This window comes from Mesorhizobium sp. WSM4848, assembly GCF_055811375.1.
In genome coordinates, this window is sequence record NZ_JBVVPX010000043.1 from 1 (window position 1) to 57,155 (window position 57,155).

Annotated in this window: 47 protein-coding genes and 1 tRNA gene; 12 read left to right on the forward strand and 36 right to left on the reverse strand. The window is 62.1% G+C overall.

From position 1 onward, the window contains the following. Positions 1 to 122: 122 nt before the first annotated feature. The 7 genes from AC0L16_RS28930 to ureC form a co-directional block, all read right to left on the reverse strand. Positions 123 to 890, reverse strand: a complete 768-nt coding sequence (locus tag AC0L16_RS28930; RefSeq protein WP_473624797.1) for a class II aldolase and adducin N-terminal domain-containing protein — start codon at positions 888 to 890, stop codon at positions 123 to 125. 85 nt (positions 891 to 975) lie between these two features. Further along, a complete protein-coding gene (gene ureG / locus AC0L16_RS28935) occupies positions 976 to 1,614 on the reverse strand; it encodes an urease accessory protein UreG (RefSeq protein ID WP_473624798.1) in 639 nt (212 codons plus the stop codon). Beyond that, complete coding sequence (locus tag AC0L16_RS28940; protein ID WP_473624799.1) at positions 1,611 to 2,051, reverse strand: DUF3995 domain-containing protein; 441 nt, start codon at positions 2,049 to 2,051, stop codon at positions 1,611 to 1,613. The genes ureG and AC0L16_RS28940 overlap by 4 nt, the downstream gene beginning before the upstream one ends. Further along, the gene (locus tag AC0L16_RS28945) at positions 2,048 to 2,737 is read right to left on the reverse strand and encodes an urease accessory protein UreF (RefSeq protein ID WP_473624855.1); all 690 of its coding nucleotides are present in this window, start codon (positions 2,735 to 2,737) and stop codon (positions 2,048 to 2,050) included. The genes AC0L16_RS28940 and AC0L16_RS28945 overlap by 4 nt, the downstream gene beginning before the upstream one ends. Further along, entirely contained in the window at positions 2,712 to 3,299 is a 588-nt protein-coding gene (gene ureE / locus AC0L16_RS28950) for an urease accessory protein UreE (protein ID WP_473624801.1), read from the reverse strand. The genes AC0L16_RS28945 and ureE overlap by 26 nt, the downstream gene beginning before the upstream one ends. A 90-nt stretch (positions 3,300 to 3,389) precedes the next feature. Beyond that, positions 3,390 to 3,878, reverse strand: a complete 489-nt coding sequence (locus AC0L16_RS28955; protein WP_473624802.1) for a DUF29 domain-containing protein — start codon at positions 3,876 to 3,878, stop codon at positions 3,390 to 3,392. A gap of 79 nt (positions 3,879 to 3,957) precedes the next feature. After that, positions 3,958 to 5,670: an urease subunit alpha gene (gene ureC / locus AC0L16_RS28960; RefSeq protein WP_473624803.1), complete on the reverse strand. Its 1,713-nt coding sequence runs from the start codon at positions 5,668 to 5,670 to the stop codon at positions 3,958 to 3,960. A gap of 179 nt (positions 5,671 to 5,849) precedes the next feature. Between ureC and AC0L16_RS28965 the strand changes: the two genes are divergently transcribed. Both AC0L16_RS28965 and AC0L16_RS28970 read left to right on the forward strand, forming a co-directional pair. Further along, positions 5,850 to 6,233 (forward strand): hypothetical protein, encoded by a 384-nt coding sequence (locus AC0L16_RS28965; protein WP_473624805.1) that lies wholly within the window; start codon positions 5,850 to 5,852, stop codon positions 6,231 to 6,233. A 126-nt stretch (positions 6,234 to 6,359) separates the two neighbouring features. Then, positions 6,360 to 6,854 (forward strand): hypothetical protein, encoded by a 495-nt coding sequence (locus AC0L16_RS28970; protein ID WP_473624806.1) that lies wholly within the window; start codon positions 6,360 to 6,362, stop codon positions 6,852 to 6,854. Between the two features lie 47 nt (positions 6,855 to 6,901). Here AC0L16_RS28970 and AC0L16_RS28975 read toward each other — a convergent pair whose 3' ends face one another. The 4 genes from AC0L16_RS28975 to AC0L16_RS28990 all read right to left on the reverse strand — a co-directional run bounded on the left by AC0L16_RS28975 (position 6,902) and on the right by AC0L16_RS28990 (position 8,787). After that, positions 6,902 to 7,207, reverse strand: coding sequence for an urease subunit beta (locus tag AC0L16_RS28975; RefSeq protein ID WP_077374464.1), 306 nt, complete (start codon positions 7,205 to 7,207; stop codon positions 6,902 to 6,904). Between the two features lie 114 nt (positions 7,208 to 7,321). Beyond that, positions 7,322 to 7,579, reverse strand: coding sequence for a DUF1272 domain-containing protein (locus AC0L16_RS28980; RefSeq protein ID WP_473624807.1), 258 nt, complete (start codon positions 7,577 to 7,579; stop codon positions 7,322 to 7,324). Positions 7,580 to 7,604: 25 nt separating this feature from the next. Then, positions 7,605 to 7,907 (reverse strand): urease subunit gamma, encoded by a 303-nt coding sequence (locus AC0L16_RS28985; protein WP_023801505.1) that lies wholly within the window; start codon positions 7,905 to 7,907, stop codon positions 7,605 to 7,607. A gap of 43 nt (positions 7,908 to 7,950) precedes the next feature. After that, a complete protein-coding gene (locus tag AC0L16_RS28990; RefSeq protein WP_473624809.1) occupies positions 7,951 to 8,787 on the reverse strand; it encodes an urease accessory protein UreD in 837 nt (278 codons plus the stop codon). 216 nt (positions 8,788 to 9,003) lie between these two features. On the opposite strand from AC0L16_RS28990, the gene AC0L16_RS28995 reads away from it, so the two are divergent. From AC0L16_RS28995 to AC0L16_RS29010, 4 genes are all read left to right on the forward strand, one after another. Beyond that, positions 9,004 to 9,261 carry an acyl carrier protein gene (locus tag AC0L16_RS28995; protein ID WP_023801503.1) on the forward strand — a complete coding sequence of 86 codons (258 nt, stop codon included), beginning with the start codon at positions 9,004 to 9,006 and terminating at the stop codon, positions 9,259 to 9,261. Then, positions 9,262 to 10,470 (forward strand): beta-ketoacyl-[acyl-carrier-protein] synthase family protein, encoded by a 1,209-nt coding sequence (locus tag AC0L16_RS29000; RefSeq protein WP_473624811.1) that lies wholly within the window; start codon positions 9,262 to 9,264, stop codon positions 10,468 to 10,470. It begins immediately after the preceding gene. An 81-nt stretch (positions 10,471 to 10,551) separates the two neighbouring features. Continuing rightward, complete coding sequence (locus tag AC0L16_RS29005) at positions 10,552 to 11,256, forward strand: glutathione S-transferase family protein (RefSeq protein ID WP_473624812.1); 705 nt, start codon at positions 10,552 to 10,554, stop codon at positions 11,254 to 11,256. 132 nt (positions 11,257 to 11,388) lie between these two features. Beyond that, entirely contained in the window at positions 11,389 to 11,712 is a 324-nt protein-coding gene (locus tag AC0L16_RS29010) for a hypothetical protein (protein ID WP_473624813.1), read from the forward strand. Positions 11,713 to 11,762: 50 nt separating this feature from the next. On the opposite strand, the gene AC0L16_RS29015 is transcribed toward AC0L16_RS29010, so the two are convergent. Both AC0L16_RS29015 and AC0L16_RS29020 read right to left on the reverse strand, forming a co-directional pair. Next, the gene (locus AC0L16_RS29015; protein WP_473624814.1) at positions 11,763 to 12,383 is read right to left on the reverse strand and encodes a nucleoside triphosphate hydrolase; all 621 of its coding nucleotides are present in this window, start codon (positions 12,381 to 12,383) and stop codon (positions 11,763 to 11,765) included. A 413-nt stretch (positions 12,384 to 12,796) separates the two neighbouring features. After that, entirely contained in the window at positions 12,797 to 13,906 is a 1,110-nt protein-coding gene (locus AC0L16_RS29020) for a hypothetical protein (RefSeq protein WP_473624816.1), read from the reverse strand. A 417-nt stretch (positions 13,907 to 14,323) separates the two neighbouring features. Here AC0L16_RS29020 and AC0L16_RS29025 point away from each other — a divergent pair, with 417 nt between their 5' ends. Then, entirely contained in the window at positions 14,324 to 15,208 is an 885-nt protein-coding gene (locus AC0L16_RS29025; RefSeq protein WP_473624817.1) for a D-alanyl-D-alanine carboxypeptidase family protein, read from the forward strand. Between the two features lie 206 nt (positions 15,209 to 15,414). Continuing rightward, a tRNA-Arg gene (locus AC0L16_RS29030) sits at positions 15,415 to 15,491 on the forward strand. Between the two features lie 38 nt (positions 15,492 to 15,529). Here AC0L16_RS29030 and AC0L16_RS29035 read toward each other — a convergent pair. From AC0L16_RS29035 to AC0L16_RS29085, 11 genes are all read right to left on the reverse strand, one after another. Further along, complete coding sequence (locus AC0L16_RS29035; RefSeq protein ID WP_473624818.1) at positions 15,530 to 16,717, reverse strand: IS481 family transposase; 1,188 nt, start codon at positions 16,715 to 16,717, stop codon at positions 15,530 to 15,532. Between the two features lie 306 nt (positions 16,718 to 17,023). Further along, positions 17,024 to 17,773, reverse strand: a complete 750-nt coding sequence (locus AC0L16_RS29040) for a nuclease-related domain-containing protein (RefSeq protein WP_473624820.1) — start codon at positions 17,771 to 17,773, stop codon at positions 17,024 to 17,026. Between the two features lie 571 nt (positions 17,774 to 18,344). Beyond that, a complete protein-coding gene (locus AC0L16_RS29045) occupies positions 18,345 to 22,139 on the reverse strand; it encodes an AAA family ATPase (protein ID WP_473624821.1) in 3,795 nt (1,264 codons plus the stop codon). A 117-nt stretch (positions 22,140 to 22,256) separates the two neighbouring features. Continuing rightward, positions 22,257 to 24,035, reverse strand: coding sequence for a hypothetical protein (locus AC0L16_RS29050; protein WP_473624823.1), 1,779 nt, complete (start codon positions 24,033 to 24,035; stop codon positions 22,257 to 22,259). Continuing rightward, positions 24,032 to 27,190, reverse strand: a complete 3,159-nt coding sequence (locus tag AC0L16_RS29055; protein WP_473624824.1) for an SNF2-related protein — start codon at positions 27,188 to 27,190, stop codon at positions 24,032 to 24,034. The genes AC0L16_RS29050 and AC0L16_RS29055 overlap by 4 nt, the downstream gene beginning before the upstream one ends. 4 nt (positions 27,191 to 27,194) lie before the next feature. Continuing rightward, positions 27,195 to 30,416: a DUF499 domain-containing protein gene (locus AC0L16_RS29060; protein WP_473624825.1), complete on the reverse strand. Its 3,222-nt coding sequence runs from the start codon at positions 30,414 to 30,416 to the stop codon at positions 27,195 to 27,197. Positions 30,417 to 30,562: 146 nt separating this feature from the next. Beyond that, positions 30,563 to 33,472 carry a DUF1156 domain-containing protein gene (locus AC0L16_RS29065; protein WP_473624827.1) on the reverse strand — a complete coding sequence of 970 codons (2,910 nt, stop codon included), beginning with the start codon at positions 33,470 to 33,472 and terminating at the stop codon, positions 30,563 to 30,565. After that, positions 33,472 to 35,151, reverse strand: a complete 1,680-nt coding sequence (locus tag AC0L16_RS29070; protein WP_473624828.1) for a GmrSD restriction endonuclease domain-containing protein — start codon at positions 35,149 to 35,151, stop codon at positions 33,472 to 33,474. Before AC0L16_RS29070 ends, AC0L16_RS29065 begins: the two co-directional genes overlap by 1 nt. A 63-nt stretch (positions 35,152 to 35,214) precedes the next feature. Next, positions 35,215 to 36,066: a hypothetical protein gene (locus tag AC0L16_RS29075; RefSeq protein WP_473624830.1), complete on the reverse strand. Its 852-nt coding sequence runs from the start codon at positions 36,064 to 36,066 to the stop codon at positions 35,215 to 35,217. Between the two features lie 2 nt (positions 36,067 to 36,068). Next, entirely contained in the window at positions 36,069 to 39,566 is a 3,498-nt protein-coding gene (locus AC0L16_RS29080; RefSeq protein ID WP_473624831.1) for a helicase-related protein, read from the reverse strand. 25 nt (positions 39,567 to 39,591) lie between these two features. Continuing rightward, positions 39,592 to 40,455: a BrxR family helix-turn-helix transcriptional regulator gene (locus AC0L16_RS29085; RefSeq protein WP_473624832.1), complete on the reverse strand. Its 864-nt coding sequence runs from the start codon at positions 40,453 to 40,455 to the stop codon at positions 39,592 to 39,594. 340 nt (positions 40,456 to 40,795) lie between these two features. Here AC0L16_RS29085 and AC0L16_RS29090 point away from each other — a divergent pair, with 340 nt between their 5' ends. Next, complete coding sequence (locus tag AC0L16_RS29090; protein ID WP_287176162.1) at positions 40,796 to 41,029, forward strand: hypothetical protein; 234 nt, start codon at positions 40,796 to 40,798, stop codon at positions 41,027 to 41,029. Positions 41,030 to 41,106: 77 nt separating this feature from the next. Here the strand turns inward: AC0L16_RS29090 and AC0L16_RS29095 are convergent, their stop codons facing one another. Continuing rightward, positions 41,107 to 41,394, reverse strand: coding sequence for a hypothetical protein (locus AC0L16_RS29095; RefSeq protein ID WP_473624834.1), 288 nt, complete (start codon positions 41,392 to 41,394; stop codon positions 41,107 to 41,109). 179 nt (positions 41,395 to 41,573) lie between these two features. Further along, positions 41,574 to 42,077 (reverse strand): MarR family winged helix-turn-helix transcriptional regulator, encoded by a 504-nt coding sequence (locus AC0L16_RS29100; RefSeq protein ID WP_473624835.1) that lies wholly within the window; start codon positions 42,075 to 42,077, stop codon positions 41,574 to 41,576. 130 nt (positions 42,078 to 42,207) lie between these two features. Between AC0L16_RS29100 and AC0L16_RS29105 the strand changes: the two genes are divergently transcribed. Then, entirely contained in the window at positions 42,208 to 42,690 is a 483-nt protein-coding gene (locus AC0L16_RS29105; protein ID WP_473624837.1) for a methyltransferase family protein, read from the forward strand. Between the two features lie 30 nt (positions 42,691 to 42,720). Here AC0L16_RS29105 and AC0L16_RS29110 read toward each other — a convergent pair whose 3' ends face one another. The 10 genes from AC0L16_RS29110 to AC0L16_RS29155 form a co-directional block, all read right to left on the reverse strand. Continuing rightward, positions 42,721 to 44,553 (reverse strand): ABC transporter ATP-binding protein, encoded by a 1,833-nt coding sequence (locus AC0L16_RS29110; protein WP_473624838.1) that lies wholly within the window; start codon positions 44,551 to 44,553, stop codon positions 42,721 to 42,723. Then, the gene (locus AC0L16_RS29115) at positions 44,550 to 45,494 is read right to left on the reverse strand and encodes an acetamidase/formamidase family protein (protein ID WP_473624840.1); all 945 of its coding nucleotides are present in this window, start codon (positions 45,492 to 45,494) and stop codon (positions 44,550 to 44,552) included. The genes AC0L16_RS29110 and AC0L16_RS29115 overlap by 4 nt, the downstream gene beginning before the upstream one ends. Then, positions 45,484 to 47,070 carry an ABC transporter substrate-binding protein gene (locus AC0L16_RS29120; RefSeq protein ID WP_473624856.1) on the reverse strand — a complete coding sequence of 529 codons (1,587 nt, stop codon included), beginning with the start codon at positions 47,068 to 47,070 and terminating at the stop codon, positions 45,484 to 45,486. The genes AC0L16_RS29115 and AC0L16_RS29120 overlap by 11 nt, the downstream gene beginning before the upstream one ends. A gap of 101 nt (positions 47,071 to 47,171) precedes the next feature. Beyond that, positions 47,172 to 48,092 (reverse strand): ABC transporter permease, encoded by a 921-nt coding sequence (locus AC0L16_RS29125; protein ID WP_473624841.1) that lies wholly within the window; start codon positions 48,090 to 48,092, stop codon positions 47,172 to 47,174. Beyond that, positions 48,089 to 48,997, reverse strand: coding sequence for an ABC transporter permease (locus AC0L16_RS29130; RefSeq protein WP_473624843.1), 909 nt, complete (start codon positions 48,995 to 48,997; stop codon positions 48,089 to 48,091). Before AC0L16_RS29130 ends, AC0L16_RS29125 begins: the two co-directional genes overlap by 4 nt. Further along, the gene (locus AC0L16_RS29135) at positions 48,975 to 49,577 is read right to left on the reverse strand and encodes an ANTAR domain-containing response regulator (protein ID WP_473624844.1); all 603 of its coding nucleotides are present in this window, start codon (positions 49,575 to 49,577) and stop codon (positions 48,975 to 48,977) included. The genes AC0L16_RS29130 and AC0L16_RS29135 overlap by 23 nt, the downstream gene beginning before the upstream one ends. Then, positions 49,574 to 50,701 carry a transporter substrate-binding protein gene (locus tag AC0L16_RS29140; protein ID WP_473624846.1) on the reverse strand — a complete coding sequence of 376 codons (1,128 nt, stop codon included), beginning with the start codon at positions 50,699 to 50,701 and terminating at the stop codon, positions 49,574 to 49,576. The genes AC0L16_RS29135 and AC0L16_RS29140 overlap by 4 nt, the downstream gene beginning before the upstream one ends. 397 nt (positions 50,702 to 51,098) lie before the next feature. Then, the gene (locus AC0L16_RS29145; protein ID WP_473624847.1) at positions 51,099 to 51,875 is read right to left on the reverse strand and encodes an ABC transporter substrate-binding protein; all 777 of its coding nucleotides are present in this window, start codon (positions 51,873 to 51,875) and stop codon (positions 51,099 to 51,101) included. 117 nt (positions 51,876 to 51,992) lie between these two features. After that, positions 51,993 to 53,738, reverse strand: coding sequence for a hydantoinase B/oxoprolinase family protein (locus AC0L16_RS29150; RefSeq protein WP_473624849.1), 1,746 nt, complete (start codon positions 53,736 to 53,738; stop codon positions 51,993 to 51,995). Between the two features lies 1 nt (position 53,739). Continuing rightward, positions 53,740 to 55,824: a hydantoinase/oxoprolinase family protein gene (locus tag AC0L16_RS29155; protein WP_473624851.1), complete on the reverse strand. Its 2,085-nt coding sequence runs from the start codon at positions 55,822 to 55,824 to the stop codon at positions 53,740 to 53,742. 209 nt (positions 55,825 to 56,033) lie between these two features. On the opposite strand from AC0L16_RS29155, the gene AC0L16_RS29160 reads away from it, so the two are divergent. Both AC0L16_RS29160 and AC0L16_RS29165 read left to right on the forward strand, forming a co-directional pair. Further along, positions 56,034 to 56,861, forward strand: coding sequence for a ferredoxin--NADP reductase (locus AC0L16_RS29160; RefSeq protein WP_473624852.1), 828 nt, complete (start codon positions 56,034 to 56,036; stop codon positions 56,859 to 56,861). Positions 56,862 to 56,895: 34 nt separating this feature from the next. Further along, positions 56,896 to 57,155: hypothetical protein (locus tag AC0L16_RS29165; protein WP_473624854.1), on the forward strand; the 260-nt coding region annotated here is incomplete at its 3' end.

Genomic DNA, 57,155 nt, shown 5'->3' on the forward strand with positions numbered 1-57,155 from the left:
ATTCTCAATGCAAAAGCACGCGATGCGCGCAAAGAGTTCGCAAATGCAACTTGACACCCCAGATAGTCGCTCATCCGCCTGCCGGCACCTTCTCCCCGTATAGTGACGGGGAGAAGGGGCTCTCAGTTTCTGTAAACCGGCTCCTGCTCGTCGAGGATCTCTTTCAATTCGGACAGGTGCCGTTCGGCCTGGCCGGGATAATCTTCCTGCTCCGCTGCTGCCTTCTCGGCGATTTCGTCCGACAGGACCCGCAGCGGACGGCCCGTCCACAGCGCCTTGATGTAGGTCTCGGCGGCGCGTTCGAAATAAAACATGCGGTTGAAGGTGTCGGCGACGGTATCGCCGATGACCAACACGCCATGGTTGCCCATGACCATCACCTTGACCTTCGGATCGGTAAGCAGCTGCGAGCAGCGTTCGCCCTCCTCCTCGAAGGCGAGCCCGCCATAGTGGCCGTCGACGACGTGGCGGTTGAAGAAGATCGCCGAGTTCTGGTCGATCGGCGGCAGCGTCGAGTCGGCCAGCGAAGCGAGCACCGTGGCGTGGGTCGAGTGCACATGCATGACGCAGCGCGCATGACGCACATTGCGATGGATGGCGCCATGCAGGCCCCATGCCGTCGGGTCGGGCGCATTCGGGCCGGAGAGCGTATCGGGATCGTTGGCGTCGATCAGCAGCAGGTCGCTCGCCTTGATGCGCGAGAAATGCACCTGGTTGGGATTCATCAGGAATTGCGAGCCGTCATCGTTGACGGCCAGCGAGAAATGATTGGCCACCGCTTCATGCATGTTGAGCCGCGCCGTCCAGCGGAAGGCGCAAGCCAGATCGACGCGTTCCTCGTAAAAGGGCAGGTTGGTCAGCATTTCCTTCTGCAGGCGGGCGATGCTCATCGAAAACCTCCGTGAAAAAAGTGAGGATGCCGCGCGCCGCAGATGCGCGCAACCGGTTTCGTTTGGTGCAGGCGGACGCTTTGGCTTACGCCGCAGTGCTTCTGGCGTCGACGCGCAACCCGCCATTCTCGACGATAAAATCGATCACCTCCTGCAGGCCCTTGCCGCGCGACAGATCGGTGAAACCGAACGGCCGCTTGCCGCGCATGCGGGCGGCATCGCTCTCCATGACATCGAGGTTGACGTTCACATAGGGGGCGAGATCGCTCTTGTTGATGACCAGGAAATCCGACCGGGTGATCGCCGGACCGCCCTTGCGCGGGATCTCCTCGCCCTGGCAGACGGAGATGACATAGAGCGTCAGATCGGCGAGGTCCGGGGAGAAAGTAGCGGCGAGGTTGTCGCCGCCCGATTCGATGAAGACGATGTCGAGATCCGGGAATTTTCTGGTCATCTCGGCGATCGCCTGCAGATTGATCGAGGCGTCCTCGCGGATGGCTGTGTGCGGGCAGCCGCCGGTCTCGACGCCGATGATGCGATCCTCGGGCAGCGCCTGAAGCCGGGCCAGCATCATGGCGTCTTCCTTGGTGTAGATGTCGTTGGTGACGACGGCGATCGAGAACTCGTCGCGCAGCGCCTTGCAGAGCTTTTCGGTGAGCGTCGTCTTGCCGGAGCCGACGGGGCCGCCGATGCCGACGCGAAGAGGACCATTGGCTTGTGTCATGTGACGAACTCCGTGATGGCAAGCACTGCAAAGCCGAACCCTACAACCAGGCAGAGCGGCGAATAATAGCTGACATCGAGCCGCGCGAAAGGCTGTTCGGGCGCCAGCCGGCGCCACCAGGGCGTGAAGCCGGCAATGCCGCGCCCCAGGAAGACCAGTGCGATGAGCAGCGCTGTCGCGACAAGCCCGGCCTTGGGAAAGGGCGTGGCAAACACGCCTTCGAGCGCCAGCGGCCACAGCGTCGCCAGGCCGAGGCAGGCGGCAACGGCGAAGCTGGCGAAGGGCGCCGGCATTTCATCGACGCCGCGAAAGCCGACCACCGCGCGGGCGCAGGAGGCAGCGTCCCTGCCCGGCCAGATCCCGCCAATACCCCAATAGACATGCAGCGCGGTGATCAGCAGCAGGACCAGCGAGAGCGCGAAGGCGAGGACGATCATGAGCGGAACAGCCGTGAATATTGCGTCTCGTGCTTCATCGCCATGACATCCGAGACGAACGCGCAGCCGCCGAGATCATCCAGCGTCGAGCCGGCGGCGCGAGCGGCGACGCTGAGCGCCAGCGGCTCGAAGCCGGCGAGCAGCGCCGTGGCGCCCGTCTGGCCGACGACGCCGAGCCTGATCGCGGCCTGGACGAGATTGGAGAAAAAGGCCTGCAGGAAGGCCGACAGCGCGTCCTGCAGGGCAATGGCGTTGCCGCCGGCAGTTGCGCCGACGGCGACGCAATAGGCGCACTCGGCCGGCAGACGGTCGAGCACCTGACACGGCCAGGCCGATGCCGCCGTCAGGAAGGCGGTGCCCTGCAGCATGGTCTCGGTGTGGCGCTCGCGCGAGCCGGCCAAAGCCTCGGCGAGGGCAGCGATTTCGGCGAGATCGCCGGCTTGCCGCGCACGCCGCCAGCTTTCGGCAAACAGCACGGCATCGTTCCAGCCCGAGCCGATCTCGACCAGCGTCTCCAGCCATGCGGCGAGGTCTTTGCTGTCGGCGACCAGCCCGGCATGCGCGGCTTGTTCGAGACCATGGCTGTAGGAAAAGCCGCCGACCGGGAAGGCAGGCGACAGCCACGCCATCAGCCGCAACAAAGCGACGTTGGAAGGCTGGTCAGTCATGATCGTGCGAAGGGTCATGGTCGTGCGAATGGCTGTGGGCATGCGATTCGCTATGGGAATGGGAATGCGACTCGCTGTGCGCATGCGCTTCGGCATGGCCATGACCGTGACTGTGCCCGGAATAGGCGCCGCGCAGCGGCTTGAACGGCTCGGAAACGTCGCTCACCGTCGCGCCCAGCCCTTCCAGCATCGCCTTGATGACATGGTCGCGCAGGATGAGCATGCGGTTTGCCTCAATGGCGGCAGCCAGATGGCGGTTGCCGATATGCCAGGCAAGCTCGGCCAGATGGACAGGGCCGCTGGCACGGATATCGTAGAGCGGTTCTTCGGCCGCGACGATCTCGATATGACGGCCATCCTCCAGCACCAGCCGGTCGCCATCGTTCAAGGCCACCGGTTCGGGCAGGTCGACCAGCACTCTATCGCTACGGGCCGTTTCGATGACGCGGCGACGCAGATGCCGCTCGTCATGGGCCAGCACCGCACGATCAGACGGGGTGACCGCTCCCGCTTCGCCGGCGCTGAGCACCGAGACGGCACGGGGGAATTTGGTGAAATCGGTGCGGATGTCGAGTTTCATCTAAAACTGCCTCTCCCAACAAGCCTAGCCTATCGCGTCCGCCGCCCCAATGGTGCTAAAACGATCGTGTCGAAGAGCCGCAGGAGCTGGCTAATCCCGCAGGAAATCGCCGATCGAAAGTGGGTTGCCCGGCCAAAATCGTTCATCGAGCGCCTGCTTGCATGTGAAGGAAGGTTCACTTGGAAAGTGAGATTTCCTAAGACCCGTTTCCCTGACCGCGACAGCCAAAGCGTCTTTATATGCATCGTCGAAAATCTGAGCGGGATATCGGCGAAGACTCGGGCTGTCCTTGATGATGTTTCCGATCCAGATGCGCTGTTCGGAAATTGACGACTGCCAACTATGACTTCGATGGCCGGGTTGGAATTCCCATTTCAGGAGATGTGCAAGCAGCACCCCCATCCGACTGCGAATTTCTCGTTTGTCACGTCTCCCCAAACTCTCGATCTCCTCGGCAAGATTCTCACGATCGAGGTCGGAGAAACGAGCTTCGCGCAACAACGCGCCTTGCTCGGCGCACCACTGGACGTAGTCCGCTTCGTAGGGAGTGAGGGCCCTGAGACGATCAATCCTGTTCATGAGGCCATCATGCCGCAATTTCGCGACAATCGCAAAACGGCACGAGAGAACGGCTAAGCCAACAAGGCGATGATAGGGATCAAAACAAAAAGTACCGCTGCGCCATCGGCAGCACGGTGGCCGGCTCGCAGGTGAGCAATTCGCCGTCGGCGCGGACTTCGTAGGTTTCGGGATCGACCTCGACATGCGGGGTGGCGTCGTTGAGCACCATCGAATGCTTGCCGATGCCGCCGCGGGTGTTGTCGACGGCGACCATCTGCTTGTCGACGCCGAGCCTGCCGCGCAGGCCGGCATCGAGCGCCGCCCTGGAAACAAAGGTCACCGACGAATTGGTCATCGCCTTGCCATAGGCGCCGAACATCGGCCGGTAGTGCATCGGCTGCGGCGTCGGGATCGAGGCGTTGGGGTCGCCCATCGGGGCGGCGGCGATCATGCCGCCGATCAGCACCATGTCGGGCTTGACGCCGAAGAAGGCCGGGTTCCACAGCACCAGATCGGCGCGCTTGCCGACCGCCACCGAGCCGATCTCGTTCGACAGGCCATGCGCGATGGCCGGGTTGATCGTGTATTTGGCGATATAGCGGCGGACGCGGAAATTGTCGTTGTCGCCGGTTTCCTGCGGCAGCGAACCGCGCTGGCGCTTCATCTTGTCGGCGGTCTGCCAGGTGCGGATCGCCACTTCGCCGACGCGGCCCATCGCCTGGCTGTCCGACGAGATGATCGAGAAGGCGCCGATGTCGTGCAAGATGTCTTCGGCGGCGATGGTTTCCTTGCGGATGCGGCTTTCGGCGAAGGCGATGTCTTCGGGGATCGACGGCGACAGATGATGGCAGACCATCAGCATGTCGAGGTGCTCGGCCAGCGTGTTGACGGTGTAGGGCCGGGTCGGATTGGTCGAGGACGGGATGACGTTGGGCAGGCCGCAAACCTTGATGATGTCGGGCGCATGGCCGCCGCCGGCGCCTTCGGTGTGGAAGGCGTGGATGGTGCGGCCCTTGATCGCCGCCACCGTGTTCTCGACAAAGCCGGACTCGTTCAGCGTGTCGGTGTGGATCATCACCTGCACGTCATAGTTGTCGGCGACCGACAGGCAGCAGTCGATTGCCGCCGGCGTCGTGCCCCAGTCCTCGTGCAACTTAAGCGAGCAGGCACCGCCCAGCACCATTTCTTCAAGCGCGGCCGGCAACGACGCGTTGCCCTTGCCCGACAGGCCGATGTTCATCGGGAAGGCGTCGAAGGACTGGATCATGCGCGCCAGATGCCACGGCCCAGGCGTGCAGGTCGTCGCCAGCGTGCCATGCGCCGGTCCGGTGCCGCCGCCGAGCATGGTGGTGATGCCGGACATCAGCGCCTCCTCGATCTGCTGCGGGCAGATGAAATGGATATGCGCGTCGAAGCCGCCGGCGGTGAGGATCTTGCCTTCGCCGGCGATGATCTCGGTGCCGGGACCGATGATGATGGTGACGCCGTTTTGCATGTCCGGATTGCCGGCCTTGCCGATCGCGGCGATGCGGCCATCGCTAAGGCCGATATCGGCCTTGAAGATGCCGCCTGAAGCATCGACGACCAGCGCATTGGTGATGACGGTGTCGACCGCGCCTTGGGCGCGGGACACCTGGCTCTGGCCCATGCCGTCGCGGATGACCTTGCCGCCGCCGAATTTCACCTCTTCGCCATGCAGTGTAAAATCCTTCTCGACCTCGATGAACAGCTCGGTGTCGGCAAGCCGCACCTTGTCGCCGACGGTCGGGCCGTACATCTGCGCATAGGCGGCGCGGGTGATTCTAGCCATCAGCAATTGCTCCCGAAATACGGCCCCAAGATACAGCCGGTCGAAGCCCGGCCCCACATTGTCGCCATCCTATGGTCACGCAATGACCTGCTGGGCGACACCTTCCGATCCCATTTAGCGTTTGAGGTGGCAAGGTCACCCCAAAACGACCGTTTGCCAATCGATGGAAAGGAAGTTTTATGCGCAAAACGATATCTCTCGCAGCCGCCGCCACCCTGCTGCTCGCGACCGCTGCCGGCGCCCAGCAACAGCCTGCGCCGCAACCCGGCGAGCCGCCGGCTTCGCCCGCTCCCGCGGCACCAGGCGCTCAGCCGGCTGCGCCGGCGATCCAGACCGTCAACGTCGTCGACATCGAGGAACTGCCCAAGGAAACGCAGACGAAGGTCAACGAAGTGATCGCCAAGCGCGGCGAGGACGGCCTGCAGAAATTGCGCAGCTCGATCGACGCGACGCCACAGGTCAAATCCGCGCTCGAAGCCAAGGGACTCACCTCGGCGCAAGTGATCGCCGCCAGCATGGACGCCAATGGCTCGCTGACCTTGATCACCAAGAAAGCGAGCTGACGATGCGCTGTGGCGGGCCGGCACGAGGCCGGCCTGCCGCATCGGGGAGGGAACCTTCGCAGGGCGGAATACGTTTCGACTTTTTGGCCTAGAACCGAGTCTCGAAAGAAGCTTTGAGAGCGAGCGATGGCGATCACCACCTTCCCCGACTTGAGATGGCTGCATATGCTGGCCGCAACTGCGTTTCTTGCGGCGAGCGCTCCCCAGGCCGGGCTGAATGCGCAGGGCCTTGAAGGCCCTGAGACCCAGAACAAGATCATCGGCTCGGAGGTCGGCCAGGAAGAGACCAACACCGCTGTCGAGGCCGGTAAAGTCACTACCGCGATCGAGCGGACGCGTGAAAACATCGGCGCGGTGCGCAAGACGTCCAAGCTCGACAAGGTCGACATCGTGTTCCTTACCGACGCCGCGCGCACGGAAGGCGGGCTGCCGCCGGCGATCGAAAGCAAGGTCGAGCAGCATCAGGAGGACATTGCGGAACTGCGCGACGAGATCGAGGCGAACGCATTGCTGTTCAACGCCATCGACTCTCGGCGCGTGCAGACCGAAGACGTTCTCGCCGTCGAATTCGACGATCCTGGCAAGGTCGTCATCTACGCGGCGGCCAAGCCGCCCGGCTGAGCCGAAGCTGCTCGACGCTCTGGAGCGCACAACGCGCCCATGGGATCTCACAGCGCGCCCATGATCTTCTGCTGGAACCCGTAGACCTCGCGCTTGCCGCCGAGCGGCACCAAGGTGACGTCGCGCTCCTGGCCGGGCTCGAAGCGCATCGCAGTGCCGGCGGCAATGTCGAGGCGCATGCCGCGCGCCTTGTCGCGATCGAATTTCAGCCCCTCATTGGTCTCGAAGAAATGATAGTGGCTGCCGACCTGGATCGGCCGGTCGCCGCTGTTGGCCACTTTCATGGTGATTGTCGGCTGGCCCTTGTTGAGCTCGATCTCGCCGCCTGCCGTGATGATTTCGCCGGGGATCATCGCCAGCCTCACAAGACGCCGAAGACGAGGCCGTCGGCGAGCAGCAGGATCGCCGAGAGGGACGTGCGTTTGATCGGGACCATCGATATGCCTTTCACTGTCAGGATCGTGCCGTCACGCGGCGTTGCGGGCCGGGCCGCAGCCTTCGGCCTTGAGGACGCGCTTTGTCGAGGCGGGATATTTGTTCAGCATCGCTGCCGGACGGATCGGGCGCGCTGAAAAATTGCCGCCGCAATTCGGGCAGACGCCGCCCAGAACATTTGCCGCGCACTCGGCGCAGAAGGTGCACTCGAAGGTGCAGATCAGCGCATCCGTCGCCTCAGGCGGCAGGTCCTTGTCGCAGCATTCGCAGTTGGGGCGCAGCTCAAGCATTTTTCTCACCTCACCTTATCGGCCCTCACCGTATCGGTTCATGCACGGTCACCAGCTTGGTGCCGTCGGGAAACGTCGCCTCGACCTGGACGTCGTGGATCATCTCGGCGATACCCTCCATCACCTGCGCGCGGGTGACGACGTGGGCGCCGGCCTCCATCAGCTCGGCGACTTGGCGGCCGTCGCGGGCGCCCTCGACGACGAAGTCGGTGATCAGCGCGATCGCCTCCGGGTGATTGAGCTTGACGCCGCGTTCGAGCCGCTTGCGCGCCACAATCGCCGCCATGGCGATGAGCAGCTTGTCCTTTTCCCTTGGCGTGAGGTTCATGCGTTTTCCCAGGATGGCGTAGACAGGAGCGGTGTAATCGGAATCAGAGTGACCATAATTTGGGCAGACCCGCCCGTCCGTTGAGCAATTCGACGAGCGGAACCAGCCGCTTGCGGAGCTGGTAGCCGTCCTCGGCAAACAGCCTCGCAAGAAGCTTGCCAGATCTCTTCACGCTCCAGACGCTGGCGTCGCCCTGGCCGCCGATGATGTCCCGCGCCGGATCGAGCAAAGCCTCGACCCGCGGCGAGATCATCAGCACCGTCGCCATGGCGATGGCGCCGCCGGCCACGGCCGAACGGCTGAGAATGGTCGCAATTTCCGGCCCGATGCGGAAATCCTCGGCATGGACGAGCGCTCCGTCCTGACTGACGCGCCAGCGGTCGTGGAAAGCGCCGTGCGCAGCGCGTTCGCCCATGGCGAGGCGGCCGAAGACGGTCGCCTCGAGCACCAGCGCCTCGGCGCCGGCGGCAAGCTCCAGGTCGAGCCTGCGGGCAAAGGCTGAGCGATCAAAGACGATGGTTTCCTGCGGCAGCCAGGCGATGCGGCCGCCGGCGCCGACGGTCAGCCTCACCCGCACCTCGGCACGATCGGCTGCGGCGCGGTAGATTTTCTCGCAGGCCTGGGTGGTTATGCTGGCGGCGGCGCCGGCGCCGACATCGACCTCCCAGCCGAGGCGGTCGCCGCCGGTCAGCCCGCCGGCGGTGTTGATCAGCACGGCTTCGAGCGGATCGGCCGAGACGGCCGGCATGCGGATCTTGGCGGAACCATCCTGATAAAGCCGCCGAAGCCGCGTGCGGCCGCCATTCCTGTCACAGCCGAGCCGCGCCGTTCCGGCGACGCGCTGCGCCGGCGGCATAAAGGCCAGGCCAGGTTCGATCATATCGATGTCCATGGCGCCAAGGTTAAGCACTCCGCCGGCTTTGTCGACATATAGCTTGTTGCTTGACAACGTTTCGGTTTCTATAGAGGAGCCGTCTTGGTACGGTCACACAGCGCCCGGCGGGGATAAAAGGCGACGGTGACGATCTGGACCTGGGGAAAAACAGGCGCCGATCAATTGGCGTCGGGAAACGACAAGGGTTGGGGAAGGAACCGAATGGCTGACCAGCTGGCAACGGACATCATCGAGAAGATCAAGGCCCATGCCGAGCCGGGTGGCGAAGAAATCACCACCAGCACCGAACTGACCTCACTTGGCATCCATTCGCTGGAACTGACGGAGATCATCTTCGACCTCGAGGAACAGTATGGCATCGAGATCGAGATGAACACGGTCGATGCCTGGAGCAATTTGAAGAACGTCGGCGACATGGTCGAGGCGGTTCGCGCACTGATCGCGAAAAAGCCTGACTGAATGCACAAGCGCGTCGTCATTACCGGCATCGGCGGCTTATGCGGGCTCGGCACCAATGTGCCGGCGATCTGGGACGAGATGCGCGCCGGCCGCTCGGCCATCGGCCCGATCGTCAATTCGGAGCTGCATGACCTGAAAATCAGGGTCGGCTGCGAAATCAGGACGCTTCCCGAGCACGGCATCGACCGCAAGCAGGTCGTGTCGATGGACCGTTTCAGCCTTTTGGCGACGATCGCCGCCCGAGAGGCCGCGCAACAAGCCGGGCTAAGCTTGCACGCGGCCAACACCTACCGGATGGGCTCCGTCGTCGGCGTCGGCGTCTGCGGCTGGGAGGCGATCGAAGAGAGCTATCGCGCCATCCTGCTCGAAGGCAAGAACCGCACCGGCATCTTCACCGTGCCGAAAGTGATGCCGGGCGCTGCGGCCGGTCATGTCAGCATGAATCTCGGCCTGCGCGGGCCGGTCTTCGGCATCACCTCGGCCTGCTCCTCGTCCAACCACGCCATTGCCTCGGCGGTCGACCAGATCAGGCTCGGCCGCGCCGATGTCATGCTCGCCGGCGGCACCGATGCGCCGCTGGTCTGGGGCATCCTGAAAGGCTGGGAGGCGCTGCGGGTGCTGGCGCCCGACACCTGCCGGCCGTTTTCGGCCGATCGCCAGGGGCTGGTGCTCGGCGAAGGCGCCGGCATGGTCGTGCTGGAAACTTTTGAGCATGCCATGGCGCGCGGCGCCACTATACTCGCCGAAATTGCCGGCGCCGGCCTGTCGGGCGATGCCTCGGACATCGTCGCGCCGACCGTCGAAGGGCCGGAGGCGGCGATGCGCTTCTGCCTCGTCGATGCCCGGCTCAACCCGGAAGACATCGACTACGTCAATGCGCATGGCACCGGCACCAAGGCCAACGACCAGATCGAGACGGCGGCGATCAAGCGCGTCTTCGGCGACCATGCCCAAAAACTTTCGATCTCCTCGACCAAATCGATGCATGCCCACTGCCTCGGCGCGTCGGGCGCGCTGGAGCTGATCGCCTGCGTGATGGCGATCCGCGAAGGCATCGTGCCGCCAACGGCCAATTTTCGCGAAACCGACGCCGATTGCGATCTCGACATCACGCCGAATGTGGCGCGCGAGCGCAAGGTGCGCGCGGCGATCAGCAACGGTTTTGCGTTCGGCGGCACCAATGCGGTGCTGGCGTTCAAGGCGGTCTGAGCCGCAATCGGATCCCCAGCTACGGCGAGACGTCTTGCCCCTCGCCACGACGGCGCGCGCGAAAAAATCCCAGGAGTTTCGATGACCGACCTGTCCGCCTTTCCGATCGCCACGCGCTGGCCGGCCAGCCATCCCGACCGCATCCAGCTCTATTCGTTCCCGACGCCGAACGGGGTAAAAGTGTCGATCGCGCTGGAGGAACTCGGCCTGCCATACGAGGCGCATGCGGTGAACATCGGCAAGAACGAAAGCTGGACGCCGGAATTCCTGTCGCTGAACCCGAACGGCAAGATCCCGGCGATGATCGATCCGGACGGCCCTGGCGGCAAGCCGATCGGGTTGTTCGAATCCGGCGCCATCCTGCTCTACCTCACCGACAAGACCGGCAGGCTGATCCCGGCCGACCCGGCGCGGCGTTACGAAACCATCCAGTGGGTGTTCTTCCAGATGGCCTCGATCGGGCCGATGTTCGGGCAGGTCGGCTTCTTCCACAAATTCGCCGGACGCGAGATCGCCGACAAGCGGCCACTGGCGCGCTATCGCGACGAATCGCGGCGGCTGATCGGTGTGCTCGAGACGAGGCTGAAGGGCCGCAGCTGGATCATGGACGACGATTACACCATCGCCGACATCTCGATGCTGGGCTGGGTGCGCAATCTGATCGGTTTTTACGAGGCAAGGGAACTTGTCGGCTTCGACGATTTTTCCCATGTCGCGGCATGGCTGGAGCGCGGCCTTGCCAGGCCGGCGGTGCAACGGGGTCTCAACATCCCCGCCCGGCGTTAGCTCAATCGGCGGCTGGCGCCGAAAACCGGCTACTTTGTCTTGGCTTTGGGTTTTGAGCCGCCCTTGCCCATAACGGAAGCGGCGAGGGATGCAGCGCTCTTGGCGGTCGCGACAACCGCGCCGGCCGCGACATTGGCCGTCGTTTTGACGGTGCGCATTGCGCTGCCTGCGATCGAGCCGCCGCTTGCCGATTTTCTCGACCTGGCCGGTTTTGCCGTGGCCTTGGCAGCGGTCGGCGTCACTTTCTTCGGTGCTGCCTTGCCAAAACTGGGCTTTGCATCCTTGGAGCGGGCGGCGACGGCTGGGCCAGCACCCGCCTTCGATTCAGTTGCCTTTGATCCAGTTGCCTTGGACCGTGTTGCCCTGCCCCTGCCGGGCGCAGGCTTTCTTGCCTTGGTTGCCATCGGAGTAGCCATCGGACAGTCTTCCTCATGTCAGTATTATTGCCGTACCTGACATAACGGCCGGAAACTCCTAAGGTTCCAGGTGCGGCTGGTCCTTGCGAATCAGGCGTGATCGCCGAGCACCAGATCGGCAGGGCGGCGGCGGGCAAGCACGCGGTCGATGTTGGGCATGTCGTTGGAGGCGATCCAGGCGCGGGCGTCGTCGTCGGAGCGGCCATGCTCATGCCATCGCTCGAGCAGCCGGCGTTCGAGCTCGGCGCGCGGCACATCGACGAAAACAGAGAAATCGAACAGCGGCGCCAGCCGCGTCCAGGGTTCCTCGTCAAGCAGCAGATAATTGCCTTCGACCAGGATGAACTTGGTGTCGGCGGCGATGATCGAAGCGGCCGCGCGCGACAGCTCCATGCTGCGGTCGAACACTGGAATGGCGATGTCCGGCTCGGCGGCGCGGATGCGCTTCAGCAAGGTTTCGAAGCCGGCAAAGTCAAAGGTTTCCGGAGCGCCTTTGCGCGCCCGCAGGCCGCGCCGCTCGAGCACGACATCGTCGTAATGGAAGCCGTCCATCGGCACGATTTCGGCGGCGCCTTCCGGCAGCAGCTCATGCAGGCGGGCCGACAGCGTCGACTTGCCGGCGCCCGGAGGACCGGCAATGGCAACGACAAACCGCCGCGCCTTGCCGGCGCGCTTGAAGATGGTGGCGGCGAGGTGGGCGATCTCGGACATGCGTGATTCCGGGTGATAATTTCGGCTGCATCTTGGCGACAGTTGGCAGGAATTTCAAACGCGGGATTGGCATTGTCCGTTGGCAGATCGCAAAGCTTCGAGATTGGCCGAAGCAATCCTTTGATCGCCGTGGGACAGCGCCCCCCTCTGTCCTGCCGGACATCTCCCTCACAAGGGGGGAGATCGGCAGCTTCGCGGTCAGCGCCTTTTTGCAAGGCTGGTAGTTGGCGAAATCAGTGATGAAGGCCAATCTCCCCCCAAGTGGGGGAGATGTCCGGCAGGACAGAGGGGGGCGTGAAGGATCGCTACAGAGCGCTTTTATTCTATTCCGCCGCGTTCCTCGGCTGATATCACGGCACGTCGCTTCGCTCCTGCTCCGCCCTGGGATGACGAGGAGGTGGGGAGGCGGGCGCTCAACCAGGAACCGACCGGCCAATCCTCAGGAATTCGCCGTCGAAAGCGACATCCCGCGTCGAACCGTCGGCAGCCGCAAGGCGCATATGCCCCTGCGCGGTGGCGATGTCGCGCGGCGGCTCGCCGCCGGCTTGTCGGGGCAGTGCGCCGATGACGTGCCGGAACGAGACGTTGCGGCCTTCGCCAAGGGCAAAGGCGGTCGCCACCCCTTCCCGCTTCAGCGAGTTGTCGCCCAGCGACGCGGCATGGCCGAGCGCGGTGCGGCCGTCCTCGATGCCGAGCACGCCGCGATGGCGGCCGCTCCACGGCGCGTAGTCGCGGCCGCCATTGCTGAGCCACAGCATGGTGACCGGCAGCTCGGCCGGGTTCTTCAGCACCAGCACCAGATCGGCTTCCGCTTTTCGTGCCAGTGCGGTCCAGCCCGGCCCGCCATGGTCGGCCTCGACCAGTGTGACAAAATCCTCTCGGCTGAGGTCGATGCGATAGCCGGTCAGGTCGAGCGTGCCGCCATCGGCGGCGGGAAAACGTCTCAGCTCGGCAGAGCGCGCCGGATAGGCGAGCAGAAAACGGCCGCGGGCCGGATCGGGCTCGAGCGGCTCGTCCGGCGTTGCCGCGAACCGCTTCGGCGAGAAAGCCAGCCTGCCGCCGTCCGTCATCGCCGTCATCGGATGATGGGCGACGGAAATGCCGCCCGAACCACCGGAAAAGACATGTTCCTGGTAGAGAAAGGGATGGTCGTCGCGCAGGGTCAGGATCTTGTCGACCGTCGCGCCCAAAACCTTGTGCTGCAGCCTGAAAACGGCCCGCCAGCCTTCGGCAGTCGCCGCGGAGGCGACGACATCCCATGGGCTGTTGGCCGGCCAGCCATGCAGCGGTGCTTCCTCGACATCGCTGCGCGAAAACGGCGCGCATAAAAAATCGCCGGACAGGCGAACGGTGCCGGCGGGCAGGTCTGGCGGCAGCGTCTCGCGCGGCTCGTCGATCCATGGCGCGCGATGCAACGGTTTTAGCCGGCGCCCGTCGATATCGACCGTCATGTCGGCGAGATGGCCGACGGTGAGATCGACCGTTACCGAAATGCCCTTTGCCTTGATCGTGAGCGTATCCATGGCGCACCTGCTGATTCTGCCGGCGCCAGCAAACCCGCTCGGTGCCGGTTGCGCAAGCGCAGTCCCGGTATTTCACTCAGGCCGGAACTCCATGTGGCTCAATTGTCGATCGTCGGCGCTGCCCCTCATTGCCCTGCCGGGCATTTCTCCCCGTAAACGGGGAGAAAGGGGCCGGCCGCAATGCCGGCGCCCTTCTTGCGAACGCTGGTGATTGGCGAAACCGTCAATCACAGCGCCCCTCTCCCCGTCACTATACGGGGAGAGGATGCCGGCAGGCAGGTGAGGGGCGGCGCCAACGCCCGGAGCGGGTTAATTCAAACCTGAAGCGATTGCCCTGAAGACCGGTGTTAACGAAATGGACGGCGCCATTGGGTTAGGCTAGTTTCCCACTCGTTTCAGCAACAGCTTACCTTCAGAATGTCCAAACTGCGCCACTTCCCGCTCACCCAAAGATTTGTCGCGGCGTTTGCGCTGCTGCTCCTGGTCGCCGGCTGCGCGACGACGCCGACGGAGACCATGCTGGCGGTGCCGGCGCCGGCGCAGAAATATGCGGCTATGGTCATCGATGGCAGCGGCAGGACGCTGTTCGAGGCCAATTCGACGGCACCGCGCTATCCGGCGTCGCTGACCAAGATGATGACGCTCTACCTGCTGTTCGAGGCGCTGGATCAGCGCCGCATCAGCAAGACGACGCTGATCCCGGTGTCTGCCAACGCCGCCAGGCAGCCGCCGACCAAGCTGCGCTTCCGGCGCGGCGAGACGATCGACGTCGATTCGGCGATCCGGGCGATCACCGTCAAATCGGCCAATGACGTGGCGGTCGCCGTCGCCGAATATCTCGGCGGCAGCGAAGCGACGTTTGCCGCCATGATGACCGCCAAGGCGCGCCAGATCGGCATGCGCAGCACCGTCTTCCGCAACGCGTCGGGCCTGCCGGACGCCGGCCAGCTGACGACGGCGCGCGACATGGCGGTGCTCGGCGTGGCGCTGCGCGCCCGCTTCCCGCAGCATTTCCACTATTTCTCCGAAAGCGACTTCATGTTCCGGGGCAGGCTGGTGCGCGGCCACAACGACATGCTCGGCCGCGTCCGCGGCGTCAACGGCATCAAGACCGGTTATATCAGAGCCTCAGGCTTCAACATCGTCACCTCCTACGACGCCGACGGCCGCCGGCTGATTCTGGTGGTGATGGGCGCCGACAGCGCGCGCCAGCGCAACGACCATGTCGAGGCGCTGATCCAGCGCAACCTGTCGCCGGCATCGAACACGACGACAAGGCTGCTGTATGCCGGGGAGCAGTGAGGGCGGACGAAAGCCGGGGCTTTTGAATGACGAACGCCCGAGCCTACGAGGCCGCGCAGCGACTGGGTTGCGGCACGAACCGATAGCGCAGCGGACAACTTTACGGTGCCTGCCACTTGCCCGTTGAAGCCTGCGCCGGCTTCCGCTAAGAAGCCGTGGCTGGTCGGTTACCCGGCTGGTTCGTTTTCTGGATCTCGATCCTGAAGGCACCCGTAGCTCAGCTGGATAGAGCGCTGCCCTCCGAAGGCAGAGGTCACAGGTTCGAATCCTGTCGGGTGCGCCATATACCAGCGGGTCCATTCTGGACACATAGGTTACGGTTTATACCGGAGACATGGGTAACACTTTCGGTCCGAACGGGTTGCCGAGAGGTTCGAGTCTGCATGTCTCATCGTCGAAATATCCCAGATCATAGTCCATGAAGCTAGCCAGCCAGATTCGGTCTTCGACCTGCTTGATGCCGACGGTCTGACCGGCGAACACCTGGCTGAGGTTGATCTTTTTGCGATTGTAGCAGATGCGGCCGCAGGTGGTGACGGTGACGGCCTTGTCGTGGAAGGGATAGGTGAGCTCGGGCAGTCCGCAGTAGGGGCGCGGCGAGGGTTGGTAGCGCTCGGCAGGATAGGCCATGTCGAGCGCCTGGTGTGGACGTTCGTTGTTGAACTCCTGAATGAAGTCATCGAAGCGTGCCTGCTGCTGCAGGAAGTTGGCGCCGGCCGGTTTGGTGGTCTCCAGCTTGAGCGTCAGATGCATGCGCTCGTGGCGGCCGTTCTGTTGCGGGTTGCCCGGTTTGATGCGCTCGATGGCGATGCCGAGCCTGAGCCACCAGACCGACAGCCTGGAAAGGTTGAAGAGCGCATTGGGGCTTGCGAAGGGCACACCGTTGTCCGTCCGGATCGCACTCGGCAGGCCGAACTCCTTGAAAGCGTTCTCGAACACGGTGAAGGCATAGGCCTCCTTGGTCGTGTGGAGGGCCTCGCAGGCCAGGAGATAGCGGCTGGCGAAGTCGCTGATCGTGAGCGGATAGCAATAGCGCTTGTCGGCCAGCATGAACTCGCCCTTGTAATCGGCACACCACAGATCATTGGGCTGGCCGCTATGGGAGAGCGGCGTTCCTTGCGCCCTATTGCGTCGCCGCTTGCGGCGCTTGACCAGGCCGTGACGGTCCAGCACCGCATGCACCGTTGAGATCGCCGGGGTGTGGACGTCCGGGTAGCGCCGGGCCAGCCGCTCCCTGATCTTCGGCGCGCCCCAGCTGGGCTTGTCCTGCTTGGCACGCACAATCAGCTTCTCGATTTGGAAAGGAAGCTGATTGGCGTGCCGGTAAGGCCGGCGCGAGCGGTCGGTCAGACCTTCCAGCCCGCTATCGTTGTAGCGATCGACCAGCTTGTAGCCGGTCTTGCGCGAGATGCCGAAATCCCGGCACAGCGCCGCCATCTTCTCGCCGTCCAGCAGCCGCGCTATGAACTTCAGCCGCTCATCCATGACGTTACACTCCTTCCAGGGCACCTTTGCTCTCCTTGCAAAGGGCCAAAAGTGTAACCCATGTCTCCGGAATGAACTGTCACCCATCTCTCGGGAAGGGCAGCTTACCATGCCCGTAGTCGCTCGGTCCTGGTCATAGATGGTCACGTGCAATCATTGAACTGCGCAACGGACTTGCGGAATGCGTGCAAATGTCAGCATGTCCGCTTCTGGCCCAAGGCGGGCATTTGACCTGCTTGGACTGCGTACCCCTTAGGCGCTAGCGGCCTGTGCCATTGGGCATATGCTGGCTGGGGCCACCTCGACGAGCCCTATCACCGCGCCAGCGCATCACCTTCCTTTGGCAGAGTCGAGACGTAACCACCCTTCTTGCGCTTCCTCGTATTGAGCGCGCATTTCGTCTCGATGTTCGGCCTCCCAGGCAGCCATCCTCGAAAAATCCTGCTCAAGCAGAGCCTCGGTCACCGCGCTCTCCGGCACGAGCTTCATCCCGGTCGTCGGCACGAAGGGTAAAGCCTTCAAGTCAGCCATTAGCTCGTCAAGGAGTTCCGATGAGAGATCGATCTTTGGGGAGGCTACGTCTCGAAGCTTTTGAATGCCACCAGTCCAGTCCTCGACATGAAACCACTGCTGCACTCTAGGGCCGATTGGGTCGTGTGGGTTGTTGAAGATCTTCACGGGCCGCGTGAAGAGGACAAGACCGTTGATGTGCGAGAAGTCATTTCCAGCCAGAGCCGTTGCCTCGCCAAAAACAGCCTGCACCTTCTTGCGATAGGCGCACATCTGCTTGAATGGATTGGCGTACGAGCCGCCGAGCACGGCCTTGCCTTCCTCGTTCAACCAAGGCTGATTGAGCGCGACGACGATGGTCCCGGACCAGTTCTTGAAGTCGACGATGGTGATCGAGTGACGAGCCAGGACGAGCACGTCCATCTGCCCACCGGGGTAGCTCAGGTTGCCGACGATTCGAACGTCTTCGAGGTTCCCTAGATAGGTCTCGGCCGTCCTGCACAGTAGTTCGAACGCGGCGTTCTCATGCGTATGCTGGAACGCTTCGATCCGATACAAGCGCACGCCCATTCGATCTCCTTAAGGCTCGCAAATCACATTGAGCCATCATGGTCGAGACGGAGGCGATAAGAAAGAGAACGGGATCGAGGGCCGCGTTTCTGAACAAGCCGAGGTGTGGGCGGCAATATCGACGCTTTGCGCGATGCCACAGCTGCAGACGTTTCCCGATCCCCCGATCTTGTACGGTTCTGCAAGACCCGATGACCGCTAAAGCCGCAAAGCGGACATAGGGCGAAAATTACAAAGGCGCCGCAATCACATGACGGTGCCCAGTTTCATCCTCTCCGGCGCGCCATTTTTGTCGGGCGACACAGAGGTTTGGACAACGTCAGACAAAATTGGACTGGTCGGCAGATTGTAGCGCAACCCGCACGACGTTCTCGGCCAAGCTGATCTCACCGGCATCGGTGTCAGCGGTCACAAGTTGACAAAGGCATGTCCATATTGGCAGCGAACGTACCCTGTTCGGCCAGCAGGGCGTTCAACGTATTGGCAAACAGGACCGCAGCCGCGGGGCGCCACGGCAGCAAGTAGCCGAAGGCCTACCGGCAGAACATCATTGAGCGCATGTTCTGTTGTCTCAAGGACTGGCATCTTCTGTACTACCGAGCACCCCTATGTTGAACAGCTTGTGGACGAGCCCGTTTATGGAATGGGAGTCCAGTCCCTCACTCGAACCATCTTCGGTGACAATGAGCCGTCCGTTCGGCGACGTCTCGGACCACCGAGCAAAGCCATTCGCACGGTATAGCGTCTCCTTCCTAGCCCACCGATCACGATAGGACGGGAGGTCTAGCCTGCCGCAATGCTCCCAGTACCAGACCTGCTCGCCAGCCGTGACGCGAAAGTCGGCCCAGCGCCCTCTGGCGTTGTCGGAGAACGGCAGCGGCGGCTCCACCTCGTAGGTTAGCAGCCCGCGCTGCTCGAACCCATACAGAATGTTGGCGATCGCCAACTCCGATTTTGAGCTGACATATTCGCCACGAATGGTGCGATGCTTGAGGTGCTCCTCAAGGAACCCCCGCGTCTGGTGGATGATCCCGGCAGGCAGGCCCGTCGGTGGTATCGTTCGCTTGGGATCAGTTTCGCGCAGCAGGTTGGTCGTCCTCGCGCCGACATCGGAGAAGGCGTCGTGGCGGTAGGCGAGCACCCGGTCGAATCCTCCTTGGTGCAGTATCCAGATGCGCTCGGTCTGCCGAGTCAGCGCCGTGTAGATCATCTCGCGCGACAGCAATCGGCTGTTTGCTGGAAGGACCAAGATGACAACGCCGAACTGGCTGCCCTGCGCCTTATGAACTGTGACAGCGTAGGCCAACTCTAGATAGGGCTGGCCATCATCCCGAAATGCCGAGCGTGAAAAGCCGAATGAGCGGTCGCTACGTCCGGCGAATTCTACATTCACAAATTTGGGGTTCGCGTGACCATAGGCAGTCTGCCCCGTAACAAGTCCGATCTCGCCGTTCGCAATGTATTCTTTCTCTTTGGGACTATCGCCCGGCCGATACTGATAGGCTTCCCGCTTGTGATTTCTGACGCAGATCACCTTGTCCCCGTAGGTGATCTGTTCGGGTCCCTGCGGCTTCACAGTTCGGAACCACTTCTTTCTCCAAGATACCTGGTTGGACTTGATTGCGCCGGCCAACCGTTCGGCCCGATATTGGTCCTTGATGAGCCGGTTAAGATAGATCGATCCACCGGCTTGCGCGCGGTTGACGGATAGAATCTGCCAAGCCTCGGCCTTCGCTGAGCAGCCGGAATCGAAGTTGAGATAGCCCTTGGCGTTCTTGGCGGCGCCGAGCGAGGTTTCGATATTCGCAATGACGTCTCCACCCTCGTTGGCCGCGAACTCTGTCTCGAAGATCGACTGAACCAGTTTGGGCAACTCCGCCACGGATTCCCATTGCCGCAGGCGAAGGTGCTGGTCATCGAATCCATCGAGCGTCATGGCGGCGACCTCGTCCTCGCCAGGCTCCAGATGGCGTCCCGAAAAGATTGCCCCAAGCTGCGCATCGCTTCGGTCGCCCCGCTGACGCATCGACACGGTGAGTGCGGCCACGCATTGAGGGTGATGGAGCCGAAGGTAGGCGATGATGTCGACGAACGGACACCCCGCACCGATTGGCGGCAACTGGTAAGGATCGCCTACCAGGATGATCCGGCATGTGGGTGGCAGCGCGTCGAGCACGGCCGCGAGCATGTCCTCCGTCAACATCGACGCTTCGTCGATGATACAGCAGGTCGCTCCGTCTTTGGCCGCACCCGGATTGGGAGCGTAGCGGCCGGTTTGGATGTCGTATCGGTCGAAGGCGAGCAGGAACTGCGCTATGGTGCGCGCCTCTCCCGGTCGGTTGGTCTCGGTTCCCAACCTCACGCGGGCCTTGCCCGTTGGAGCCAGAAGCAACACTCGCGAGCCGACGATTTCCGGCCGTTGCAGCAGCAGTTCGAGAACCGTCGTCTTGCCCGTTCCGGCCGGACCGACGAGCATCGCAATCCGCGACCCGGCGAGCCGCGCCAATGCCGTCGCTTTTTCCTCGCGTGCTCTCGCTTCGGTTTCGACGTCGCCAGGCGAGGAACCGAATTTCTCCTTCAACAGCGCGGACCAATTCACTGTTGTGGCGGCGGTGGATACGGCGGCTCGTTCTTTGACAGCCTTCTCCAGCAGCTTGCGGTAGGCGATATACCGGTCGAGCTGCGCGGTTGGATTCTTGTCGCCCGGCCCTACCTCTACTAGCGGGGAAAACTCGGCGCGGAAGAGGTCCAGAAGGTCGGCGTCTAGTGGAAGCGGGCGGGTCAGCGTCAGCGCGGCGGCTTCCTCCGCCAGCCGATCGGCGGCGACAATCGTGTTGCCTCTTCCAGCCGCCTCTTCGAGCAGCTGCGCGGTGGCTGCTCGTAAGCGGAAGCGATTGTCGTATTCACCGAGATCCTTAGAGCATCCACCCGGAAGGGGGTGAGCCTCGGCGACAACGGAACCCGGCAACAAGCCGCGATCGACGGTGGCGAACGCGACAGGGCCCTGTTGATCGCGGTCGTCTTCGAACAGCCTATAGGGATTCTTTAACAGGTCCGACGACTCTATGCGGCTGGTCGCGCGAGCGGCCTGATCCTTAGTCAGCTCGAAACGGGCAAGGAGTTGGAGAGTGTCGTAGCGCGCGGCATCGCCCCTGACCTTGGCCCATCTCCTTTGCAGCGTGGATGTGATCGCCGGCGATCCTGGCGGAGCTTCGCGGCGGCCGGACAGGATCTCATCCGCTACTGGCCAAGGGTCCTCATTCGGTTTCAAAATGCCGCTAAGCGCGATGGCGAACAGCGTGCCGTTGAAGCCGCTGTGCAACGTTGACAGGGCAACGCCTAGGCCGGGCGCCGGTCCTTGAAGTCGCCACAGGTTGGAAAGTTGCTCGTCGATCCATTCGATCTGCCCCGTCCATGGACCGTCCAGCACCGTCGCGATTTTCTCGAGGGCGGTACGGGCGGCGAGCAAAGCTGCGGCCGCAGCTCCATGGCTGACGTGTTCGCTGCCATAGGAGAACTGGACTCGTGCGTCCTCCGGGGCGAACGCGACATAGTCGGCGGGATCGAGCGTTTCGTCGGCCGCGGCCGCGCGCAGGATGTCGTGATAAGGCAGGACGAAGCCTCCACCGTATCCTGCAAGGTCGCCGTCGCCCTTCAATGGACGCAGGCTATGTTGGATAGACCGCTCCCACACCATCGCCCTCAACCGCTTATCGGGCGTAGTATCGGCAGGATCGTAGTCGTATTCGAAGATGCGGTGCTTCTTCTCCAGGATCGCCGCACCAAGCAGGACTCGCCGTTCGTCGTCGCAGAGCGGCGTTCGCGTCGCATAAAACAACACTAGGCTCTGATGCTCGATCAAAGGTTCGGCGAACGCGTCCAGCAGCGCCTTCTGGTGGTCGTGATGCTGGACCCATGCCGTGTTCTGGAGGAACGGGGGTTCGGACGGCTCGCGCTCGGGGTCGATCGCAAGCTCCAGGTCTGCGGCGAGTGCAAACCCGCTCTCGCGCAGCATCCAGCGGTAGGGGATCAGCTGGGCGCCGAAGGCGGGCAAGTGTAGCGTCTTGGGCCGCATATGGTGGTGATCTTCGCTCCACGTCGAATAGCTCATCACGCTCTGGATGGTGTGGTTGCGCGGGGCGAGGAAAGCGGCGCTGGCCTTGATGCAGGGCGGCGTCTGGGCATCGGTCAGGTCATCGAAGGCTTCCCCGGCAAGCTGAACTTCCACAGGGTCGTTGCGGCCCTCGGCTATCAGTCTGAGCGCCAGGCACGACACGTTGCCTAACGGGTCGTTACAGACGTGGCCATCCCACGCCCGATCATGCCAAGGCACACGGACCGAGACATGACGAACTGCTGCACTCATGCGTTCTCTCCCCAAAGCCATCGTGAAACGGACGGACTCCGCGTATTGCGAGCGCAGCCACCCAGATAGTAAACGGATCAAACTGCCCGATTGAGCAGCTATGAGCTTGGTCCGCCGTCAGTCGTACGCGTCCTTGCTATCAAGGTAATCGGCAACGCGGTTTTGTCTGACCGGAAGTGGCTCCGCGTCGGCGAACTGGCTCGGTAAGCCAACTTCCGGTCCCTCACCGAAGGGAATCGACAACCCGTAGCTTATCGCAAACCGTCGAAAATCACTGGAAGCCAGCCCCGTCATGTCCAAGTCTCTAGGTGCCGCAACTTCCAATAGCTGGTACGGCGGAACGCCGGCCCCGAAGTGCCCAAACTTGTCATAGGTCGAACTGATCGCGGTCTGGTACCAGGCGGAAGGTGCGCCTCCGCCGCCCAAGAAAACGACGAGTGGCGTCATTCTCGTTCTATCGAGGCCGCCAAGACTGCGAATGTTCTTTCGTGTGTTCTGATGGTCTTGAATTGCGTCTTCTTGCCAATTTCGGCCATCCTTTTGCTTGGCCGTCATAACAACCTTCCCGACCAACTGCCTCACGCGATGTTCAAAATCTGCAAGGACTTCAACGTTTCCATCGCTGACTAATCGCTTGAGTTTCTTTTCGTCGATATCGCGCGGTGAACCTGATCCAAGCGCTGAGGCCAAGGCCGAAATTCCGAGCGGCGATACCTTGCCGGAATAGAAGTTGACTCGCCGCTCGCCATGGTGATTGAGGAACTTGAAGGCGACGCCATCAACCGTTCCGCCGCCGATGTCGAAATAGACATAGATTCCTGCGACCGCCTCCCGGGACATGACGAAGGATTGGACTGCAGCCGCTATCTCGGGAACCGCGTGAAAATCCGAAACCTCGCCCTCGAGACGGTCAACATCCCGCAGATAAGCGGAAACGGCTTCCCCCACGGTTTTGGGGAGTCTGGCGTTCGCAACCCAAATCCACGAAGTACCTAGCACCCTGCGAAAGGTGTCGATGGCTTTCGAATCGTAATGTTCCACCGGAACGCCGATATTTGCCGACCAAACAGGAACTCTGTTCCTTAGCCTGTCACGTTCGTGCTTGCGTATCCATTCCTGGCTGCGTGAGAGCACCCTAGCAAGAAACCAACTGGCGAGCGCACATGTCGCTTCCCTGCTGCCAAGGTCGACGCCATCCACGACAGGCAAGTCTTCGCCAATAGGCGACCCGGCGAGCCTCATCTTGAGATATGGCACCAGGACCGCTCCGCGCGGAGCCTGATCGGCGGTATAGAGCGTGCCCTTCTTATCCACCGCCACGATGGAGGGCAACAAGGCGTCATGTGCCGAGGTAGCATCGAAGGTCACAAGGAATGAGTCTTCCGTCCCTACGTCCCGGAAGCAAACCTTGGTGAAGCTCGTGCCGAAGTCGATGCCGAGATTCAGGAAGACCTGGTCTCGTCCCGTGGACCGCGCGCTAGGTTGTCTTAACTCATCCCCGCCGCGCTTCTCATTGTGTTCAGCGACTAGACGTTTGGCGGCGCGGCCTGCCCCCACGACCAGCCGTTTGACGTTGGCTGCCGAAGTCGGTTTCTGCGCCGATCTCCGCCCATCCTTTGGCCTGGAATCGACCGGTTTCTCTTTCCGGGTCGCCTTGCTCTTCTTGGAGGTCGGATCGTAGAGCCGCTCAGGTATTTGCCCAGACGTTCGTGAAACCGTTGGCGGAACTTCGGTCGGCAACGGCAGACGCTCGGGGGGTAATTCCGTTGGGCCTGGAGGAGCCACTTCTTCGGTCGGGACCTCTACCTCGTCGAGGGGATCCGCCGCCGCGCTGGGCTCACCAAACAGCCGGTCGCGAAATGCAAGCAGTCTTTGTCGCCAATCACCAATCATCATTCCACCCTGATTACCCCGATCGCCAACGGAACCATCGTTTCCTCGACGTGACGCCTTCTGGTTACCCGCTCGATCTTTGTCTTGAGTTGCTCTTCCTCTTTGCGGATGAGACCTTCCGTCATCGGAATGGGCTTGAGATTGCCCGCAACCTTGAATCGCTGGATGCGCCCCCCCAGTTCATCCAGTCGACGTCGCGCGAATTTTTTGGCGCTGGTTTCCTGCTGTTCGCAACGGACAGCGTTTTCCGCCTCAAAGTCCGAAAGCCGTTCGCCGAACATGTCCGCCAGATGCTGTTCACACGCCGAAGCGGCTTCGAGCACCGATTTTATGTCTCCGATGACGTTATGGGCGTTGGGAAAAAGGCCAGCGGAGCCGGCTGCAATCGCAATGAGTTCTTCGGAACTGGAATTGCTCAGCGGTTCCGCATCGCCCATACGCAATGCGCTAAATGCCAGCGTCTCATTGGATCTGACACCCGCGAATGACCACCGATGCGCGGAAAAAACATAATCCCCAGGGGGGAAGCTGGTCGCTCCTGTCGGCAACCTGAGCGCTGCCACCCGATGAAGCTGACTTCGATCGGACTCATAAGCGTTTCGTATCCATTGCACCAATGGATGGCTCGGCTCGATGAATTCCACGTCAGGACTGACATCGTCGGTTTGGCGAGGATCGAACAGGCACAGTATGGGCTTGTAGCTCTGGTGTATCCTTGTGCGCGTTGCCGGCCTTGCCTCAGCGACGAAATAGCCGAGGTCCCTGCGGGCTTCCTCCGAAAGCGTAATCCGCGCTGAATTGTCTATCCGCGAGTTAGGTTCGATTTTGGTGCCTGGGTACTTCCTGGCGAAGAAATCCTCTACCAGCAGCCTGAGTTCCGAAGCGCTCAACCAGCGTCCCTTACTGCGGCTGTCCGTAATGTGTTCGAGAATATAGTCTGAAAATCCGATCAGGTTGACGGCTTGCTGCTCTAGTTCATGCTGCTGCTTCTGCGTATTGTGTATCGCGAGCTCGGCCACCTTGGCTCTCCTGTCGCGTTCATCGTCAGACAGACGAGGATTGAGGAGCTCGAGCATGATCTGCTCGGTCATCTCGCCCAAAATCTCCTCCATGTCTCCGATGCTCTCGCTGAACACCTTGATGCGGTCGTAAAGCCGCATCAGGATGCGATCTTCGATGGTGTTGGTCACCACTAGATTGATGATGGAGATCCGCTCCGCCTTCTGACCGAGGCGATCGAGACGCCCGATACGCTGCTCGATCCGCATCGGATTCCAGGGAAGATCGTAATTGACGACGAAGCGGCAGAATTGAAGGTCGATGCCTTCGCTGCCGACTTCTGACGAAAGAAGCACCGAGGGTCCTTCCGACAGCGCAAAATCTTGGATCACCGCGTCCTTGGACGAGCCCATGTCGCCCATAATCAGGCCCGCCCTGACCCCGTCGGCCTTCAGCCGCCTGGCGAGGTACTTTAGCGTCCCGCGATAGAAGGCGAATATGACAAACTTCTCAGCTGGATTTTTTGCCAGTTCGTAAGCAAGGAAATCCTTCAGTGCACGGTATTTTGCATCATTTTTTTCCAGTTCCGCGAGGTCAAAGCCAAAGCCGTACGCAACCGGCGCCTCGCTCGCGCTTTCGGGCTGGTCTTCGCCGTCTTGTCGGTCATTGCGGCTCGTGCCTTCGATCAGGCCGGTCGACAGACCGAAATCTTCCCAAAGCAGCTCGTCGATCAGTTCCTTCTCTTTCCAGCTCTCCAGCGCCCCCACGATAGAACTCGCCATCTGGCGCTGGCGGGCAATCAGCGAAAACAGCGATACCCCGGTCTTGCCGACGGACTGCTCGCGAATCCTTTTGGTGACGTGATCGTAAATCGCTGCTTCAGCCTTGCTAAAGACGACGTTCAGGACCTGTGGCGCCCGCACTACGTGAGTCGGCAGTACCTCCCTCTTGCGGCTTCTCGTCATGTATTGCGAAAGCAGAGATCGTGATTCGAGCAGGCGTAGCAACTCGACACGTTTCTCGGAATCCTGTGCGGCCTTGTCGATTTCGGATCTTATTCGACGAAGCACCGCATCCTTTTTGAAGTAATCTGATTTTTCAGCATCCATTATGGCCGCGCGGGCCTCGACAACGTCCACTGGCTGCCGCCACAGCGCTCTCTGCGCCCGTACGATCTGGGAATTAGCCGCCAGCATTTCCTCAAATAGCGACGCGTCGTAGAACTGGTCCTCGTCGATCAGGCGAAGCAATTGATAGAGATTGTCACTTTTGATCTGGATCGGAGTCGCGGTCAGCAGCACCAGATGGCGGGACGCTTCGCGCAGCAAGCGGCCAAGGCGATTGTTCGCTGTCGATGGATTGCGCAGATAGTGAGCCTCGTCGATGATGACATGGTCAAAGAGCGCGAACTCCTCGGTCGCCGTATTCTGGTCAAGCAGCCTGGCAAACCGCGCCCGAGTGCCACCAACGCTTTCATCGAGGTATCTCGCAGGCGGCCGAAGGCCTTCCAGGCTCGTAATGTAGACGAATGCATCGGAAGACCGACGACCGGCGATATCCTCGCCCTTCTCTAGGAGGTCCTTTGCAGAGATAATCTCTCCGGTGATGTTGAACCGCTTGCGCAGATCGCCGCGCCACTTTTGCCTCAACATGGCCGGACAGACTATCAGCAGCCGCCGTGCTGAATGTCGTGCCTGGATTTCCTTCCATATGTATATTGCTTCAATGGTCTTCCCGAGACCAACCTCGTCGGCGATCAGCATGCGGCCAACGGGCGATTCGATGAACCGCATCACCGGCTTGAACTGGTGCGGATAGAAATCGGTATTGCTGGCCTCCATCGAATAGAAGACGTTGGTCAGGTCCCCCTTGATCTTCTCGAATGTCAGAACCCGCCGCAGATCGCTTGGAGTTCCGAACCTTCCAGCCTTCAGGATGTCGATGAGATCCGTTTCTTCGACAACGGGCTCCAGTTGCAAATAGCGTTTGAACTGTTTTTCGTTTGGGCCGAAATCCACTTCGACCATCAAGAAAGTTCCGGCCATCCTTGTTCGGCCAGTCGTGGCGCCCTGGCGGCCCGGATTGTCCCGCAGGTAAACCTTCACTCCGCCTTTTTCCGGATCCCAGCCGGTTGGAGATTCCGCAGCCGTCGTTTCCACGTTGCTACTCCACCTGCTTGTCGATAAACCCCAACGTCGTTGCGTTCTCCATCAAGGTCCGGATCTTGCCGCGGTCCAATCCGGAAGGAACCTCGGCGTCGATTTCGACTTTCAGGGATACGTCGCTCCCCGGCAGCGTCGCCAGCTGCTCGATGATGCCCTCCACGATCTGGCGGAACTCATGAGCCGGCCGGCTCGGCGAAATCATTACCGTGCCTATAAAGCGGGTTGGTTTCCATTCCTCGACAACAGTCGACGATGTAGCTCCAACTCCTTGAGTTGTGGCAGGGCCTTCCTCCATACCACCGCTGCCGCCACCGACAATAGGCTGTGCGAGGGGATCGTGTTTCGGCTTTGGTCGATGGGTTTCGGCCGTGTCAGGCTTGATTATGATGCTGTCGCTGTCGATCACAACCGCCGCATTCGCCGAGTTCTCGATGGCTAGGCCGATGTAGGATCGCGTCGTCTCGTCAAATCGCTCGGCATAGGCGAACGGGCCGGGAAGCATGTTCGAGATCGCGGAGCGCACTGCGTTCGTTAGCACGGTCCGGTTCTTGACCCGCGGCAGGTAGGTGTAGCGGTTCAGGTATTCCCAGAGGTCCTTCAGCGACAGGTGCGGCTTGCCATTCCAGATGTACTTCTGCAGATCGCGATCGAGCCGACCGGGCCCCAATTCGGGCATCAGTCCTTCCTCGCTCACCAGTTTCTTGCTGGCGCGTGACAGGACTCCGTCCTGTGCCGCGATCCGGCCGGTCATCCACTCGATGTCCTTGGTCGCGTCCTCCTGGATCGGGTAGATCAGGTAGCACCAGGTTTCGCGCATACGCGTCTTCATGGTTTCCTGCGCCTCGGCGAGTTTCGCCTTGGCCAGCGCCTCGTCGCTCTGCGTCAGGTTGAGGCGCTCGGTGTCGCGCACGATCTCGCCCCAGGCGAGGGCGGAACGCATGGCCTCTTTCAGCCCGTCGATCTGCTTTGTCTCGGCTGCCAGGAACACAAGTGTGTTGCGGTAGACGCGCGGTGCGGAGCCGCGCTGCATGAGGATATCCTTGGCTTCGACCATCGCCTCGGAGCCGTCGCGGCCGGAATGCGAATGGTCGATGCCGAGCACGACGCAGCGTACGCCGCCGGCCTCGTCCGGAACCTCGCCTGAATTTGCTGGCGCGACCTGCACCGCATCGAAATGGCCCCGGTCGCCGATGCCATTGATGTATTTCGTCAGTTCCTTGTCGATCGTGACCAGGACCAGCGCCTCCTCGATCTGCCCAGCACGGTCGGCGGCGATGCGATTCAAGCTGGCCGAAATGGAATACCAATGCTTGCCAAGGTCGGAATGCATGAACTTGGCCTGGTTGGTGAGCCGTCTGAGCGCATCGCCGAAGATCATCGGACGCTCACCGGGCTGGACCACGCCGAGATTGATCTGGCGGTCGTCCACCCCCTTATTCTGCTGTTGGTGCATGGGCGCGGAGCCCATGAAGATGGCTCGCGCAACACGTCGCGTTGCCGAATAGCGATTCAGGTTAGGTTGGGATTGGTCGATCTTGTAGGGCGTGGACATCGTGCCATCGACATCGCCCGCTATGATCGACTGCCACGCAGGCTCCAGATAGTGCAGCAGCTCGGGTTCAACGCGTGCCGAACTGATGGCCACGCTGCCCGGCATGATCATCACCGACGGGTCATTGTTCATCCACAATTCGTGGATCGCCTGTGCCATCAATCGCAGCACCCCGCGGGTGCGCTGGAATTTCTCCAGCGATCCCCAACTCACATAGAGCTGGTCGAACAATTCAGGATGGATGGGATACGCCTTCTCCAGCTTGCGGCGATAATCCTCGTCGGCGACGCCCTGCGGGAAGTCGTTTGCGTTCTCCCGGTACAGCTTGGCGAACTGCTTCAGCGTGTTGTCGCGATGATGGAAGCGGTCGCCCGGGATTTCCTTGAACAGACGCCGCCGGACGATCTCATAGCTCTCCTCCTGGCTCGCCGGCCGCCATGAGGATTCGACACGCGAAAATGTCTGCTTCAGCCGTGCGAGCGCTTCCAGTCCGCCTTCGCCGCCGACTTCGATCTGACTCGCCGGCAACGAGGCAACCAGCAGCGTCCCGGGGCTGGTCTTCACTGCCTCGGTCAAGGACTGAACGAAGGACAAGTTCGCATCGAAAGAGCCGGAGGGAAGCCCTTCCACCTTGTAGATTTGACGCAGATAGGCGACCCATTCGTCGATCAGGATTAGGCAGGGCGCAAACTTCTTGAACAGGGATTCCAGCAGGTTAGACCCGGGCGCGATTCCTTTGGCGTCGTTTTCCGCCACCATCGCGAAACCTTCGGCGAGACCAAGCTGATACGCGAGTTCCCCCCACGTCGTCTTGATGTCCAGGCCTTCCTTCGTCTTCAGGACATCCTGCGGCCCGCGAGAGGTGCCGACCAGCACGGCGCGGCTGATCTTCTCCGGAACGCCCAGACTTTCCTTCTGGAGGAGTTGGTCGAGGCCCGGCAGATCGCGCGCCGGGGTGCCGCCCGCCATGTGGTAGAGCGCCAGCATGGAGTGCGTCTTGCCGCCGCCGAAATTGGTCTGCAACTCGACAACGGGGTCGCCGCCCGTTCCTGAAAGCCGTTTGGCCGCGCCGACGAGAAGCGTGGAAAGTCCGTCGGTCAAATATGTGCGGGCGAAGAATTCCTTCGGGTTGGAATACTCCGACGGCGCCGAGCCGTTGTGGACCTTGCCGAGGTCGGCGGCGAATTCGGCCTGGGTGAACTCGCCTGTCGCAACGTCCTGATGCGGCTCGACGACTTCCCGCCAAGGCAGGAGTCCTGCAACCGTCTCCACCGAGATCTCCGTCCGTTGCGTCTTGCGACGTTCCTCGTTGCGTTGCAACTCGGTGAACTTCGTCCGCAGGATGGTATCCCGCATGACGCCGAGCTTCTCCGCGGTCTCGCCGGCGCTGATCGACGTCATCAGCCGGCGCATCGAATCCAGCGCCCGCTCGGCGTCGTCATATGTAAAGCTCTCATTGTGCGAGAGCTTGTTGCGGACATCGCCAAGCTCGCCGACGAGAGAGCGCTCGGCCGGGCCGAGCACATTGGAGAAGGCGTCCTTCCAGAAGACAGCCATGGTCTTGAGGAGTCCCGCCTGGTCCCAGCCCACCTTGCCTTGGACGACACGGAGGCCGCTGATCCGTTCCACCACCTCTGCCGCCCAATGACCCTTCAGCGACGATTCCAACCGCTTCTCCACGAATGGGATCAGAGCTTCGGGAAGAAGCTCCATTCCTTCGAAAACATGCTGTCTTGCGCTTTTTGCCATTGTTCTTGCCCCTGGGATTGTCGTGTTGAAGCTGCGGCCGGACCGCCCAGTCTGCCGCCGAAATATCAGACGGCCAGTGAAAACTGGCCGCCGCGGTTGGCGGTTTCGGGACTCGCGGCGAGCCGCGTGAGATCCGACCACACGGCGATCAGCGCGTTGTAGGAAGTCGCCTCCTTGGCGTCCTTTCGCTTCTCGCAGAGGTTATAGATGACGTAGGCGAGGTCCTTGACGTTCTCGGCTATGGCCGGGCCGATGGCCCGGATCAGCACTGCAGCCTCGAACTCGCCGCCAGTTTCCAGCGCGCGCGCCACCTGTTGGCAACACTCCCAAACAGTGAGGTGCTTGTCCTCCGCCGGATTCCAGTCCTCGGGAAGCTCATCGCGCTTCAGGATTCGCACCTTGCCCGCCGAGCTATCCAGAATTCCAGCGTGTTTCGCGCTCTCGACCGAGATGCCCCGGCCGCGTGCGATATTGTCGGCGGTTCCATACGGACCGGCGCCCATGCCGAACTGCTCGAACCAGGTGATGGCGAACCGCGTGTCGGCGTCGAACTCGCCGACCACGTCGTTGAGATATTCATCGACCTCGCGATTGATGAGCTGTAGGGCCGACTTGACGCTCATCGGCGTGTCGTCGCTCTCTAGGACAGCCGAATGGCGGGAGAAGATGCCCATGCCAGGGCCGATCGATGCCTGGGGAATATCGGACGGCGCGATGTTTGCGGCGAGCAGGTCGCGCAGCGCAGTTGGTAGTTCGCGCTTAAGTGCACGGATGAATTCAGCGCGAGTGATTACATTATTTCCGCTTTCTTTCCTTCGACAAACGAGGACGACCGAATTGGCGAGGGCATTGCTGTCAATTCCTCTCATTCGAGCTGGCCGCTCAGTACGAATCGGCCATGTTCCGACTACTGAAAAACCAGCGTCAATCGTAGCTTGAAGGAACGTTGACCACCCTTTTGACGCTATTCCGTCTTTCTCAACCTCGCTCTGTTTGAACGCGTAGTAAACTGCGTGCGGGAAGTCAGTACGCGACGACTTGATGATGTTTTTGAAAGCGGATGTCATCCCCTTCAAAAAAAACAGCTCGGCTGCATCTGCACCTCCATGGCGGGCTGGAGTAGCAACTAATTCCTCAGCCTTTGGGGTAGCTAAAGTCGCGAATATTTCAGGAAATATCTTGCCGATACTCCGATTCATCCATACGTAGAAAAAATCGGATAGGTCGGCGTACCCAATATTGTCGTAATATGGTGGGTCCGTGGAAATTACATATTCTGAAAAAGGCCCAGTTCCTGCCGCAGCGTGAATCTGCAATCCGCTTACAGCAGCGACAAGTCCTTTTAACGCTCCCGAAATAGACTTGATTCCTCCTAGGAAGTTACCACTTGCGTCAGCAAAGGGATTTGCTTCAGCGTAGTCCCAAGTCATCGGCAGTGCTTGGCGGCCGAAGGTGTTCCGCGCGTGTTCACGTTCCGTAACCCAACTGGTCAGCTGCGAGTTGCGGTCAGCAAGCTTATCAACCGCGAAAGCTAGGTAGACGCTAAGGGCTTCGCCGTAAGCTCTTGCATGAGCACCACCGTCGCGTAATGGGCTTCCTTTGGGAAGCCCGGCCGCAGTCGCATCGGCTTCAACTTGCGCACGCACATCGTCGATCAAGGTGCTGAACGTATCCAAGGCAAGTGTCTGGCGACTCGTGAACAGATCGCTCCACGTGGACATTCCGTAGTTCCCGACGCGGAAACCGAGAGCCTTTTGGAAGAACTCCGATTCTGGCCTCCAGAGCGGTTGCGCGTTCAAAGCGCTTACCTCTTGGGAGGTGACTGGGTCTATGTAAACGCGACCCCTCTTTCCTTCGACAACCAAGGCAATGAGTTGTTGGCTCATACTGCCAGAAGTAGCAGCTTGCCTTATGAATTCAGGCGTTATTGCCGCGCCAGAGAGCAAGCATCTGAAATTTGCACCCCTCCCCAACTTTGTCCCTTGCGAAGCTCTCTCCATATGCTCCCGAGAACCCTTTTGCCGTATGCGGTAGGTGACGCGTTTCTCTTCCTTACTGACCACAGGCTCGATCCAAACCTCTTTTCCCTTTCGAGTGGACAGGGCAAAAGTCGAAGTGATTGGCACAGAGGCGCCTGAGAATGCCGGGTCGGGACTCGGCACCGTCCGCGCCCAGATCCAGGCAATGACCGTGGCCTTCCCGCCCCCATATTCCCTCGGCAGGTCGACCTGGGGATAGAGACGGCCGATACGCTCGAAAGCTCGTTCGCGCATCCATTCGCCATAATGCCGAACATCTTCCGCCAGCCCTTCGGCGTTGCGGTAGTGATTGCTCTCCTTGCCGCCCAGATGGACCGGCGGCATGTCCTTGAATTTCGGCGGGATCTCGATCATCGCCTTGCCTATCATCACGGCGACAGGATTCAGGTCGCTGCCATAGGCCGGAAGCCCAAGCCGCTGCGCCTCTAGCGGGATCGAGCCGCCCCCGGAGAACGGATCGTAGACGGGCGGCAGTTCGCCGTCGCAGCTCTTGCGGATTTCCGCCCGCGCGCGCTCCAACACCTCCTCGTTGGTAGAGTTTTCCCAGATCACCAGTTCCTCAATGATGTCGAACAGGCGCTTGCGCTCCAGCTCGATTGCAACATCCTCAAGCGTGATCTCCTTGTCGTCCGCCGGAAGCGCCTTGCCCTCCTGGCGCCTCTTCTCGCGGTCGTTCAGACGTGCGTTCAGTTCCCGCTCAGCGGCGGTCCTGCTCCCGATATCGCTGAGGAGGTCGTCGACGTAACCTGAGGGATCGTCTACCAACTGCGCGAACAGCACCGCCCGGCAAGCCGCTAGCGGACGCCTTGCCCACCACAGATGCAGCGTCGAGGGATGGCCGTGTCGGATCGACTTCTCCCGCGCCGACGCCTCGTTGATCTTCTCCAGCGGGATCGCGACTTCGATGAGTTTCTTTTTATAGGAAGGATTCGACATCAATTGGCTCCGCCCGTGCAAAGGGCTGTCATTTTCGAGTGGATCATCTTGGCGCGCTCGTTGAGGAAGGCGTCATAGTCGCCCCCGACCATTTCCTTGTATGGGATCAGATGCGTCGCCAGCCGATCCCCAACCTCCTTGTCACCAAGGTCATTCCCGTCTCGTCGCTGCGCCAGATAGTGTTCCGGCTCTTTGTCAGAGATGTTGCGGTTAGTCTGCCAGGTGACCAGCGCACAGTTCAGCGCCCGGAATATCTCTCTGTCCTGCCTTCCGAGATTCTTTAGGTAGGCCCGCGGAAACAGGTGATGATATTCGCGTTGCAAAATACTCGCCCGACCGACCGGAGTGGCATCGGCGAGATCGTGGCCACCCTGGCGCAGGGCGACAGCCAGGATTGCGCGAGCCAGACGGTCTTTTTTCTTAGGCCATGCGGCAGTGACGAGTTCCTGCTCCTGCGGTAGGGGATAAAGCTCCTCGTTGAAGATCGTCGGGTTCGACGCTCCCTGGCCCGTAACGAGCGGTCGTAGGTCGATGAAGTCGGCCAGCGAGCGCGATGTGGTGGAGTTTTCATAGCGGTTCGTAAACGCCGCCCGCCACAAATACTTCCGAAGGTCGGTACGCGCCTGGCCCGCGCCGTCGAGGGCTGCAGGAGCAAGTGCCCATAGGGCAACCAGCACAGGCACGACAACGTCGGTCGGCAACCGAGGCGCATCAAAGATTCTCTCTGATTCCAGAAAGGCGGCGGTCCGTTTAACACCGGAGACCAGGTTGTCCCAGTTCGTGAGGAGCTGCTGGCCGAAATCCTTCGCCAGGTAGGTAGCATTGGTTGGGGCACGACCCTGCAAGAGGGCGCTAGCGTAGAGGACCAACTCCTCGATCGAGTAATAGGCGGCGATGGACGGGCAGTCGTGTTTTACCTTGCCTACGAGATCATGCAGGGATTCGCCCATATCTGCTTCGATCTGGGCAACAACGATATCGTACCTCGTAAGGGGCGCGGCAGAAGTGTTCATCTTCAGGAACACGTCGAGTGCCGTATCCTTGTTGGTCGTTACGGCCAGCGAAAGATAGGGAAGATTGAACGTTGCGAAGACCTGGGCGATTTCGGTTCTCGTCTCGGTGATCGATTCTCGTTCGTCCGCGTCCGGCACCGCTTCTCGGATCCACTCCTTGAACCGATCACGCGCTTGATCACCCGGAGCACAGAGATCCAGGGGAATCATTCTCCGTTTCCAGAGTTCACCAATGGTGTTCGCCCAAAACGGTCGAAACTCCTTGTCGCCCTCTTTTTTCCAGCGAGCGACCGAGGCAATGTAGTAGGGCATCTTCGTCTCTTCCTCGGTCTTCAAATAGACGAAGAGGGTCCGATCCTCATAATTGTTGTGCAGTCCTCGCCAAAGCCCGGTAAGGCGCTGCTGCCCATCAAGCAGATGCTCGGTCGTTCTCTCACCTGTGCTCGGCGCACCTTTTAGCGGTCGTGAGATGAACGGCTCCTCGTTTCCGATTTCTAGGACGAGAGTGGCTCCTATTGGGAGGCCGCGCAGGATGGTGTTGAACATCTGCGTGACATTGGCGTGGTCCCAAGCTTCGAAACGCTGGAAACGAGGCAGCTTCGTCTGAAGTAGCCGAATCCTGGTGAACCAGTCCGGCAGCGTTCTGTTTTGAGCATTGATTGCCACTATTTGTCCCCCAGAAACTATGAAGTCGACAGCCCGACCGACTGCAAATAACTCGTGCCGGACTTATCTTTTTACGAGACTGACGCGATATCGATAGGGTGCGGTCTCCTCGATCCGCACCGTGTCACCAGCTTTGGCTCGATTGAGCTTGTAGAACGCTCCAATCCAGCCGCGGGCACGAAAGAACTTCTTCTCGCCATCGAGGTCGGTCCGGATTGGTTCCGGGTCGCCCCAATCGACGACAATCTCCTTCTTCGCCGCCGAAGCCTTGTTGGAGCCGCCCTTTGCGTCCGCCGGGAACCGGTCGAAGATCGAGCGAAGGTAGATATGGTTGTGGTCGATATTCCCCTGAGTGATCCCGATCTCGCCGATCAGGCGGCCATTGCCAGCCGCCGCTCCGGGAATCGTAGGCCTAGCGGGCGCAGCCGCGGGGACCACGGGCTTCGGCGTGTGTGGTTGCAACGGCATTTGGGGAAAGCCAGGTGCAGTCAGCGGTGCCGACGGCTCAGGCTTACCCTCCGGCGGAACGGATTCGAGTTGGCGGGAAATTTCCTCAGACGCTTTCACGTCCAGTTCAACCCAGGTCACCGCTCCGGACTTGTGTCGATACAGGACCGGCGAGCCTAGCTTTCTTACATCGGCTATCTTCCAAGGCGTGCTCCACTTGGCCACCCGACCGCTGCGGATCATGTCGGAAGGGATGCGATGCTTGTCGAACGTCGCGATCATATCGTCCGGCGACAGCGGCACGCCCGAATCCACGAGCCGCGCCACGCCCCAGACCGCGCCCGTTCCCTTCCGGATCAGAGCGAACCAGCCGCGATGCGACGCGCCTGTAGAGCGCATCTCCCACGTCTTGGTGCCGTCCAGGATGTAGCCGATCCACGGTTCGTCGATGATCAGCCCCTTGGTCACATTCACGATGGTCTTTCCCCCTTCTCAAGCAATTTCCTCAGGTCCACCTGAATTGCGGTGACGCCGAATTCTGGCTCCTGGCTGAATGGTTTGCGGACGTAGATTGGCTCGCGCGCGAAACCCTGATCGACATGAACGACGGCCAGGATGAATTTCTCGGGCTCGTGCAGTGACGTGATTACCTCCTGACGAGTCACCATCACACTGTCGGCACCGTCGATCCGGCCCTTCACTTCAATGAAGCGCATGTGTGCGCCGCCGCGCGAGGCTATGTCGTAGCCAAGCTTCCGCGCTGAGACATCATCCGGCTCGTTGCCAAGCGCACGTTCGGCGGCCATCACAGCATTCATCGCCGCGATCTCAATCTGGCGGCGCGCGACAGGATCTTCGGAAAAGCCACTCCCAACACCCGAGGTTGGCAGCAGCGACGCCAGCAGCCCGCGCGGGATGACCACCATACCGCCACGAATCCGGGGCGGCTGAGAGCTGATGAATTTTTCCTGCTCCAACAAGGCTTCGCGTCGCTTGCGGCGCTCGGCCAAATCCTCGGCGCGGCGTTGGGCATTTTGCCAATTCAGCCGGGACTTCTTGCCCGCGCGTTCTTCTTCGCGCAGTTCGGCTGCGCGGTTGTCCCAGTAGTTGATCTCCTTCGCCAGCCGCGCCTTGACCTCCTGCTCGACCTTAGCGATCTCCGGGAGCCGCCGGGCCTTCACTTCGGCAACGTGGCGCTGCGCCATGTCCACCGTCGCGAAGCGCAGGGCGGTCTTCTCGAGGTCGGAGTTCAGCCATTCCTGTTGGAGTACGTCCTTCACCAGCTCCAGCTCTTCAGGGATCGCGGGGCGCAGATTCAGGTGCGGCGCGATACCCGCATCATGCGCGTCGCCATTCTGTCGGACCGCCGTGAACTGGAGCTTCTGAGATACGACATGCGGCTTGCCGAGGCTGGTCTGACGACCGTCCTGCACGCTGTGCTCCAGCAGGAACACTGCGGCTATGTCGTGACCATCATCGGTGTCGTCGACGAGGACGGCGCCCTGCTTCAGAACATGGTCATATTCCTCTCGCACCAGCGAGATCACCGATTCCAGCAAAGGGTAGCCGGGGCATACGAAACTCGCCACAGGCTGCTGGTTGATCCGGCTCTTTTCGAAGCAGATGCGCTCGTATTTCTTCTGGATCGGCGCGCCCATGCCGATCTGCCGATCGCGCTCGCGAACACGGAGAGGGACATGGGTGATCTCGAAACGTCCTTCCTCGCGCTTCCTGATTTGTCCGCCGAGACGCTGGAACGCTTCGATGAAGAAGCTCTGGATATGATGCGGCTGGAGGCGCTGGGCCGCGGCGCGTTCCATTTCCAGCCGCAGCTCCTCCACGGCCGCTTCCGGCATGGTGTCGTTTGTCAGCGCCCGGCGCTTCAGGAGATCGAGCAGGTGTGCCTGATCGACCGCTCCGTCGACCTGACGCAGCAGCCTCGCCTTCACCTCCTCCTTCTCGCCATACTGGATCGCCTCAAATAACAGATCCTTCAGCGCGACGCCTTCGAACAACTCCCCCAGCACATCGTAGACTCGACCGCCGAGCGCCTCGCGTGCCGCCTCCAGCTTTTCTAGCAGACGTGCATAGACTTCGCCCTCGCGCGTATCTGCTGCAACGAGGTTCCAGAGGTGGCACACCTCGGTCTGACCGATACGATGGATGCGCCCGAACCGCTGCTCGATTTTGTTCGGGTTCCACGGCAAGTCGTAGTTGACCATTAAATGGCCGCGCTGGAGGTTCACGCCTTCTCCAGCGGCATCGTTGGCGATCAGCACCAGCAGATCGCGATCCTGCATGAAGCGCTCGATGACCTTGCGCCGCTCGTCGCGCGTCACCCCGCCGTGGATCACCTCGACCGCTTCAGGATTGCCCAGGCGACCGCGGACTTTGTCAGCGAGGTAGTGCAGCGTGTCCTTGGGTTCGGTAAAGATGATCAGCTTGCGGCGATTGCCCGTGGCGTTCGTCATGAGATCATCGTCGAGGATTCGATTGAGCTGAGTCCATTTGGAGTCGACGCCGGACTGGACGACGGACAGGGCCATCTGCTCCAGTTTCCGGAGCGTCTCGACTTCCATGGCGAGTTGCTCGACGGTTTCCGCGGTTGTCGCGCCCGTGGAGATCAGGTCCTCGAATTCGTCAATCTCCTCCTGGCTCAACTCCTCCAAATTGCGCAGGGTCTCGCCGTTGCTCTCGACAGCACCGAATCCTGCCTGGCGTCCTTTCGAAGTCAGCCGAGCCTCGGCTAACTCGTTCTCCAGCCGCTCCCGGCGACGCTTCAGTGACTGGTAGATCGCCGCGGGCGATGAGGCGAGCCGACGTTGGAGAATCTGGAGGGCGAAGCCGACATTGTTCCGCTTGCGGCCATCACTGTCAGCGAAGCGCTGCACGCGGTTCATTTCCGTCCGGACGTATTCAGTCACCGCCGAGTAGAGGGCGGCTTCGTTCTCCGACAATTCATACTTGACGGTGCGAGCGCGCCGTTCCGGAAACAGCGGGCGACCGTCGAAACGAAGGAGTTCCTCCTTCGTCAACCGACGCATCATGTCGCCGGTGTCCGCGTAATGCACGCCATCGCGGAACCGGCCTTCAAACCGGTCGCCGTCGAGCAGCGCCATGAACAGCTGGAAATCTTCTTCCTTGCCGTTGTGAGGCGTTGCCGACATGAGCAACAGATGCCGGCAGAGCTCACCGAGCTTCTGCCCAATCTGATAGCGCTTGGTATATTTGACCTCGCCTCCGAAATAGGTTGCCGACATGCGGTGGGCTTCGTCACAGATGATGAGGTCCCATTCGACCGACTTGGCGAGTTTCTCCTGCAGGTCTTCGTTCCGGGCGAGCACGTCGAGGCGGACAATCAGCCGGTTGCGGTCCTCGAAAGGATTCCCAGAGCGAGAATTCTCGATCATGTCCCGGGTCAGGATGTCGAACTCGAGATTGAATTTCTCGCCGAGTTCGTCCTGCCACTGCTCCACCAGGCTGCCAGGAGCCACTACCAGGCAACGCTCCAGGTCGCTGCGCGCGATTAGTTCCTTTATCAGCAGCCCGGCCATAATCGTCTTGCCGGCACCAGGGTCGTCGGCGAGCAGGAATCGAAGCGGCTGGCGCGGCAGCATCTCGCCATAAACGGCCGAGATCTGGTGAGGAAGCGGATCGACGAGACTGGTGTGGATCGCGAGGTAGGGATCAAAATAGTGGGCGAGCTTGATGCGATTGGCCTCGGTCACGAGCCGCAACAGGCCGCCATCAGCGTCGAATGACCATGGTCGGCCGCTGACTTCGACATGAAGGCGGTATTCATCGTCACGATAGAGAACCGCCTCAGCGACTGCTCCGCTTAGGTCCCGATAGACGACGTTGATCGCCTGATCACCGATCCAGTCGACGGACAGGACCTGTGTCGGCTGGGACGAAGCGATGCCGCGCACGGACGCACCGTTCTTGATGTCCTCGAGTCTCGCCCCCATTAGCTGACGCTCCCCCAAAATACCGTTATAGCTGCAGCTCTGCCTTTTCTAGCGCAGCCTCTGTTTCTTTGCGGTTTATTGTAACGATATGCTGCGTTCGGGCACTCTGTTTTGTCGCATCGCCGAGCAGCCCAAGTCGTTTGAGCACATAAAACAGCATCGCGTAGCGGACCGAGAGAATGCCGTTGCCATGGTCGAACCCGTAATCCTTGGCGACGACTTTCTTCTGGCTCTCGGTCAGATCGGGATGCGGCCCGACGATGACATCGAAATAGTTGTTCCAGTGCCAGTCCTGCTCACCCGTCGCGCCCGGCGTTTCCTTGCCGCCGACCTCGAGAATGCGCGGCAGAAGGAAATCCTTGAACCCGTACTCGAGGTGGCAATAGGCCCGGGTATGCCAGCGGAACCCGTCGTAGCCGAAAGCGTGGGGCGTGATTCTGCGCCAGATCGGATCCGAGCGGGACCGGTTCATCGACTGATAAAAGATGTCCACGGAGGCGCTTTCGCGCACGGCGTCGAGAACCCTGCGCAGGACCTCGATCTCGATGTCCCGCTTGGGCGTCAGGGCGATATCGGCGCTGGGAAGCGTGGCGATCCAGGAATCATGAGCTGGCACGGTGCCTTCGGCCACCGACCGAAGCTGCGCGAGATAGACATAGGGGTCGGGGTCGAGAAAGCGCAGGACGAACTTGTCGGCCGCGACATAGCGCTTGCTCCGGTTGTCGTAGTCCATGTTTCCGGGCGCCCGCTCCTGATAGAGCGTCAGGTCTTTCGATGCCTGCGGAATCGAAACGCCGAAGCATTCCTTGATGTCAGCGCGATTGATCGAGCCCTCCCAGAACAGGCGGAATTCAATAAATTGAAGCCTTTGCTCGACACCCCAGCGCACTCGTCGACCTCACTAATGCGGCTATAAACTATACGCACTTAATAATAGATGCGGCTAGTTCATAGATGCATCCTGACAGCGAGTCAACGGCGTGGAGGCTGCGATTGGCAAAAGCCAGCGTTATTACCGACGTCTCCAGTACACACGTCACCTATGTTTCGGGTCGGACATGGATCCGTTCCGGACACATGGGTGAACCATTTCTCTGCCAAGCTTTCAGCCCCATCTCGTAAAACCGGGTCCGTCCGCCCATGACAGTCACCTTCGATCTCAGCCATGGTCTGGAACCCAATCCGCCTCGAATGACTTGTTGTCGGTAGAATCTCGAAAGGAGACCCCATTGTCCGCACCTGAGGAAATGGATGTCGTTCTCGAAAAGCTGCCTTTGAGGATCGGCGCCTACGTTCCCGACGACTTGCTGGAAGACTGGTTTGCGCCGGGAACGGGCATGAACCCGGTCAGCAAGGAGGCGCTGGCTGCCGCCAAGGCTTATGGATGGCGCTTCGAATGCGAGTTCAAGCACTACCCCGAACGGATGGAGGGCGTGTTCTGGAAGTGGGTGCCGGCGATCTGATCCGCACAATTTACATCGGCCCCTTGGCGCTTCGGTGATCGAGGCTGCCGTGGCGGGTGATCGCTATCCTGGTCGCCTCAGCCTATCGGCGGCTTTCCGGTTCCGCCGCATTCGGGGCAGGTGCGGCCGTCGATCATGCCTGTCCCGGCGCAGCGGCGACAAATAATCACGCCGGCGCCGGCAATGCCTGGCGCATCGGGATAGGCTTCGCCAAATCGCCCGGGTTTGCCTTGCAGCTGCTTTCTTGGCCGGGCGGCGGTTTCGTCGACTTCAAGCGGCGTGCTGCCGTCATCAGGTTCGCCGGATTGGCCTATGGTTTCGTTGCGCGGCCGGTCGTTGGTGCCGGTGGTTATCTTCTGAGCCATTGCAGTATTCTTTTTGCGGTGGCGCAGCTCTCAGCTTTTGCGCTTCGAACGCCTCAGCTCCGCAGAGGTTCCGGTTGGCAATCGTCCGCCGGCGGGCCGGGCGGGCGTGGAAAACGGCCGGCGAGCTCATCGCTCAAGCATCGGGGATTCCCCTCAATGGCGCCCTCGCAGCCTTTACGTCAGCCCAGCCGCTCCGACCGCAGTTTCACATCGTCGCTCAGCTGCCGCACGATCTCGGCGGTCTTGCGGATATCGGCTTCGTCGAGAGCGACGCCCATGGGCGAGGCGATCGCCAGGAGCTGGGCGTTCAGCTCGCCGTAGCGCGCGGCGCCTTTGCGCGTCAGCTGCACAAGCTTCGAGCGCCGGTGTTTTGGATTGTCGATGAATTCGACCAGCCCCTCGGCCGCAAGCTCATCCGCCAGCCGCTGCATGCGCTGGCGGCTGGTGGGCCGCATCTGGGCGATCTGCGGCACGGTGAGCGGACCAAGCAGCGCCAGGCTTCGCATGAAGCCGAACGCACCGCCGCCCCAACTGGTGATGAGCCCGGTCTTCTGGCCGAGAGCCCGTATCCTGAAGAAGCACTGGGCCACTTCGAGCATCAGCTCGGCGATCGCCTCGGCCTTGCCGTCAGCGAAGGGGTCCGTCCCGGTCGTACGGTCAGTCCCGTGTCGTGCCGACGCCATCGCTTCAGTTCCTTTGTCCGGGCCAATCTCTGCGATTGACACCCCCGTTGTCAACCTTTAGAATGACACCTTAGTTGTCGTTTCTAGGCGGCTATGGGCTTCGTAGCCCTAGGCATCTGCGGGAGCAGACATGGCAATGGACCCGGCTGGGCAAACCGACACCGGAACCGCAGGCGTCATCGCGAGACCGCCGCTGCTCTTTCTCGCCGCTCTGCTGATTGGCTTCGTGCTGGATCGCCTGCTGCGCTTGCCGTTCCCCGGTCCGGGGGCCTGGATCATCGGCGGTTTGCTGATCCTGATCGGTCTGGCGCTTTTCGCGGCGGGCATTCGCAATTTCTCCCGCGCGGCGACGCCGGTGCCGACGAATGAGCCGACGCGCGTGCTGGTGACGACCGGCATCCACGGCTGGACGCGCAATCCGATCTACCTCGGCATGTTCCTCATCTATGGCGGTATCGGCGTCGCCGCGCAGAATATCTGGATCCTTGTCCTCACGCTGCCGCTTGCGATCCTGATCCGCTACGGCGTCGTCGCCCGTGAGGAGGCCTATCTCGAACGGCGGTTCGGCGATGCGTATCGCGGCTACAGGCAGACCGTGCGGCGGTGGCTCTGAGCGTCGCAAGAATGCCGACAGTTGCGCACGTCAGGAAACCGCAACGAGATGACCGTTGCCAAGATCCCTCAGGGCCAGTTTCGGCGGCTCTTCGCCGATTTTTCGGGTCGGGCTCGGGATCTCCTGATCGAGACGTGCGAAACGCGGCCGGCGCTTTGCCGGATCGGGCACCGGCACGGCCTCGATCAAGCGCTTGGTGTAGGGGTGGCGCGGGTTCGAAAAGACCTGGTCGCGGGTGCCCATTTCGACGATCTGGCCGAGATACATGACGGCGACACGATCGGAAATGTTCTCGACCACCGCCATATCGTGCGAGATGAACAGGTAGGCGATGCCGAATTCGCGCTGCAGTTCCTTCAGCAGGTCGAGCACGCGGGCCTGGACCGACACGTCGAGCGCCGAAACGCTTTCGTCGGCGATGATGAGCTTGGGCCTGAGCGCCAGCGCGCGGGCGATGCAGATGCGCTGGCGCTGGCCGCCCGAGAATTCGTGCGGATAAAGCTCCATCTGGTCGGCCGACAGGCCAACGCGTTCGAACAGCGCCGCCACAAGCTGGCCGCGCTCTTGCTTCGAGGCGATGCCATGGATCAACAGCGGCTCGGCAACGAGGTCGCCGACGCGCATACGCGGGTCAAGCGAGGCGTAAGGATCCTGGAAGATCATCTGCACATCGCGGCGAACCGCCTTGCGCTGGTCACGGCCAAGGCCCGCCAGATTGCGTCCGCCGATCACGATATCGCCGTGGTAGGGCACAAGCCCGGCCAACGCCTTCGCGGTGGTCGACTTGCCGCAACCGGATTCGCCGACCAGCGCCAGCGTCTCGTGCGGCGCGATCGAAAAGCTGATGCCTTCGACGGCGTGGACACGGCGGTTCACTTGGCCGAAGAAGCCACCGCGCAGGTCGAAGCGGACATGCAGATCGTTGACCACCGCCACGCTTGCGGGCTTTTCCGCTTCGACGGCTTTTCGTTCGGCGGATTTTTGGCGGCCGACGCCGGTACCAATGCGCGGCACGGCGGCGAGCAGCTCGCGCGTGTAGTCGGCTTGCGGGCGGGCAAAAATATCGGCGGCTGTTCCCTGCTCGACCATGCGGCCGTGCCGCATGATGACAACGCGATCGGCCATTTCGGCGACCACGCCCATGTCGTGGGTAATAAGGATGATGCTGGTACCGTGTTCGCGCTGCAGATCACGCAGCAGTTCCAGTACCTCGCCTTGAACGGTGACATCGAGCGCCGTCGTCGGCTCGTCGGCGATCAGCACATCCGGTTTCAGCGCCAGCGCCATGGCGATCATCACGCGCTGGCGCATGCCGCCGGACAGTTCATGCGGAAACTGTTTTAGCCGGCTTTCGGCTTCCGAGATGCGGACGGCCTTCAGGGCCTCGACGGCGCGCCGGCGGGCCTCGGCACGCGACAGGCCGGTATGGGCCTCGATGGACTCGACCAGCTGCCGGCCGATCGACAGCACCGGATTGAGCGAGGTCATCGGCTCCTGGAAGATCATCGCGATGCGGTCGCCGCGAATATGGCGCATCCGACGCTCATCGAGCATCGCCAGATCGATCTCGCCCCGATCCATATCGCGAAGCCGGATCGCGCCGGATTCTATCCGGGCGGCGGGCTGCGGAAGCAACTGCATGATCGCCAGCGCGGTCATCGATTTGCCGGAACCGGATTCACCGGCAATGCAAAGCGTCTCGCCGCGTGCAATCGAGAACGACAGGTCTGATACCACCGGCCGCTCGCCGTCTTCGCCGCGCACGCTGACGGTCAGGTCGAAGATTTCCAGCACCGGACCAGCCGTGACGGAAACGGCCGGGGCGGGAGCCCCGGTCCGCTTGCTGGTTGCGCCTTTGCTCATTCGAAGACGCAGCGCGGGAAGTAGAACGACACCACCCAGTTCGGCATGTCGACGATCTCGCTGATCCGGAGATCGCCGCAGACCGAAACCAGCATGTAGGCCTCGACCGGGTCCATTGCGTAGCGGCCGGCAAGCAGGTCGATCATCTGCGAGACCGCTTCCCTGGCGCCCGTCATCAGGTCCGGTCCGATGCCGGTCGTCACCTCATAGCCCTTGGCATCGAGATGGCGCGTCACCGGACCCGGCGTGGTGAAGCGCGGCGTCTTCAGCCTGATATCCTTGACCAGGTCGAGCTTGAGCACGACATCCATCGGGCTTTCAATCGCCGTGCCGCACACTTCGCCGTCGCCCTGCGCGGCATGCGTGTCGCCGACCGAAAATAGCGCGCCGGCCACCTCCACCGGCAGATAGAGCGTGGTGCCGGCCGCGAGATCGCGGATGTCGAGATTGCCGCCGACGCGCCTTGGCGGCACCACCGAGTGGAGGCCCATTTCAGCCGGCGCGTTGCCGATGGTGCCGGCAAAGGGTTTCAGCGGCACCCGGGCATGCTTGCCGAACAGCGCCGGCTCGAGCGAGGCGGCGTCGTATGTCCAGATGTTCAGCGCCGGCTCCGGAAAATCGTCGGCGAGCAGCCCGAACCCCGGAATATTCGCCGTCCAGCCGAAGCCGGACGGCCTGAACATCTCGATCGTCACCTTCAGTGCATCGCCCGGCTCGGCACCTTCGACATAGATGGGCCCGGTGACGGGGTTCACCTTGGCGAAGTCGAGCAAAGCGACGTCGGCAACGGTGCTGTCGGCCTGAAGCTGGCCACCCGACGAATCGAGGCACTGGAACTCGATCGTCGAACCGGGCGCCACCCGCTCAGTCGGGACAAAGGAATTGTCCCAGCCGAAATGGTGATGGCGCCCGTGGATGGTGTAGTCGCAGTTATTGCACATCGGTCACATACACATTGTCGTAGTTGATCGGGATATGGACAGGGTCGACATAGAGATTGTCGGCGCCGCCCATCCGGGGCGATTTCATGGTGAAGCGCTGCTCGTTGAAGACCGGCACCCAGGGCGCGTCTTCCATGATCTTGCCGTAGATCGCGCTCCACATCCTGGCACGTTCGGCTGATTTGGCCGGATCGACGATCGAGTCGGCCTCCGCCGCCTTGGCGTCGAGGTCCTTGTTGCAGTACCACGACCAGTTCCAGCCGCCCGGAACCGCGCCGGCGCAGCTGAGGATCGGCCCGTAGAAATTCGACGGATCGGGGAAATCGGCGATCCAGGCCATGCCGCCGGACCAGATCATCGGCGCGCCGGCCTTGTCGCCGCCGGCCGCGATGACATTGGCTTGCGCCAGCGACTGGATGCTGGCCTTGATGCCGACTGCCGCCAGATCCTGCTGGATCGCCTGGGCGATGCGCGGGTTGGGATCGGTGTTCATGGCGAACAGCTGGGTGTCGAAACCATCGGGATGACCGGCCTCGGCAAGCAAAGCCTTGGCCTTGGCCACGTCATAGGGATAGCCCTTGAATTCCTTGTCGTAGCCGGGCATCGACGGCGGCAGCGGCTGGTTGGCCGGCACCCCGCGGTTGTTGATCAGCTGGACGATACGGTCCTTGTTGATCGCCATGTTGACCGCTTGCCGCACCTTCACATTGTCGAAAGGCGCCATGGTGGTGTTCATGGTGATGTAGCCGGTGTGCAACTGGCCGCCCTCGACGACACGGGCCTTCTGCTCGGGATCGGCCATCACCTCCTGGAACTTGGCCGGCGGAATAACGTCGCCGAGCACGTCGATCTCGCCCTTCTGCAGCCGCAGCAGCGCGACGATCGGCTCCTGCCCGATCTCGAAGGTGACCTTGTCGAGATGCGGCAGGCCCTTGTGCCAGTAATCCGGGTTGCGCTCGAAGACGACGCGCTGGCCGAGCGTCCATTCGGCGAACTTGAAAGCCCCGGTGCCGACCGGATGCTTGCCAAAATCCGCGCCGTATTTCTCGACCTCCTCCTTCGGCACGACATGCGAGAAGTTGATGGCCATGACATGCAGGAAGGTGGCGTCGGGCCGGGTCAGTTCGAACTTGATGGTGTAGGGGTCGACGACGGTGACGCCCGCCAGGCTTTCCGCCTTGCCTGCAGCGACATCCTCATGGCCCTTGATCGAGCCAAAGAAGCCGGCGCCCGGGCTCTGCGTCTTCGGATTGGTGACGCGATCGAGCGAATATTTCACGTCGTCGGCAGTCATCTCGCGGCCATTGTGGAACTTCACCCCTTGGCGCAGCTTGAAGGTGAAGGTCTTGCCGTCGGGCGCAATCTCGTAGCTCTCGGCGAGGTCGGGCCGCAGGTTGGTGGTGCCCGGCTCGTAGTCCATCAGCCCGTCGAACAGGGTCTTGATCATCGACCAGTTCTGCCAGTCGTAGCCGATGGCCGGATCGAGCGTGGCGACGTCGTCCTTGTAGGTGATGGTGATCTCGCCGCCCGGCTTGGCGTTCGGATCGACGACTTCTTCGGCGCGGGCGCTTGTCATGCCGAGCATCAGCGCGAGCGCCGATACCGCAACGGTGGAGGTCAAGAATTTCTTCATCTCATGTTCCCTTTCTCTGGTTGTTACCGGTCTTTTTTTGGTTTTCATCTGAGCTTGATGCGCGGGTCGATGAACGGCGCGACGGTGTCGGCCAGGAGATTGCCGAGCACGATGGCGAAGGCCGAAACCAGGGTGACGCCCATGATGATCGGGATGTCGACGCGCTGGATGGCCTGCCAGGCAAGCTGGCCGATGCCGGGCCAGCCGAACACGCTTTCGACCACTACGATGCCGCCCATGAAGATGCCGATGTCGATGCCGATCATGGCGATGACCGGCAGGATGGCGTTGGGCAGTGCATGGCGGAAGATGATGGCGCCGCGCGCAAGGCCCTTGGCGCGGGCGGTCCGCATATAATCCTGGCGCAGCACGTCGATCATCGACGAGCGCATCATGCGGGCGTACCAGCCGGCGCCGAGTATACCCATGGTCAGGGACGGCAGCACCAGATGGCGCCAGGTGCCGTAGCCGCCGATCGGAAACCAGCCGAGCTGCACGGCGAATACATAGAGGAGCAGCAGGCCGACGACGAACTGCGGCGCCGAGACGCCGACAAAGGACGCGACCATCAGTGTCTGGTCGGTGGCGGTGCCGCGCCTGACGGCGGCAACAAGGCCCATCGTCAGGCCGATCGCCAGCTCGCAAAGGATGGCGCCGACCATCAGCAGCAGGCTTGCCGGCAGCCGCGAGACGATGAGCTCCGTGACCTCGGAACGCTGGATGTAGGAGCGGCCGAGATCGCCGCTGAGCAGGTTGATCAGATAGTGCCAGTACTGGATGAAGAAGGGCTGATCGAGGCCGAGCTGCCGGCGGATGTTCTCGACCGTTTCGGGCGTGGCACTGCGGCCGGCGATCTGGCGGACGGGGTCGGCGGGCAGCAGGTAGAGCAGTGCAAAGGTGATCAATGAGACGCCGAGCAGGATGAGCACGGACTGGATAACGCGGCGGCCGAGATAGGCGATCATGCCCGGCCCCTTTGCGTCGGATCGAGGATGTCGCGCAGCGCATCGCCGATGAGGTTGAAGGCCAGCGCCAGCGCCAGGATCGCCGCACCAGGAAAGAAGACCAGCCAGGGCGCTGCCTGAAAATATGTCTGGTTCTCGAAAATGATGTTGCCCCAGGATGCGGTCGGCGGCTGCACGCCGATGCCGAGATAGCTGAGCGTTGCTTCGAGCAGCACCGTGGTCGAGATGCCGAGCGTGCCCCAGACGATGATCGTCGGCAGCAGATGCGGCAGGATATGGCGAAACAGGATGCGTGGCGCGCTCGCCCCGATGGTGCGCTCGGCGTCGATGAACTCGCGCTCGGCGAGCGAGCTGGTCTCGGTGTAGATGACCCGCGCGGTCTGCACCCAGTTCACCAGTGCGATCACCATGGCAACGATCCACAGGCTCGGCTGGAGCACCGCCGCCAGGCAGATGGCGAGCAGCAGCGCCGGAAAGGCCATCATCAGATCGGTGAAGCGCATCAGCGCGCCACCGATCCAGCCGCGGAAATAGCCCGCGGTGACGCCAACCAGCGTGCCGATCAGAAGCGCCACGCCGTTGGCGACGATGCCGATGATCAGCGAGGTGCGTGCGCCGAAAAGGATGCGGGTCAGCAGATCGCGGCCGAGCAGATCCGTGCCCAGCCAGAAGCTGGCATTCGGCGGCAAGGGCGCGCCTTCAAGCGTCAGGCCGTCGAACATCTGCTCGTTCGGATCGTAGCCCGTCAGCCACGGCGCCAGGACGGCGCCGGCCAGGACGACGGCAACGATCACCAGGCCGATCAATGCCAGGGGACGCTTGACCAGGCGCCGCCAGACGCCGGCGCGCGGCCTGGCCGGCGTGCGCCCGGTTGCCGGAAGGTCAGGCGCGATGGGACTGGTCATCGCCGCCTTCTTCTTCCGTCATTGCCACGATCCTGCGCGCGGCCTCCTCGACACTGATCTGCCAGCTCATCGCCAGCGACCGAAGCTGCGCATAGGCGCGGCCGTCCTCTGCGCCTTTCGATAACGCCTCCACCGCGCGCACGATGGTCTGGCGCTCCGCGACGCGCTGGCGAAGCGACGATATCTCGCTTGCCAAAAGCTTGCGCGCCTCGAAACTCTGCCGCGCGATCAACAGGGCGCTGTAGACGCCAGCATTGCCGACCGGCTTCAGCAACTGGGCGTCGGCCTTGTGCGACAGCGCCCACTCGATGCGGCCCGGCGCTTCGGAGCCGATCAGCGCGACCAGCGGCATCGGCGCCTCACCCGGCGTCCACGGGAATTGTTCGTCGAAGCCGAGATCGGCATCGAAGAAGACGAAGTCCGCCACGAGCGCCTCGGCCGGCAGTTCCGGCCAGCAGCCGACCGTCTCGAGGCCGATGGCCGACAATTGCCGCGTGATAGCTAGCACCGTCGGATGCGGACGATGCAGGACAAAGGCCCTGGCGCCGCCGAGATTCGGGATGCGCGGGACCCTGCTCACGACACCACCCTCAGGCGTGGGCGGCCGAACGTCTCGGTCCGGTCATAGCGGGACAGATAGGGATCGGGCGCGACACCCTCGGTCACCATCACGGTCTTGAACGCGGTGCCCTCGATGCGCCCGATCTGCACCGGCAAAGTGGCGTGCTGGGTTTGCGGATCGATGGAGATGTCGCCCAGCGGGGTTCGAAACGAGGTTCCGGCAAAGGCCTGGGAAAGGTCCGGCCATTGTGCGCCGGGATTGCGGGCGAGGATCTCGGCAAGCGTCCGCACCGAGGCATAGGCCGCCGCCTCGAAGGACGAGGCAGGCATGATGGAGGGCGCCGAATCGCCCTGGCGATCCGCTGCCGAGATGTCGTGAAAGTACGGCCCCACGGAAAGGTGACCATTGCCCGCCTCGTTGAGCGCCGGCAACTCGCATTCGGTGAGATTGCAGGACAGGATCGGGCAGCGCTCCGGCCTGAAATGCGGGTCGCGTTCGGCAAGTTCGGCATAGGCCGCGATGAAGGCATAGGACGAGGAGCCGATCAGATTGTTCAAGACGAACTCCGGCCGGGTCGCCTGGATCTCGGCGATCAACCTGGAGACATCGACCTCGCCGAGCGGCAGGTAGCGCTCGCCCAAAACCTTGCCACCGGCGTCGGCGATCAGGTCGCGGGCGACACGGTTGGTCTCCCAGCCCCAGATGTAGTTCGAGCCGAGCAGGAAACCGTTGGCGCCGAAGCGCGGCACGACATGGGCCAGCAGCGGAACAAGATGCTGGTTTGGGCAAGCGTGCATGTAGACGACATGCTCGTTTGCTTCGAAGCCCTCATAGGGACAGGCATACCAGAGCGTGCCGCCGGCGCGCTCGAGGATCGGGATGACCTCCTTGCGGCTCCATGACGTGATGCAGCCAATGATGTGGCGCGCGCCGCTGTTGGCGAGAATGTCGGCGCATCCCGTCGCGTAGCCATCGATGTTGCCCTGAGGGTCGCGTTCGACCGGAACGAATTCGATCGGGATGGCGGGATCGGCATTGACATCGGCGATGGCCGTCATCGCACCGGAACGGCAGGATTCGGACAGCAGGCGGTAGTTGCCCGACCGCGAGTAAAGGATGCCGATTTCAATACGCCGTCCCAAGCAAATCCCCAAAATAACAATGCCCCGCAGCCGCCGCCGCGGAAGGCGAGGCATACGAGGCATTTTTGCCGCCCGGCGGTCGGAGCCGGTATTTTCTCCATTAGCGTATTCGGTACGGCGGGTCAGTCAAGCGGGAAAGTGAAGGCCGGCCCGACGATGCTGCTGTAGAAGGGGGAGCGCCGTTCGGGCTTCACCAATTGTCGATGTTGGCGCTGCCCCTCATCGCCCTGCCGGGCACTTCTCCCCGTATAGTGACGGGGAGAAGGACGCCGTCACCGAGGATTTCGCCAATCGGCAGCGGTGCAGGAAATCCCCTTCTCCCCGTCACTATACGGGGAGAAGGTGCCGGCAGGCGGATGAGGGGCAGCGCAAACCTGAGGCGATTGCCCGGGACTCGCTACTCGCCGTAGACGTCGAAGGCAAAATACTTGTCGTTGATTTCCTTGTATTTGCCGTTGGCACGCAGCGCGTCGATCGCCGCGTCGAGTTTTTGGGTCAGCGCCTTGTTGCCCTTCTGCAGCGCGATGCCGACGCCGGGGCCATGGATGGCCGGGTCTGGCGCCAGGGTGCCGAGCAGCTTGCAGCAGGCGCCCTCGGGCTTCTCCAGCCATTCGGTCAGCAGGATGGAGCCGTCCATCACCGCGTCGAGGCGGCCGTTGACCATGTCGGTGCGGGCGTCGTCGCCGGTCGGATAGGGCTTTATCGTCGAGCCTGCGTATTTCTGCTCGGCGAAATTCTGGTGGATCGTGGCGCTCTGCACGCCAAGCGCCTTGCCTTTCAGGTCCTCGGGCGAGGTGCCGGTGACGGTCGAATCCTTCGGCACCGCGATGGCCGGCGGCGTCTGGTAGTATTTGTGGGTGAAGTCGACCTTCTCGGCGCGTTCCGGCGTGATGGTGATGTTGATGATGGCGTCGAACTTGCCGGCCTGCAGCGCCGGGATCGAGCCGTCGAAATCCTGCACGACGAACTCGCACTCGGTCTTCATCTCGGCGCACAACGCCTTGCCGAGATCGATGTCGAAGCCGCCCAGAGTGCCATCGGCGTTGGCATAGTTGAACGGCGGATAAGCGCCCTCGGTGCCAAGCCTGAGTTTCTTGTCCTGGGCGGAGACAGCGCCGGTGGCGAGCGCCAGTGCGACGGAAGCGGCAGCCAAGAAACGACCGAAAAGGCGCATGATCCAGATCTCCGTTGATGGGCCTGAGTCTACGGGGTTTTGTGGGCGCGGCGAAGACGGAAACGACATGCGCGGCGGCGATCACGGCGCGCCAAGGCCGATTGGAGGCTTCGGTGGTCAGCCGGCTGCTCGTGCCCGCTCGGTGGCGGCCTGGTCGATTGCCGACCCGTCCGCGGAAAGAGCGACGCCAAACTTCTCGCTGGCCTGTTCGGGCGTGTAATAACCCAGGGCGACATCCCGCAGCACCAGTTCCGGGTCGCGCTGCAGGGGATCGCCATAACCGCCGCCGCCCGGCGTGCCGACGCGCACGCGGTCGCCGGCCTGCAGCGCGATGTCCTGCTCCTTGGAGAGGTGCGGCGGTACATGTTCTCTGCCGTCGCGAAAAACGGTCACCGTGTTGACCGCGCCGTCCCTGCCGCCGAGCGCGCCCTGCGGGCCAAAACGGCCATGGTCCATGACGAAGGAGGCGCGGGCGTCGCCGCGCAGGATCTCGACCTCGTAGGCGAGGCCGAAACCGCCGCGATGCCTGCCGGCGCCGCCCGAGCCCTCGCGCAGGGCATAATGGCGGTAGAGCACCGGAAACGCCTGCTCCATGATCTCGACCGGCGGCGATTTTGAAATGCCGATGGTCGAGCAGCCATTGCTCAGGCCGTCGTGACCGGCATTGCCGCCATAGCCGCCGCCGGAGATCTGGTACATGACGTAGTCGCGGCCGCGCGCCGGATCGTTGCCACCGAGCGCGAAATTGCCGCTGGAGCCGGCCGGAGCCGCCGTCACCTTGTCGGGCAGCGCCTGCACCATCGCCGCGAACACCGCTTCGGCGATGCGCTGCGAGACCTCGGCCGCGCAACCCGAGACCGGGCGCGGGTATTTGGCGTCGAGAAAAGTGCCTTCCGGCCGCTTGACGATCAGCGGCTCGAAGGCGCCGGCGCTGATCGGCACGTCGGGGAAAATGTGGCGCATGGCGAGATAGACCGACGACAAGGTCGTCGCCAGAACGCTGTTCATCGGCCCGGCGCACGGTTTTGACGAGCCGGAAAAATCGAAGCTGAGCGTGTCGCCTTGTTTCTCCACCGCCAGCGCAATGGTCAGCGGCTCGTTCACCACCCCGTCGGAATCGACGAAGGCCTGCGAGCGATAGATGCCGTCGGGAATGGCCGCTATGTTGGCGCGCATCTGCTCGGCGGCGCGGCGGCGCAGTTCGGCGATCGCCTCGACGACCGTTTCGTTACCGTAACGATCCAGGATTCCATTGAGCCGGTCCTGGCCGATCAGCAGTGCCGCCGCCTGCGCGCGGATGTCGCCGATGCGCTGGTCGGCAACCCGGATGTTGGAGCAGATGATGGCGTAGATTTCGCGGTCGAGCACGCCCTGCTTGAACAGTTTTACCGGCGGCAGCCGCAGGCCTTCCTGCTCGACCGCCGTTGCCGAGGCGGAAAAGCCACCCGGCACCGAGCCGCCGATATCGGGCCAGTGGCCGGTGTTCGACAGCCAGCAGAAGATTTTGCCATCCCTATAGACCGGCATGGCGAAGCGCACATCCATCAGATGGGTGCCGCCGAGATAGGGGTCGTTGACGATGTAGATGTCGCCAGGCTCGGGCGGCAGGCAGCGGCCGTCGGCGATCATCTCGATCACCGTTTTGGTCGAATACTGCATGACGCCGACGAACACCGGCAGGCCCTGGCTGCCCTGTGCGATCAGCGATCCATCGACGGCCGAATAGATGCCGTCGGAGCGATCATTGGCCTCGGCGATGACCGGCGAGAAGGCGGCGCGCGAAAACGTCAGGTCCATCTCGTCGCAGACCTGCTGCAACGCCGCCTGGATGACCGAAAGCGTAATGGCGTCGAGCTTTGCCATTTCAGGCCTCACCAATGTCGATGATGATGTTGCCGTCGGCGTCCGATCGCGCCCGGTCGCCGGGTTCGAGCACGGTGGTGGCGTCCATCTGTTCGAGGATCGCCGGCCCTGCGATGACGGCGTCGAGCGGCAGCTTCTCCCTGACATAGACCGGCGTATCGTGCCAGCGCCCGCCGTACCAGACCGGCCGGATTTCGCGACGCGCCTCGTCGAGCGTTCTGGCGCGGCCTGCCGGGTCGATCAGCCGTGACAGATCGATCGCCGGCCTGACACCGGTGACCGAGGTGTTGAGGTTGACCAGATTGGCGCGGATTTCCGGCAGCTCGACCTTGAAGCGGGCGAAATAGGCCTTTTCGAACAGTTGCTGCAGCACGGCGCGCGTTACCGAGGACCACGGCAGCGGCACGTTGATGATGTGGGTCTGGCCGACGAACTGCATGTCGGCGGAATGGGTGACGCGGATCGTCTCCGGCTTTACTGCCTCTTTGCCGATCAGCTCTTCACCTTCGTTTCGGTGCCGTTCCAATATCGCGTGAAGCTGGATTTCATCGAGAGCGGCTACCGGCTGGTTGACGGTGTTGACGAAATCGTGCCGGAGATCGGCGACGACGCAGCCGAGCGCATTGGTGATGCCCGGTCGCGCCGGCACAAGCACTTTGGGCAGGCCGAGTTCGCGCGCCAGGGCTGTGGCATGCAGCGGACCGGCGCCGCCGAATGCGAACAGCGCGAAATCGCGCGGATCGTGGCCGCGCGACACCGAGACCATGCGGATGGCGCCGGCCATCTTGATGTTGCCGAGCCGCAGCACCGCGCCCGCCGCCTCGACGCCGGACAGGCCGGTGGGGCGGCCGATCCTGTCCTCAAAAATGCCGGTGACGTGTTCTGATGTGACCGGGTTCTCGACCGCGAGCAGCTTTTTCGGCGCCAGCCGGCCGAGTACCAGATTGGCATCGGTGATGGTCGGTTCAACGCCGCCGCGCCCGTAGCAGATCGGGCCGGGATTGGCGCCGGCGCTTTCCGGGCCGATCTGGATCAGGCCTGCCGCATCGACGCGGGCGATCGAGCCGCCGCCGGCGCCGACGGTGTGCACCGCCACCATCGGCACATGGATCGGCATCGCATATTCGATCTCGATCTCGTTCGACACCGCCGGTTCGGCATTGCGGATCAGCGCCACGTCGGTCGAGGTGCCGCCCATGTCGTAGGTGACCAGGTTTTCGAAGCCGGCGCGCTTTCCGGTATAGGCGGCGGCGATGACGCCGGAGGCCGGGCCCGACATCACGGTCTTGGCCGATTCACGGGTGACAAAGCGGGCCGAGATCATGCCGCCATTGCCGTTCATGATCAGGAAGTCGCGGGCGTAGCCTTTTGCTGCCAATTCCCTGCGCAGCCGTTCGACATAGCGCTCGAGGATCGGCTGCACCGAGGCGTTGACCGAGGCGGTGACGCCGCGCTCGAATTCGCGCGCTTCCGACAGCAGCGCATGGCCCGTCGTGATGTAGCCGTTCGGCCAGAGCGCAGCGGCGATCTCGGCGGCGCGCCGCTCATGCGCCGGATTGGCGTAGGAATGCAAAAAGTGGATGACGAGCGATTCGCAACCGGCCGCGATCAATTGTGAAACCGCCGCGCGCATCTCGGCTTCGTCGAGCGGGATGCGCACCGCGCCCGAGGCTTCGACGCGCTCCGACACTTCAAGCCGCAGGTTGCGCGGAATGATCGGGACGAAGCTGCCGGTCATGCCATAGGCCTGCGGCCGCGTTCGCCGGCCAAGCTCGATGACGTCGCGAAAGCCGCGCGTGGTGATCATGCCGGTTTTGGCCAGCCGGCGCTCGAGCACTGCGTTGGTGGTCGTGGTCGTACCGTGCACGATGAGGTCGATGCGGTCGACCGGGAAGTCCGTGGCACTGAGCGCCGAAACGACCCCAAAAGCCTGGTTGTCGATGGTGGTCGGGGTCTTGGCGATATGCACCTTGCCACCATTACGGCCGTCGATCAGCAGCAGGTCGGTAAAGGTGCCGCCGACATCGATGCCGGCGACGACGCTGCCCGAGGAATCCAGCGTCTGCGCCGAAAAATTCTCTTCCATTGTCGAAACCCGAAATGTCAGGACTACAGATATGTCTCAGTTTGGAAAGCTGTTTCAGGCTGGCGTCTTGACGCAAATATCATTTGTATACTAATAAATTCCGGACACAAGAGCTTAGCGTGCAGACGGCACGCCGGAACCTGATCGGTTCGGGCGCGCAGCAGAAGATTTGGCGTCAGCGCCCCGGCTGGGCCAGAAGGTTAGGTTTGATGAACACCACATCCGCGCTCGACATCGCCGGCGCCCGGCCGCTGCAGTTCCCTATACCGGCCAATGTCTATGCCGAAACCGTGGTCTCGGTGAAGCATTTTACCGACCGGCTGTTCTCGTTCCGCATCACCCGGCCGCAATCGCTGCGCTTCCGCTCCGGCGAGTTCGTCATGATCGGCCTGCCCAATGCCGAAAAGCCGGTGTTCCGCGCCTATTCGATCGCCAGCCCGGCCTGGGACGACGAGCTGGAATTTTTTTCGATCAAGGTGCCGGAAGGCCCGCTGACCTCGCAGCTGCAAAAAATCGAGATCGGCGACACCGTCATCATGCGGCAAAAATCGACCGGCACGCTGGTGGTCGACGCGCTGACCCCGGCCAAGCGCCTGTTCATGATCTCGACCGGCACCGGCATCGCGCCCTTCGCCAGCCTGCTGCGCGATCCCGACACTTTTGAGAAATTCGAGCAGGTCGTGCTGACCCACACCTGCCGCGACAATGCCGAACTGACCTACGGCCAGGAGCTGGTTGCAGAGCTGGAGAACGACCCGCTGATCGGCGAGCTGACCGGCGGCCGCGTCACGCTCTACAATTCGACGACGCGCGAACCCTCCGAGCGCATGGGCCGCATCACCGCGCTCATCGGCTCGGGAAAATTCTATGCCGATCTCGGCATCGACAAGCTCGACCCCGAGACCGACCGCATCATGATCTGCGGCTCGATGCACATGCTCAGGGATGTCAAGGAGCTGGCCGAAAGCCTCGGCTTCGAGGAAGGCTCGCTGCATCATCCGGCAAGCTTCGTCGTCGAGCGCGCGTTTGTCGGGTAGAGCCTCTCCTTCTCCCCTTGTGGGAGAAGGTGGATTGGCGCGCAGCGCCAAGACGGATGAGGGGTGCTGGCCGGAGCGCGGCGGCGCCAAGCTGGAACACCCCTCATCCGGCCGCTTCGCGGCCACCTTCTCCCACAAGGGGAGAAGGGAGAGCGCGCGCTGGCGCTTGGCGCGTAGCGCCAAGACGGTTGAGGGGTGCTGGACGGAGTGCGGCGGCGCCAAGCTGGAACACCCCTTGTATCTGCACGGAAGGTTTTTTGTGCGATGTAAGCGACTGAGCCTCGAACCAGATGG

Bases quoted from the DNA above. Each gene is read 5' to 3' on its own strand.
- AC0L16_RS29050 (WP_473624823.1), bottom strand. From the start codon at position 24,035: ATGATGATTGGTGATTGGCGACAAAGACTGCTTGCATTTCGCGACCGG.
- AC0L16_RS28965 (WP_473624805.1), top strand. From the start codon at position 5,850: ATGCGCAAAACGATATCTCTCGCAGCCGCCGCCACCCTGCTGCTCGCG.
- ureC (WP_473624803.1), bottom strand. From the start codon at position 5,670: ATGGCTAGAATCACCCGCGCCGCCTATGCGCAGATGTACGGCCCGACC.
- AC0L16_RS29080 (WP_473624831.1), bottom strand. From the start codon at position 39,566: ATGGGGGCGAGACTCGAGGACATCAAGAACGGTGCGTCCGTGCGCGGC.
- AC0L16_RS28985 (WP_023801505.1), bottom strand. From the start codon at position 7,907: ATGAACCTCACGCCAAGGGAAAAGGACAAGCTGCTCATCGCCATGGCG.
- AC0L16_RS29100 (WP_473624835.1), bottom strand. From the start codon at position 42,077: ATGGCGTCGGCACGACACGGGACTGACCGTACGACCGGGACGGACCCC.
- AC0L16_RS29110 (WP_473624838.1), bottom strand. From the start codon at position 44,553: ATGAGCAAAGGCGCAACCAGCAAGCGGACCGGGGCTCCCGCCCCGGCC.
- AC0L16_RS28945 (WP_473624855.1), bottom strand. From the start codon at position 2,737: ATGACCCTTCGCACGATCATGACTGACCAGCCTTCCAACGTCGCTTTG.
- ureE (WP_473624801.1), bottom strand. From the start codon at position 3,299: ATGAAACTCGACATCCGCACCGATTTCACCAAATTCCCCCGTGCCGTC.
- AC0L16_RS29020 (WP_473624816.1), bottom strand. From the start codon at position 13,906: ATGGATACGCTCACGATCAAGGCAAAGGGCATTTCGGTAACGGTCGAT.
- AC0L16_RS28970 (WP_473624806.1), top strand. From the start codon at position 6,360: ATGGCGATCACCACCTTCCCCGACTTGAGATGGCTGCATATGCTGGCC.
- AC0L16_RS28990 (WP_473624809.1), bottom strand. From the start codon at position 8,787: ATGATCGAACCTGGCCTGGCCTTTATGCCGCCGGCGCAGCGCGTCGCC.
- AC0L16_RS29015 (WP_473624814.1), bottom strand. From the start codon at position 12,383: ATGTCCGAGATCGCCCACCTCGCCGCCACCATCTTCAAGCGCGCCGGC.
- AC0L16_RS28955 (WP_473624802.1), bottom strand. From the start codon at position 3,878: ATGAACAGGATTGATCGTCTCAGGGCCCTCACTCCCTACGAAGCGGAC.
- AC0L16_RS29105 (WP_473624837.1), top strand. From the start codon at position 42,208: ATGGCAATGGACCCGGCTGGGCAAACCGACACCGGAACCGCAGGCGTC.
- AC0L16_RS28975 (WP_077374464.1), bottom strand. From the start codon at position 7,207: ATGATCCCCGGCGAAATCATCACGGCAGGCGGCGAGATCGAGCTCAAC.
- AC0L16_RS29040 (WP_473624820.1), bottom strand. From the start codon at position 17,773: ATGGGCGTGCGCTTGTATCGGATCGAAGCGTTCCAGCATACGCATGAG.
- AC0L16_RS29160 (WP_473624852.1), top strand. From the start codon at position 56,034: ATGAACACCACATCCGCGCTCGACATCGCCGGCGCCCGGCCGCTGCAG.
- ureG (WP_473624798.1), bottom strand. From the start codon at position 1,614: ATGACACAAGCCAATGGTCCTCTTCGCGTCGGCATCGGCGGCCCCGTC.
- AC0L16_RS29130 (WP_473624843.1), bottom strand. From the start codon at position 48,997: ATGACCAGTCCCATCGCGCCTGACCTTCCGGCAACCGGGCGCACGCCG.
- AC0L16_RS29115 (WP_473624840.1), bottom strand. From the start codon at position 45,494: ATGTGCAATAACTGCGACTACACCATCCACGGGCGCCATCACCATTTC.
- AC0L16_RS29045 (WP_473624821.1), bottom strand. From the start codon at position 22,139: ATGAGTGCAGCAGTTCGTCATGTCTCGGTCCGTGTGCCTTGGCATGAT.
- AC0L16_RS29150 (WP_473624849.1), bottom strand. From the start codon at position 53,738: ATGGCAAAGCTCGACGCCATTACGCTTTCGGTCATCCAGGCGGCGTTG.
- AC0L16_RS29065 (WP_473624827.1), bottom strand. From the start codon at position 33,472: ATGTCGAATCCTTCCTATAAAAAGAAACTCATCGAAGTCGCGATCCCG.
- AC0L16_RS29000 (WP_473624811.1), top strand. From the start codon at position 9,262: ATGCACAAGCGCGTCGTCATTACCGGCATCGGCGGCTTATGCGGGCTC.
- AC0L16_RS29005 (WP_473624812.1), top strand. From the start codon at position 10,552: ATGACCGACCTGTCCGCCTTTCCGATCGCCACGCGCTGGCCGGCCAGC.
- AC0L16_RS29125 (WP_473624841.1), bottom strand. From the start codon at position 48,092: ATGATCGCCTATCTCGGCCGCCGCGTTATCCAGTCCGTGCTCATCCTG.
- AC0L16_RS29155 (WP_473624851.1), bottom strand. From the start codon at position 55,824: ATGGAAGAGAATTTTTCGGCGCAGACGCTGGATTCCTCGGGCAGCGTC.
- AC0L16_RS29120 (WP_473624856.1), bottom strand. From the start codon at position 47,070: ATGACAAGCGCCCGCGCCGAAGAAGTCGTCGATCCGAACGCCAAGCCG.
- AC0L16_RS28995 (WP_023801503.1), top strand. From the start codon at position 9,004: ATGGCTGACCAGCTGGCAACGGACATCATCGAGAAGATCAAGGCCCAT.
- AC0L16_RS29095 (WP_473624834.1), bottom strand. From the start codon at position 41,394: ATGGCTCAGAAGATAACCACCGGCACCAACGACCGGCCGCGCAACGAA.
- AC0L16_RS28930 (WP_473624797.1), bottom strand. From the start codon at position 890: ATGAGCATCGCCCGCCTGCAGAAGGAAATGCTGACCAACCTGCCCTTT.
- AC0L16_RS28940 (WP_473624799.1), bottom strand. From the start codon at position 2,051: ATGATCGTCCTCGCCTTCGCGCTCTCGCTGGTCCTGCTGCTGATCACC.
- AC0L16_RS29145 (WP_473624847.1), bottom strand. From the start codon at position 51,875: ATGCGCCTTTTCGGTCGTTTCTTGGCTGCCGCTTCCGTCGCACTGGCG.
- AC0L16_RS29025 (WP_473624817.1), top strand. From the start codon at position 14,324: ATGTCCAAACTGCGCCACTTCCCGCTCACCCAAAGATTTGTCGCGGCG.
- AC0L16_RS28980 (WP_473624807.1), bottom strand. From the start codon at position 7,579: ATGCTTGAGCTGCGCCCCAACTGCGAATGCTGCGACAAGGACCTGCCG.